This window comes from Agrobacterium cavarae, assembly GCF_004310285.1.
Classification (GTDB): Bacteria; Pseudomonadota; Alphaproteobacteria; order Rhizobiales; family Rhizobiaceae; genus Agrobacterium; species Agrobacterium cavarae.
In genome coordinates this window covers 212,426-270,096 of the sequence record NZ_SISF01000029.1, presented here as the reverse complement: position 1 = coordinate 270,096, position 57,671 = coordinate 212,426, and the positions used below count along the sequence as shown (strand labels likewise).

At 57.9% G+C, this 57,671-nt stretch carries 50 protein-coding genes (1 of these 50 cut by a window edge); 22 read left to right on the top strand and 28 right to left on the bottom strand.

Annotation, left to right across the window (positions count from 1 at the left end; translation table 11 throughout):
* The 9 genes from EYC79_RS11320 to EYC79_RS11280 all read left to right on the top strand — a co-directional run.
* Positions 1-696: the 3' portion of a DUF2218 domain-containing protein gene (locus EYC79_RS11320; RefSeq protein ID WP_062426833.1), read on the top strand. The gene continues 366 nt to the left of window position 1, outside the view; 696 of the gene's 1,062 nt are visible here — the last part of the coding sequence; the start codon falls outside the window, past its left edge; the stop codon is at positions 694-696.
* A gap of 342 nt (positions 697-1,038) precedes the next feature.
* Positions 1,039-1,716 (top strand): response regulator transcription factor, encoded by a 678-nt coding sequence (locus EYC79_RS11315; RefSeq protein WP_062597858.1) that lies wholly within the window; start codon positions 1,039-1,041, stop codon positions 1,714-1,716.
* A gap of 61 nt (positions 1,717-1,777) precedes the next feature.
* Positions 1,778-3,094 (top strand): sensor histidine kinase, encoded by a 1,317-nt coding sequence (locus tag EYC79_RS11310; RefSeq protein ID WP_162723159.1) that lies wholly within the window; start codon positions 1,778-1,780, stop codon positions 3,092-3,094.
* 287 nt (positions 3,095-3,381) lie between these two features.
* The gene (locus tag EYC79_RS11305) at positions 3,382-4,371 is read left to right on the top strand and encodes an AAA family ATPase (protein WP_425532490.1); all 990 of its coding nucleotides are present in this window, start codon (positions 3,382-3,384) and stop codon (positions 4,369-4,371) included.
* Between the two features lie 17 nt (positions 4,372-4,388).
* The gene (locus tag EYC79_RS11300; protein ID WP_062426830.1) at positions 4,389-5,309 is read left to right on the top strand and encodes a DUF58 domain-containing protein; all 921 of its coding nucleotides are present in this window, start codon (positions 4,389-4,391) and stop codon (positions 5,307-5,309) included.
* On the top strand, positions 5,306-5,770 hold the full coding sequence (locus tag EYC79_RS11295) for a DUF4381 domain-containing protein (protein WP_082447396.1): 465 nt from the start codon (positions 5,306-5,308) through the stop codon (positions 5,768-5,770). Before EYC79_RS11300 ends, EYC79_RS11295 begins: the two co-directional genes overlap by 4 nt.
* On the top strand, positions 5,767-6,798 hold the full coding sequence (locus EYC79_RS11290; RefSeq protein ID WP_062426828.1) for a vWA domain-containing protein: 1,032 nt from the start codon (positions 5,767-5,769) through the stop codon (positions 6,796-6,798). The genes EYC79_RS11295 and EYC79_RS11290 overlap by 4 nt, the downstream gene beginning before the upstream one ends.
* Position 6,799: 1 nt before the next feature.
* Positions 6,800-9,223, top strand: coding sequence for a tetratricopeptide repeat protein (locus EYC79_RS11285; protein WP_130978039.1), 2,424 nt, complete (start codon positions 6,800-6,802; stop codon positions 9,221-9,223).
* A 14-nt stretch (positions 9,224-9,237) separates the two neighbouring features.
* Positions 9,238-10,998: a BatD family protein gene (locus tag EYC79_RS11280; RefSeq protein WP_130978038.1), complete on the top strand. Its 1,761-nt coding sequence runs from the start codon at positions 9,238-9,240 to the stop codon at positions 10,996-10,998.
* Between the two features lie 192 nt (positions 10,999-11,190).
* On the opposite strand, the gene EYC79_RS11275 is transcribed toward EYC79_RS11280, so the two are convergent.
* Both EYC79_RS11275 and EYC79_RS11270 read right to left on the bottom strand, forming a co-directional pair.
* On the bottom strand, positions 11,191-12,351 hold the full coding sequence (locus tag EYC79_RS11275) for a GGDEF domain-containing protein (RefSeq protein ID WP_130978037.1): 1,161 nt from the start codon (positions 12,349-12,351) through the stop codon (positions 11,191-11,193).
* A 329-nt stretch (positions 12,352-12,680) separates the two neighbouring features.
* Positions 12,681-14,684, bottom strand: a complete 2,004-nt coding sequence (locus EYC79_RS11270; protein WP_130978036.1) for an AI-2E family transporter — start codon at positions 14,682-14,684, stop codon at positions 12,681-12,683.
* Positions 14,685-14,957: 273 nt separating this feature from the next.
* Between EYC79_RS11270 and EYC79_RS11265 the strand changes: the two genes are divergently transcribed.
* On the top strand, positions 14,958-16,277 hold the full coding sequence (locus EYC79_RS11265; protein ID WP_130978035.1) for an LLM class flavin-dependent oxidoreductase: 1,320 nt from the start codon (positions 14,958-14,960) through the stop codon (positions 16,275-16,277).
* 112 nt (positions 16,278-16,389) lie between these two features.
* On the opposite strand, the gene EYC79_RS11260 is transcribed toward EYC79_RS11265, so the two are convergent.
* Positions 16,390-16,782: an ArsR/SmtB family transcription factor gene (locus tag EYC79_RS11260; protein ID WP_082546489.1), complete on the bottom strand. Its 393-nt coding sequence runs from the start codon at positions 16,780-16,782 to the stop codon at positions 16,390-16,392.
* 210 nt (positions 16,783-16,992) lie between these two features.
* Between EYC79_RS11260 and EYC79_RS11255 the strand changes: the two genes are divergently transcribed.
* From EYC79_RS11255 to EYC79_RS11235, 5 genes are read left to right on the top strand one after another with little or no spacing between them, the layout of a single operon-like run.
* On the top strand, positions 16,993-17,763 hold the full coding sequence (locus tag EYC79_RS11255) for an ABC transporter substrate-binding protein (protein WP_130978034.1): 771 nt from the start codon (positions 16,993-16,995) through the stop codon (positions 17,761-17,763).
* Between the two features lies 1 nt (position 17,764).
* Complete coding sequence (locus EYC79_RS11250) at positions 17,765-18,898, top strand: LLM class flavin-dependent oxidoreductase (RefSeq protein WP_130978033.1); 1,134 nt, start codon at positions 17,765-17,767, stop codon at positions 18,896-18,898.
* Positions 18,891-19,727 carry an ABC transporter permease gene (locus tag EYC79_RS11245; protein ID WP_245495259.1) on the top strand — a complete coding sequence of 279 codons (837 nt, stop codon included), beginning with the start codon at positions 18,891-18,893 and terminating at the stop codon, positions 19,725-19,727. The genes EYC79_RS11250 and EYC79_RS11245 overlap by 8 nt, the downstream gene beginning before the upstream one ends.
* Positions 19,724-20,428 (top strand): ABC transporter ATP-binding protein, encoded by a 705-nt coding sequence (locus EYC79_RS11240; RefSeq protein WP_130978032.1) that lies wholly within the window; start codon positions 19,724-19,726, stop codon positions 20,426-20,428. The genes EYC79_RS11245 and EYC79_RS11240 overlap by 4 nt, the downstream gene beginning before the upstream one ends.
* A 45-nt stretch (positions 20,429-20,473) precedes the next feature.
* Positions 20,474-21,427: an aliphatic sulfonate ABC transporter substrate-binding protein gene (locus tag EYC79_RS11235; protein WP_130978031.1), complete on the top strand. Its 954-nt coding sequence runs from the start codon at positions 20,474-20,476 to the stop codon at positions 21,425-21,427.
* Positions 21,428-21,511: 84 nt separating this feature from the next.
* Here the strand turns inward: EYC79_RS11235 and EYC79_RS11230 are convergent, their stop codons facing one another.
* From EYC79_RS11230 to EYC79_RS11215, 4 genes are all read right to left on the bottom strand, one after another.
* On the bottom strand, positions 21,512-23,818 hold the full coding sequence (locus tag EYC79_RS11230; RefSeq protein ID WP_130978030.1) for a xanthine dehydrogenase family protein molybdopterin-binding subunit: 2,307 nt from the start codon (positions 23,816-23,818) through the stop codon (positions 21,512-21,514).
* Positions 23,815-24,804 carry an FAD binding domain-containing protein gene (locus EYC79_RS11225; RefSeq protein WP_130978029.1) on the bottom strand — a complete coding sequence of 330 codons (990 nt, stop codon included), beginning with the start codon at positions 24,802-24,804 and terminating at the stop codon, positions 23,815-23,817. The genes EYC79_RS11230 and EYC79_RS11225 overlap by 4 nt, the downstream gene beginning before the upstream one ends.
* A complete protein-coding gene (locus EYC79_RS11220) occupies positions 24,801-25,334 on the bottom strand; it encodes a 2Fe-2S iron-sulfur cluster-binding protein (RefSeq protein WP_130978028.1) in 534 nt (177 codons plus the stop codon). Before EYC79_RS11220 ends, EYC79_RS11225 begins: the two co-directional genes overlap by 4 nt.
* A 122-nt stretch (positions 25,335-25,456) precedes the next feature.
* Positions 25,457-26,446, bottom strand: coding sequence for an XdhC family protein (locus EYC79_RS11215; RefSeq protein WP_130978027.1), 990 nt, complete (start codon positions 26,444-26,446; stop codon positions 25,457-25,459).
* 219 nt (positions 26,447-26,665) lie between these two features.
* Between EYC79_RS11215 and EYC79_RS11210 the strand changes: the two genes are divergently transcribed.
* Positions 26,666-27,247, top strand: a complete 582-nt coding sequence (locus tag EYC79_RS11210; RefSeq protein ID WP_162693010.1) for a TetR/AcrR family transcriptional regulator — start codon at positions 26,666-26,668, stop codon at positions 27,245-27,247.
* A 240-nt stretch (positions 27,248-27,487) separates the two neighbouring features.
* Here the strand turns inward: EYC79_RS11210 and EYC79_RS11205 are convergent, their stop codons facing one another.
* The gene (locus EYC79_RS11205; protein WP_112520333.1) at positions 27,488-28,504 is read right to left on the bottom strand and encodes an FUSC family protein; all 1,017 of its coding nucleotides are present in this window, start codon (positions 28,502-28,504) and stop codon (positions 27,488-27,490) included.
* A 210-nt stretch (positions 28,505-28,714) separates the two neighbouring features.
* Here EYC79_RS11205 and EYC79_RS11200 point away from each other — a divergent pair, with 210 nt between their 5' ends.
* A complete protein-coding gene (locus EYC79_RS11200; RefSeq protein WP_130978026.1) occupies positions 28,715-30,436 on the top strand; it encodes a thiamine pyrophosphate-dependent enzyme in 1,722 nt (573 codons plus the stop codon).
* A gap of 350 nt (positions 30,437-30,786) precedes the next feature.
* Here EYC79_RS11200 and EYC79_RS11195 read toward each other — a convergent pair whose 3' ends face one another.
* From EYC79_RS11195 to EYC79_RS11170, 6 genes are all read right to left on the bottom strand, one after another.
* Positions 30,787-31,335, bottom strand: coding sequence for a VOC family protein (locus EYC79_RS11195; protein WP_112520335.1), 549 nt, complete (start codon positions 31,333-31,335; stop codon positions 30,787-30,789).
* Between the two features lie 52 nt (positions 31,336-31,387).
* On the bottom strand, positions 31,388-32,233 hold the full coding sequence (locus tag EYC79_RS11190) for an ATP-binding cassette domain-containing protein (protein ID WP_062426800.1): 846 nt from the start codon (positions 32,231-32,233) through the stop codon (positions 31,388-31,390).
* Between the two features lies 1 nt (position 32,234).
* Positions 32,235-33,107, bottom strand: a complete 873-nt coding sequence (locus tag EYC79_RS11185) for an ABC transporter ATP-binding protein (protein WP_130978025.1) — start codon at positions 33,105-33,107, stop codon at positions 32,235-32,237.
* Positions 33,104-33,949, bottom strand: a complete 846-nt coding sequence (locus tag EYC79_RS11180; protein WP_062426976.1) for an ABC transporter permease — start codon at positions 33,947-33,949, stop codon at positions 33,104-33,106. The genes EYC79_RS11185 and EYC79_RS11180 overlap by 4 nt, the downstream gene beginning before the upstream one ends.
* A gap of 55 nt (positions 33,950-34,004) precedes the next feature.
* Complete coding sequence (locus EYC79_RS11175; protein WP_112520337.1) at positions 34,005-35,015, bottom strand: ABC transporter permease; 1,011 nt, start codon at positions 35,013-35,015, stop codon at positions 34,005-34,007.
* 108 nt (positions 35,016-35,123) lie between these two features.
* Complete coding sequence (locus tag EYC79_RS11170) at positions 35,124-36,659, bottom strand: ABC transporter substrate-binding protein (RefSeq protein WP_112520338.1); 1,536 nt, start codon at positions 36,657-36,659, stop codon at positions 35,124-35,126.
* Positions 36,660-36,973: 314 nt separating this feature from the next.
* Between EYC79_RS11170 and EYC79_RS11165 the strand changes: the two genes are divergently transcribed.
* Positions 36,974-38,584 (top strand): phytoene desaturase family protein, encoded by a 1,611-nt coding sequence (locus EYC79_RS11165; RefSeq protein ID WP_280956464.1) that lies wholly within the window; start codon positions 36,974-36,976, stop codon positions 38,582-38,584.
* Between the two features lie 119 nt (positions 38,585-38,703).
* Here EYC79_RS11165 and EYC79_RS11160 read toward each other — a convergent pair whose 3' ends face one another.
* From EYC79_RS11160 to EYC79_RS11130, 7 genes are all read right to left on the bottom strand, one after another.
* Entirely contained in the window at positions 38,704-39,306 is a 603-nt protein-coding gene (locus EYC79_RS11160; RefSeq protein ID WP_112520340.1) for a nucleotidyltransferase family protein, read from the bottom strand.
* A gap of 85 nt (positions 39,307-39,391) precedes the next feature.
* Positions 39,392-40,318, bottom strand: coding sequence for an XdhC family protein (locus tag EYC79_RS11155; RefSeq protein WP_130978023.1), 927 nt, complete (start codon positions 40,316-40,318; stop codon positions 39,392-39,394).
* Positions 40,319-40,366: 48 nt separating this feature from the next.
* Positions 40,367-42,565: an aldehyde oxidoreductase molybdenum-binding subunit PaoC gene (gene paoC, locus EYC79_RS11150; RefSeq protein WP_130978022.1), complete on the bottom strand. Its 2,199-nt coding sequence runs from the start codon at positions 42,563-42,565 to the stop codon at positions 40,367-40,369.
* Between the two features lie 3 nt (positions 42,566-42,568).
* Complete coding sequence (locus EYC79_RS11145) at positions 42,569-43,519, bottom strand: FAD binding domain-containing protein (protein ID WP_130978021.1); 951 nt, start codon at positions 43,517-43,519, stop codon at positions 42,569-42,571.
* Positions 43,516-44,049 carry an aldehyde dehydrogenase iron-sulfur subunit PaoA gene (paoA, locus tag EYC79_RS11140; RefSeq protein ID WP_130978093.1) on the bottom strand — a complete coding sequence of 178 codons (534 nt, stop codon included), beginning with the start codon at positions 44,047-44,049 and terminating at the stop codon, positions 43,516-43,518. The genes EYC79_RS11145 and paoA overlap by 4 nt, the downstream gene beginning before the upstream one ends.
* Positions 44,050-44,316: 267 nt before the next feature.
* Positions 44,317-44,583: a hypothetical protein gene (locus EYC79_RS11135; RefSeq protein ID WP_062426790.1), complete on the bottom strand. Its 267-nt coding sequence runs from the start codon at positions 44,581-44,583 to the stop codon at positions 44,317-44,319.
* Between the two features lie 21 nt (positions 44,584-44,604).
* Positions 44,605-45,027 (bottom strand): hypothetical protein, encoded by a 423-nt coding sequence (locus EYC79_RS11130; RefSeq protein WP_062426789.1) that lies wholly within the window; start codon positions 45,025-45,027, stop codon positions 44,605-44,607.
* Positions 45,028-45,329: 302 nt separating this feature from the next.
* Between EYC79_RS11130 and EYC79_RS11125 the strand changes: the two genes are divergently transcribed.
* Positions 45,330-45,977, top strand: coding sequence for an outer membrane protein (locus tag EYC79_RS11125; RefSeq protein WP_130978020.1), 648 nt, complete (start codon positions 45,330-45,332; stop codon positions 45,975-45,977).
* Positions 45,978-46,210: 233 nt separating this feature from the next.
* Here the strand turns inward: EYC79_RS11125 and EYC79_RS11120 are convergent, their stop codons facing one another.
* The 7 genes from EYC79_RS11120 to EYC79_RS11090 form a co-directional block, all read right to left on the bottom strand.
* On the bottom strand, positions 46,211-48,001 hold the full coding sequence (locus EYC79_RS11120; protein WP_130978019.1) for a methyl-accepting chemotaxis protein: 1,791 nt from the start codon (positions 47,999-48,001) through the stop codon (positions 46,211-46,213).
* Positions 48,002-48,218: 217 nt separating this feature from the next.
* Positions 48,219-48,596 carry a hypothetical protein gene (locus EYC79_RS11115; RefSeq protein WP_205654368.1) on the bottom strand — a complete coding sequence of 126 codons (378 nt, stop codon included), beginning with the start codon at positions 48,594-48,596 and terminating at the stop codon, positions 48,219-48,221.
* Positions 48,597-49,025: 429 nt separating this feature from the next.
* A complete protein-coding gene (locus EYC79_RS11110) occupies positions 49,026-49,757 on the bottom strand; it encodes a helix-turn-helix transcriptional regulator (protein WP_113273398.1) in 732 nt (243 codons plus the stop codon).
* Positions 49,758-50,161: 404 nt separating this feature from the next.
* Positions 50,162-51,235 carry an ABC transporter ATP-binding protein gene (locus tag EYC79_RS11105; protein ID WP_113325949.1) on the bottom strand — a complete coding sequence of 358 codons (1,074 nt, stop codon included), beginning with the start codon at positions 51,233-51,235 and terminating at the stop codon, positions 50,162-50,164.
* A gap of 12 nt (positions 51,236-51,247) precedes the next feature.
* Entirely contained in the window at positions 51,248-52,096 is an 849-nt protein-coding gene (locus tag EYC79_RS11100) for a carbohydrate ABC transporter permease (RefSeq protein ID WP_062597890.1), read from the bottom strand.
* On the bottom strand, positions 52,089-53,012 hold the full coding sequence (locus EYC79_RS11095) for a carbohydrate ABC transporter permease (protein WP_418122555.1): 924 nt from the start codon (positions 53,010-53,012) through the stop codon (positions 52,089-52,091). The genes EYC79_RS11100 and EYC79_RS11095 overlap by 8 nt, the downstream gene beginning before the upstream one ends.
* A gap of 85 nt (positions 53,013-53,097) precedes the next feature.
* Complete coding sequence (locus tag EYC79_RS11090) at positions 53,098-54,399, bottom strand: ABC transporter substrate-binding protein (protein ID WP_113267160.1); 1,302 nt, start codon at positions 54,397-54,399, stop codon at positions 53,098-53,100.
* A 204-nt stretch (positions 54,400-54,603) separates the two neighbouring features.
* On the opposite strand from EYC79_RS11090, the gene EYC79_RS11085 reads away from it, so the two are divergent.
* The 3 genes from EYC79_RS11085 to EYC79_RS11075 are packed head-to-tail and all read left to right on the top strand — an operon-like array spanning position 54,604 to position 57,600.
* Positions 54,604-55,803 carry an ROK family transcriptional regulator gene (locus EYC79_RS11085; RefSeq protein WP_130978016.1) on the top strand — a complete coding sequence of 400 codons (1,200 nt, stop codon included), beginning with the start codon at positions 54,604-54,606 and terminating at the stop codon, positions 55,801-55,803.
* A 37-nt stretch (positions 55,804-55,840) separates the two neighbouring features.
* Entirely contained in the window at positions 55,841-56,941 is a 1,101-nt protein-coding gene (locus tag EYC79_RS11080; protein ID WP_130978015.1) for a Gfo/Idh/MocA family protein, read from the top strand.
* Positions 56,942-56,958: 17 nt separating this feature from the next.
* The gene (locus tag EYC79_RS11075) at positions 56,959-57,600 is read left to right on the top strand and encodes a ThuA domain-containing protein (RefSeq protein ID WP_062442427.1); all 642 of its coding nucleotides are present in this window, start codon (positions 56,959-56,961) and stop codon (positions 57,598-57,600) included.
* Positions 57,601-57,671 lie beyond the last annotated feature (71 nt).

Sequence of the window (57,671 nt, the reverse complement as noted above, 5' to 3'; positions counted from 1 at the left end):
ATGCGGAGGGTCATTCTGGCGGTAGACGATGTAACCCCGTTTGTCGGTGGCGACATGCATGTGCGTGTGCTCGTTCCGCCCGTCGGCCGGGTACCGGTTTGGCCAAAGCTGCAGGAAAACGGCCGCATTGGCTGGCCAGAAGGCGAAGACGAACTTCTTGTGCGCGTCTATACGATACGTTCGGTGGATCAAGAGGCCAACCACGTCAGCATCGACTTTCTCCAGCATCCGAAGCCTGGCGTTGCTACCCCCGGCGCCGACTTTGCGCGAGACGTAGAAGCTGGGCAACGGGTGGCGCTGATGGGTCCGGGAGGTGGCAGTTTGCCGGCAGCGAAGTCTATCCTCTTTTCTGGCGATGAAACCGCCTTGCCAGCAATCGCAAGGATGGTGGAGGAAGCACCGGTTGGTACCACGATAAAGGCGATCATCGAAGTCGAGGATGCCGGGGAAGAGCAAGCGATCAGCCACGGTGAACCAGTTTCAGTCGAATGGCTGCATCGGTCTACCTATCCGCAAGAAGGCAGCGGAAGCCTTGTCGAGCGATTGAAAGCGGAAATAGATCAAACCTCGCGGGAGACATTCGTTTGGTTTGCCGGCGAGAAATCGGATGTTCGAACTATCAAGCGCTATCTTGCTGAGAAGGACCGTGACCGGAAGCAGCAATACGTTGCGTGGTACTGGCGCAACGAGGATTGACGGCGATATCGAACGAAAAGATGCTGCGCCCGTCACGCTCACGCGTAAAGCCCGTTTGGGGCAACGCCACGGGCCTAACATCCAGGTCTGCTAAAACGTAAGAAATCCGCCGTGATATGATAGCCGTAATCCAGTGGCGATGTTACAAATGCCCGGAAAAGCATCGGAAATTGGACGCGTTATGCCCTGGCTTCTTCCTGAGGATGGTATCGACCCTTACCGGACGAGAGTGATTGTTTTTGGAGTGGCCCGACGCTTGAAAACCTATCGCTCCGGCACCCATGGCAAAACGCAATTGCTCGTCAGCAACAATGCGGGGTGTTCAAACCGAGAGTCCGGGCGATGAAGATTTTGGTTGCAGAAGACGATGAGACGATGGCGGGATATATCCGCAAAGGTCTCATCGAACAGGGGTTCTCGGTCGATTGGGTGAGCGACGGTCGCGAAGCGCTGACCTATTGCCTCTACAACAGCTGCGATCTTGCAATCGTCGACAGGATGATGCCTGGCCTCGACGGGCTTTCTGTGGTCAAGGCGCTCAGAGCGTCAAAAAGTTCGCTGCCGGTCATTTTTTTGACCGCGGTCTCCGACCTCGAAGACAAGGTAGAGGGGCTGATGGCAGGCGGTGACGACTACATCGTCAAACCGTTTCACTTTTCTGAGCTTCTCGCCCGCATTCATGCCCTGTCCCGGCGTCCGAAAGAGAACAGCCAGAAGACGGAGCTCATTTGCCACGATCTCAAGCTTGACCTTCTCAAACGCGTTGCGGTTCGCCAGGGGCAAGTCATCGATCTGCAGAACAAGGAATTCGCACTGCTCGAACTCCTGATGGAAGCGGAGGGCCGGGTCGTGAGCAAGACGATGATCCTGGAAAAAATCTGGGATTTTTCCTTCGATCCGGGAACGACGGTCGTGGAGACCCATATCAGTAAGCTGCGCCAGAAGATCGACAAGCCCTTCGATACAGCGTTGATCCAAACCGTCCGCAACATGGGATACCGGATACGTGCGCCTCACTGATCTTATGTCCGGTAGTTCCTTTCGGACCTCAGCCAAGGTCGCGATAGGCGTTCTTTTTCTCATGAGCCTTGGCGGGACGCTCTTCATCGGATCGGTGACCAAGACCCTGCGCGATGCCACCGAGCAGCAGACCCTTGAGGAGGCTGTCCTTCTGAGCGACGTCTACTCCGCGGAGGGACGCGACGGCTTGGTGAAGGCAATCGGTACGCTGAGCAACCTTGTCAGCAGCCAGGACCGCATCTCCGCAGTCTATGATAAAAACGGGGTCAACCTGGCAGGTGCCGATCTCACCATGCCGGACTTCATCGGTGTCCGCGACACCACGCTGCAATCCCTCTCGACCCGAGGGAGCGAAGGCCATTTTGTGGTATCGGTCCAGAAGTTTAACGATGCAACGCTTGTGGTCGGCCGAAATCTCAAGGCCGTGGACGAGATGCGCGTTTACATGATTGCCGGCCTCGTGGTCATGACCTTGCTGTTGACCTTCGGAACATTGGTTCTGGGTCTGTTGGCAAGCAGTAAGAGTTTTTCGAAACTAAGGTTGATCGAAGGCGTTCTGGGGCGTGTTGCAAGCGGCGAATCGGATGCGCGCGTACCGATCGTAGAGAGAAAGGATCAGATCGACCGCATCTCCATTCAGATCAACGCCAACCTTGATGTGCTCTCCCGACTGATGGCGAGCATGCGCGCGACAACGACTGCGATCGCCCACGATCTGAAAACCCCGCTCGCCCGCGTCGGGCTTTTGCTGAACGATGCGCTCGACGCAATCGAGGCCGGCCGCGATCCGCACCCGCAAGTCGAGCGGGCACTCAACGAGACCGGGTCGCTTAACGAGATCATCGACACAATTCTCCGCATCACCCGCATCCGCGCCGGCTCGCCACGCAAGGACATGCAGTTGAACGACCTTCGCGGTCTCGTCGAGAATACGCTCGAATTCTTCGCACCGCTCGCACAGGAGAACGGGCAAACGCTCGAATTCCAGGTCGGGGAAACCGAAGAATACCTGCTTTTGTGCGACAAGAGCATGGTGCAGCAGATGCTCGCCAACATTGTTGGAAATGCCATCGTGCATGGAGGCTCCGGCATTTCGATCCGGGTTCGCCTTCAGGACAGGCCTGAGACGATCGACCTCATCGTTGAGGACACCGGCGGCGGCATCCCCGCCGGTCAACGCAACGAGGTCTTCGACCTGTTCAAACGGCTCGACAGCGCCCGCAGCAAGCCGGGCAGCGGTCTCGGCCTTGCGCTCGTCAAGGCGGTCGCCGATCACCATCAAGCCGTCATCACGCTTTCCGCGACCGATCCCGCCTGCGCTGATAAACCGGGCTTGCGCGTCACCGTCTCGTTCCCCAAGCGCCAACTTCAACAATAATTATAGAACGCGGCAAGCTGCCTCAAACTGCGTCGCCTAGTGTCTTAGCTGTTCATCGACTTCGGGAAATGAACCGTGAAAGCAAGAGCCGACTCGGGCCGTCCATGCTGGAAGAACTGCTCCCTCTTCAGAATATCCCGCGGAGATTGCACTGCAAGTCTACGTCGCCAAAGTGGCGAACGGACGCCTTGTAGCTGCCCCTCGCCGGTTTCTTGCTTCCATCGACGTCTTGACCCTGAAACCGCGGCGCCTCGGCAAAAAGCCAGGCCCGATTGCGAGGCACTCTGATGACCATGAATACACTTCGAACCGCAGCCCGCTCGAACAACGCCCTTGTCGATGCGCTCCGCGACCAAATGAACAAACGTATTGTCGGCCAGGAGACGTTTATCGACAGTTTGCTTCTCGGCCTGTTCGGTGATGGACATATTCTGCTGGAAGGCGCACCGGGCCTTGCAAAGACAAAGGCCGTCAACACCTTGGCGGAGCTTATCGAAGGCGAGCCGTGCCGTGTCCAGTTTACCCCGGACCTGCTTCCCAGCGACCTGACGGGAACCGAGATATATCGCCCGGAAAAGGGAACCTTCGAATTCCATCCCGGTCCTTTGTTTCACAACCTGATCCTTGCCGACGAGATCAACCGCGCACCCGCCAAGGTGCAGTCGGCGCTCCTGGAAGCCATGGCCGAACGCCAGGTCACCGTTGCCGGTAAGACCTACCGTCTACCGCAACTCTTTATGGTGATGGCAACCCAGAACCCGATTGAACAGGAAGGCACTTATCCGCTACCGGAAGCTCAGCTCGACCGTTTCATGCTGCATGTCAAGATCGACTTTCCCTCCCCGGAAGCCGAGCGAGAGGTCCTGCGGATCGTACGCGGCGAGGCCATGGCCGAAACTGTGAAGTCTACCTTCCGGGTGTCTCAACGGGAAATCTTCGAGGCCCGGCAGGCGGCTCTGAAAACCCATGTCTCGGATGCGCTGACCGACTACATCATTCAGCTGATCCAGGCGACCCGTCGTCCCCAGATGTACGGCGCCGACCTTGCGCATCAGATTTCCTATGGCGCTTCGCCCCGCTCGACCATCGCTCTCGACCGTTGCGCTCGCGTGCACGCCTGGATGAACGGTCAGGATTTCGCCACTCCGTCCGACGTGCAGGCCGTCCTGCATGACGTACTGCGTCACCGCATCATCTTGAGCTTTGAGGCCGAAGCGGAAGGCAAAACCGCCGACGCCTTCATCGATGCCCTGATCGACAGGGTTCCTGTTGCTTGAACAGTCGGGAGACCGTCATGACAGACCAAGACCTCAAAGGCATTGTCGCGACCCTGCCCGAACTTGTTCGGGTGCGGCCACAGCGCGGCTTGACCGGCTTTGCACCATCCGGTCGCGTCGCGACCCATCAATGGGGTGCCAACCGCTCCGTTTATCGCGGCCGCGGTATGGAATTTGCCGAAAGCCGTCTGTACCAGCCGGGCGACGACGTAAAATCCATCGACTGGCGGGTCACTGCTCGCACGGGCCAAACCCACACAAAGCTCTTCCAGGAGGAGCGGGAGAGGCCAATAGTCATTCTGACCGACATGCGCGCGATGATGCAGTTCGGCACTAGAAACCGATTCAAATCCAATCTGGCAGCCGAAGTGGCTGCCATGATGGCCTGGACCGGACATGACGGCGGCGATCGTGTCGGCGGCCTTGTGATGACGCGCGACGGTCTGCGGGACTTTCCCGCGGCCAGAACGCGGCGCTCGGTGCTTGGACTTCTGGAAGCGCTGTCGGAAGAAACCCGACTCGAGCGGCCTTTGGGCACGGAGGCGACCCTGGCGAACGCCCTGCGCCGTCTGCGTCACCGCAATCGGCCAGGAACTCTGGCTTTCGTTATCAGCGACTTCTCCGATTTTGGTGACGAAGCGGAGACCGAGCTCCGGCATCTGGCGGTGAATGCTCATGTGACCAACATCCACGTCAGCGATCCCTTCGATGCCGCTCTACCACCGCGCGGCGGACGCCTGACCGATGGCGAACATGCCTTGGCCGTCTCGGCGCTTGGCGGACGCAAACTCGAACGCTACGCGCATGAATTCGAGGCGCGCAAAGAGCGGCTGGAAACCGTCAGCCGGCATCACGGCATGGTGTGCCATTTCCTGCAGACACCGGATGATCCCTCCTGGATCCTCCATCCGCATCTCAACCGGAGTATGGCAGCATGAGCACGCAACTCACTCCACAAATGCAGGCTGAGCTTGCTCAGCTTCGCGACATTCATCTGCCTCAGCCAATCGGCTGGTGGCCGCTTGCGCCGGGTTGGTGGGCCCTCATCGCCCTTGTCTGCATCCTTAGCGTGGTCGCCCTCGTCTGGAGCCTGATGCGCCGCAAGAGCGCTCGTTTTCTGGCACTTCGCGAGCTTGAGGCGATCAAGCCTGACAAGCCGGACGAATTTCTTACGCAGATCTCTTCCCTGCTGCGACGGGTTGCCCGCCGCCGCTCGGCCGGGGCCGATGTTTTGACCGGCGAGGCGTGGAGCGCGTTTTTGATGGAAGGCAAATACGGAATGAGCAGCAACAGTGCGACGCTTCTGGCCACCGGTCCCTACGGTCCGCCGGCCAATGAGAATTTCGAACCGGAGGCGCTGCGCGCCGAGACCGCCACCTGGATCAGGAGGAACGGATGATTACCTTTCTCTGGGCATTTGCCTTTCTACTGCTGCCGCTGCCCTTCGTGCTGCGCTATTTCCTCAAACCCGCTGACAAGGGATTGGGCGGTGCATTGAAAGTGCCGTTCTTTGCCAGCCTGTCGCGGGACCTGGGAGGTCGGGCAGACCGCACCTCGACATCGTGGTGGAAGCTCGCTGCTGCTTCGCTTGTCTGGTTGCTGATGGTGACGGCGCTCGCCCGTCCGGCCTATGTCGGACCGGAAGTGCCGCTACCTGCCGAAGGACGCGACATCATGATGGCTATCGACCTTTCCGGTTCCATGGCCGAGCAGGATTTCGCCGTCGGCGGCAGGCCCACCACCCGCCTCAACGTGGTCAAGGATGCGGCTGATGCTTTCATTAAAAGCCGCAAGGGTGACCGCGTTGGCTTGGTTCTCTTTTCGGATCGCGCCTATCTGCAAGCGCCTCTGACATTTGATCGGGAGGCCGTCCGCAAGCTTCTCGATGAGGCCCAGGTCGGGCTGACCGGTCAGCAGACGGCAATTGGTGACGCCATCGCGGTGTCCTTGAACCGTCTGAAGGACAGACCTGCCGAAGGACGTGTTCTCGTTCTCCTGACGGACGGCGCGAACAACAGAGGCGAAATGGACCCAATCCGGGCAGCCGAGCTCGCCAAGAAACTGGGAATCCGTATCTACACGATCGGCGTTGGCGGAGCTCCGATGGCCGTCGACACCGCGATGGGTCGCCAGATGGTCACATCTTCTGACCTTGACGAAGGCGCGCTGCGCAAGATCGCGGACCTGACCGGCGGCCAATATTTCCGGGCGACGGACGTCAACGGCCTGGCTCAGGTCTACCGGTCCATCGACAAGCTTGAGCCGATCGGCGCCGACCCGGTGCATGTGCGCCCCGAAATCGCCCTCTATTTCTGGCCGGCCGGTCTCGCTCTCCTCATCGCCGCCCTTTCCGTGCTGATCGCTACGGTTCCGGCCTTCATCACAAACCGCCCTTTGTACAAGGGTCCCGTAGACAAGGAAGCCTGACATGGAAACCAATCTGTTCCACTTCATGCGCCCGGAATGGTTCTGGGCATTGATCCCGGCGGGCCTTCTTCTGTGGCTCGTCATGCGGTCCCGCAAGAGCGCCACCGGCGGCAACTGGGGCAAATATGTCGATGCGCACCTGCTCCGTTACTTGGCCATGAGCGGCGCAACAGCCCGCGCATCGCGCTTCCTGCCATCGGTGGCAGCGGCCATGCTGGTTGTCCTGGTCACGGCGCTCGCAGGGCCGACCTGGCAGAAGGCTGAGGTTCCCTCCTTTACCAGTGGAGAGCCCGTGGTTGCGGTTCTCAGCCTGGCGCAATCAATGAATTCAGACGATTTGTCGCCGAGTCGTTTGCGCAGTGCGGTCCACAAGTTGCGCGACGTCCTCGCCCGTACAGAAGGCGATGAGCGCGCACTGGTCATCTATTCGGACATCCCCTTCGTCGCCGCACCTCTAACAAGCGACAACAAAGTGATTTCTCAGATGATCCCCGACCTTTCCACCAAACTGATGCCCGTACTGGGCGACAGGCCGGATCTTGCTGTCTCGGAGGCGGTCTCCGTCTTGAAGGGAGCGAATGCAACGCGGGGTAAAATCGTGCTGCTCGCCGATAATGCCGGTGATGCGGCAGCAACTGAAAAGGCAGCAGCCGATGCACGCAAAGCCGGTTATACCGTCTCGGTTCTCGGCGTCGGCACAGAAAAGGGAGCCACGTTACAGACGGCAGGCGGTCAGGCCATTACCGATCGCTCCGGCGAAAAAGTAACGACGTCGCTTGATGCGGAAGCTCTTGGCGCAGTCGCCAAGGCAGGTGGTGGTGTCTACTCTAGCGTGACCGCAAACAGCACCGATTTGGACCGCATCCTGCCCAAGACCGAAAAGGCTGAAGCCGCGGGCAAAGCTCAGGACTTCAAAGCCGACAGCTGGGTCGACATGGGCTACTGGCTCCTGATCCTGCCGGTCCTGCTTCTGCCCTTTGCCTTCCGGCGCGGCCTGGTCTTCGCCATCGGACTGATCGTATGCCTGAATTTCGTGCCCGGCCTTTCGACACGGCAGGCCCATGCAGGGACTTGGCAGGACCTATGGTCAACCTCCGACCAGCAAGGCAAGAAGGCTTTCGCATCAGGAGATTTCAACACGGCATCTGGCAAGTTCGAGACACCCTCCTGGCGTGGCACTGCAGCCTACCGCGCGGGTGACTACGCGGCAGCGGCTCAGGACTTTTCCGAGAGTGCTTACAATCGCGGCAATGCGCTTGCGAAATCCGGCCAGCTGAAGGAGGCGCTTGGCGCATATGACCAGGCGCTGGCTGCCAACCCTCATGATGCGGACACGAAGCACAATCGTGATCTCGTCCAGAAGCTGATCGACGATCAGAAAAAGCAGGAACAGGAGAAAAACAAGCAGCAGCAGCAATCTGGCCAAGGCGACAAAAAGGACCAACAGCAACAGTCTGGTGGCAGTGGTCAAAAGCAGGATCAGCAGCAATCTCAGGGTCAGTCCGGCCAGCAGGATCAAAAAGATCAGCAGTCCGGTTCGCAAGGCCAGCAGCAGCAACAGAGCGCAGGTGGCCAACAGGACCAGAAGCAGGCTTCGGAGAATTCCCAGCAACAAAACGGCGGACAATCCGGCCAGAACAATAAAAAGGACCAACAGCAGCAGGCCGGTGGTTCCGGCAATAAGGACCAGCAACAGCAATCCGCTAGCAACGGTCAAAAGCAGGATCAGCAGCAATCTCAGGGTCAGTCCGGAAAGCAGGACCAGCAGCAGGCCTCTGAAAAGTCGCAGAAACAGAAAGACGGACAATCCGGCCAATCGGGCGATCAACAGCAGTCTGCCGCTCAGCCGGGTCAGGAAAACAGCTCGCAGGAAGGCGCCAACCAGCAAAGCGCGTCGAAAGGCGAACAACCCAAAGACCAGGCATCGGCCGATGCATCAAAACCCTCCGATCAGGCAAAAGCCGGCCAGTCTCCAAAGGCTGAAGCAGAAAAGGCCAAGGATCAAAACGCGGGTGCTGGCCAGCAACAAATGCAGGATGCCTCTGGGACCGAGCCGAAGGGTAAGGACAGTGGCAGCGAGCAGGCAGGCCAGCAGCAAGACAAGACCGGTCCCGAGGGGCTCGCCCAGGCGGACCAGGCCGCACAGGAGGCTGCCAAGGCCCGTCAGCAGGCAAGCGCTTCCGGCAACCAAAGCGGACAAGCCGGCAAGGAAAGTGAAAACGCTCTTTCGAGAATGCTGTCCAGTGTCCTGGAAGGCAATGGCACCGACAAGGGCGGCGAGCAGGTGAAGGCCTCCGTACCCGGGGCTCCGGTCGTCGATCAGGCAGTCGAGCAACAGTTGCGCGAAGTTCCTGACGATCCGTCCGGCCTGCTGCGTGCCCGTATTCGTCAACACTACGCCCAGCTTCGGTCTGGCTCCAACTAAGAGGAAGCAGAACTATGAATTTCAATAGCCTCAAGACCACAGTCAGCGCTGCTGCTCTTTCGATTGCGCTTGCCGTTCCTGCCTTCGCCGCAGGGCTATCCGCCCGCGTGGACAGCGGCACGGTGGCGCAAGGCGACACGTTTCAGCTGACGCTGACGACCAACGGCCAGGCGGATGCAAGCCCGGACCTTACGCCTCTGCAGAAGGATTTTGACGTCCTGGGCACATCGCAGTCCTCGTCGACGCAAATCATCAACGGAAAGCGGTCCCAAAGCGAAAGCTGGATCGTGTCCCTGTCACCGAAATCGACGGGCACCCTGGAAATTCCCGCAATAACCGCGGGAAGCCTGAGCAGCTCACCGGTCGCTATCAAGGTGGTGGATGCGGGCTCGATGCCCAAAGCCACCGGCACCTCGGCGATCGACCTTTCCGCGAGCCTCAAGGATGGCAGCCCCTTCCTGTTTCAGGAAACGCCGCTAACCGTGCGGATCGAGACCAGCGCGCCGATAAAGAGCGCCGAACTCGTCGCACCGCAATCAAGCGCATTCGAACTCGTTCAACGCGGAGAAGACAGGGTGAGCCAGGCCACCCGGAATGGGCAGACGGTGAACGTTATCGAGCGCACCTATATGCTCAAGCCCCAGGAAAAGGGTGCAATTGAAATTCCTCCCTTCGTCCTGCGCGGCTCGGTCGCGGACCCTTCAGCGCGGGGCCGCGATCCCTTCGCAGACTTCCAGGGCTTCCCTGGCTTCCCCTCGTCCATGTTCAACGACATGTTCGACAGCGGAAAACCGTTTGCCGTTCGCTCCGAACCGATCAAACTGACGGTACGCGCAGATCCCAACGCCGCCTCCGGGCAGCACCAGTGGTTCCTGCCCGCCAAGAACGTCAAGCTAACCGCCAAATGGTCTCCCGAACACCCGGTCTTCAAGGAAGGAGAAGCGGTAACCCGGCGCGTCAGCTTGCTGGCGCTTGGTGCTAGCACAGTTCAGCTTCCCGACCTGTCCTTCGAAAACACGGATGGCGCGCGCATTTATCTTGATGAGACGCAGACGGGCGAGGATCAAACGGCTGACGGCACCGTGGCGAGAAAGGATTTTCTCGTATCCGTCGTGCCAACCCGTGGTGGTGAGATAACGCTACCGGAGATCAAGGTGAACTGGACCGACAGTGTCTCGGGAGAAGCAAAGACGGCCACTCTGCCAAGCGAGGTCATCAAGGCCGAGGGAACGATACCACCTGCCAACCAAACCGCGGCGGCGCAAAAAGCCGCACCTGCCTCTTCGGTCAAGCCGCAAGGACATCCGGAAAGCACCGAGGTCTTGCCCGCCTATATGGTTGCAGGACTGGGGGCCGCCGCGATTCTGGCCGCACTCGGCGGCGTTGCCCTTTATTTCAGACGAAAGCAGCACGCCAATGAAAGCCTCCGACAGCCCGTCGCGGCCAATACGTCCAAGCAGGAAGAGCGTTCGGACACGTCTTCCGACCGTCGCAAGCAACTGGCTTTGGCGATCAGCAAGGGGAAATCCGACGATCTGCGCGGATCCTACGGCTGTGTTCTCGCCTGGCGCCGGCTGGCCGGTGGTGACCCTGCCATGACGGATGCAGCCAGAGAGGCAATTGCCGCTTTGGAAAAAGCCGCCTTCGCGCCTGTGGCAGAAGCAGCAGAGGCGAAAACCCACGATTGGCTTAACGTCCTTGCAAGGGAAGACCGCAAGATCGGCAATACGCAGGGCAAGACCTCGTCGAAGCTACCGTCGCTCTATCCGGCCTGAGGCATGACGACCGGGGCCCGCCGGGAGCGGCGAGCCCCAGATGTATGCGATAGCGGAGCATTGCATCCTATAGCATCGGCGCGAAAACCGAACTCGATCTTCGGATTAGAACGATGCGTAGGTTGAAAGAGTTAGAGCGCCTTGCGTCCAAAAGGATGCAAGGCGCTCCAAGAGTTTCGAGAACAAGAGGCTTCAACCGAAGCTTGCTTGCTGGAGGGTATTGTGATCAGCATCACACACACGATTTCGTCCCCCAGTTTTAGCTAGGTACAGAGCCCGGTCGGCTTGACGACAAACTTCTGACAGCCCCGCCCGTTGACGAGATGCCCTAGCGATCCCGACGCTGATGGTCACTTTAATTTCCGAGGCAATCGCTGGAAAATGCAAGTCCGCAACCGTCTTTCGAATTCGCTCTGCGTGGAGTTTGGCGTCACCAACCTCTGCTGGAAGGAAAACAACAAACTCTTCGCCGCCTTGGCGTGCCAGCAAAGCTGAAGACGGCGTGGTCGACTGGATCGCTTGGGCCATCATGACGAGAACCTGATCACCCGCAGCATGCCCAAAATGATCGTTCAATTGCTTAAAGTGATCTATGTCGAGAAAGAGGATGGCGTCCCCTTCCTGAAGGCTGCTCGGCACGATCTCGCCAAATGCACGACGGTTGTAGAGACCGGTCAGTGGATCGCGATTGGCCAACTGTCTGATCTCGGTCTGCTGACGCTCGCTAATAAAAATCACGATCGAAACTGCTAAGACGAATTTGGAAATGATCATCAGTGAAAATCCGTCGACAACTCCCAGTATCGGGAATGTGTTGAAGCAGAACTCGATGGCCATCGCTAACGAGAGAAGACTGGTAGCCGCAAGCGTCCCTGCAACCAACTTTCGGATAGGCAGCGGTTCACGACGAGCGTCGCGCATGACGACCACTGCCGTCGCAGCAAATGCCAGAAATCCCAAGGACGTAAAGGTTACGGCCCGGTAGGTATTATTCAAATGAAGTTGCGTGACGAGACCTGCAAACAGAATGCCAAGCATAGGCACGAAGACAAGCCAGGGATGGAATTTCCGCTTCGGCTTGCTGACGAGAACAAAGGCCGCACTCAGCAGGCAGTATCCGAGAACGCCAAAGGCTATGTTTATGAGGCTAAGAACGCCATAGAGAGCTGGATAGAGCTCAGCATATCCGGCCAGGGTAGAGCCCGCCGCCAGGATTAGGAAGCTTGCAGCGAGCAGTCCAACGCCTCGTTCCCCAGAAAAGCTTAGTCGCAAGTATCCTAAGGTCACGGCACCCGCGATGTAAGACGTCTTCTGGAGGAAAAGAACAGTCGGAAGATCTAGTTCGGTAGCCATTCAACACCATAATTTTCTCTTGCACCATTCCTACTCAAGATTGCTTAATCTTTTGCGAAAGCCTTGGAGCGTGGGAATTCGACGCATTCAGCGCGGCAGTGAGGCTTGAAGCAGGTCGCGCAAAAGTGGTCACTGGCTTTGCGATAACGACATGCGAAAAAATAATGCCTGAATCGAAAACAGCTGATATGAAAGATCGCGACGCGCTTCCGACGAACCGCGAACGCTGTGCTAAGGGTCACCAGCAACACCAAAATATGATAAGGGTCGGCGGTCCGCCCACGAAGACCGGTTCAAGGCGGATCAAAACGAGCCGAGTGCATCGTTGCTCACGCGACGAGCGGATTGACTTTCCTTTCGCGCGCCCGCCCCACGCGTTTCGTGACGCGTATCGCAACAGCATCTCCGTCCGAAAGAGCGCCCCGGACAGCGTGAGTGATGCCGGTCGCAACGAAGTCGGCGTCGATGTCCTCTGCCGCTAGCGGACTTTCTCTGTCACCATCGGTCGCTGGCATGACGATCCCTACCCGCAAAGATGGCTTTTGACGCTTGAGGCGGCGTACAGCTTGGCGGGCATGAGCCCTCGACCCTGCGTTCAGAAATGCGATGACGACGGTGTCGATCCCTGAGAGGGGAAGCAGGTTTATGGTCGTACCGCTAACCATGGAATGCTCGGCCTGGGAAACCGTCGCCCCCTGGATAGCAAGAGCTTGCGCAATCATCGAAGCGGCAGCGTCGTCCATCGCGCCCCTGCCGCCAATGCAGAGGACCGATTTCCTCTTGGTTTCCGTCGTTGCGGGATTCTCAGTTGCCTCGACCTGCGCAGCCTCGTCTGGCACTGACACATCGCGTTCGGCCTCTTCCTCGATGGCGATCTCTGCCAGATTGCCGATCAGTGTCTGGGTTGTGGACGCAAATAGGGCAATCTGCGCTTCCGTCATCACACCCCGCTGGCGATCCAACTCACCGAGTTTCAGAGCCGGAAATCCGACTTGCTCGTAGTAATCGAGGAGGTACTCGTCTTCTAGAAAATCTTCGGCGTTATCGGTCGCCTCGTTTGGGTCTCCCGCAAGAAGTCTCTGATAGAGCTTCTCCTGTGGCTGCAGGACGGGCTCGTTCCCCAGAAGAACGTCGAGGAAGCTGAACTGTGGGACATGGCGCCCGAGCACGACGAGGCAGACGGTAAGAGGAGTGGATAACATCAACCCGACGGGTCCCCAGAGCCATGACCAAAAGATCGCTGAAACGATGATCGCGAGTGGGGACAGACCGGTATGGCTACCATAAAGCCAAGGCTCGACGACGTTGTTGCTGACGAGTTCCGTTATGATGAAGAGTGCTGCCACCCATGCGACGAGAGACCATCCGGGCGCAATCGCCAGCGCCAGGAACAACGGGAGGATCATGCCGATCACCGGCCCGATATAGGGGACGAACCGCAGCACGAGCGTTAGCAGTCCCCAGAGAATAGCGTTGGGAATGCCAAGCACCCACAGTCCGATCGCGATGGGAAGGGCATAAAGCGCGTTTACGACAAGCTGCATCAGGAGGTATTTGCCAACCCGCTTTCCCGCGTCCTGCAGCGCTGCCGTTGTCCGGTGCAGATCGCCGAGCCCGACGAGACGGATGAACCGATCGCGCAACTCCTCACGCTCCAGCAGCATGAAGATGACGAGGACGATGACCAGACCAGCTGTCGCAAACGGGCTGATCAGCGGCAGGATAAAGTTGCCGAGCGTTTGCACCGGATTGGAGCGCGTAATGATTTCAACGGGCATCGGTTCGCGTTTGGACGTTTGTACCGCGGCGCCCTCCTTGCTCTCCTCGGCATTGTCCTGCATTTCCAAGCCGATGCGTTCAACGACTTTGCTGATATGTTCGAGCACGCCGCTGCCGGACCCAGCCTGGCTCAGTGCCTGTACCTTCGCGACGATATTGCGCTGATAGGTCGGAACGTTGTCCGCCAGATTGGCCACCTGTCCCGCGACGATGAAGCCGAAAGCCGCAATCACCAGGAAGGCGCTTGCCACCGCCATGAGGACGGCGGCGATCTTCGGGACGCGACGCTTGCGCAGAAAGCTAACGATCGGAGCAAGCGTGAAAGTCAGCAGCAGGGCAAGCGCGAGGGGAATGAACACATCCTGCCCGACATACAGAATGACCGCGACGCCGATCAGCACAACGATTGTCCGACCAGAAAGGGTTGGCACCTTGAGAGCACCCGATCCACTCGAGATTGCCCCTCCTGCGATTGCGTTTCTCTCGATACCGCTCACAAATTCCCCCACGCGCTGAAAGTATTGCCGTGATTTCCGGCCAGCATGTAAATGCATCAGCGACGAAACTGATCGGGCGATGGAGAAATAAATTACAGCCAGAGTAAAACCACGTTTTCATACCGTTTCTAGAGCGGAGGTTGCTGGCATTCGCGACACCAGAGTTCGCGTTGATGAAGCCTTCGGGCGGGACGGCAGTCAGCCTGGCAAGTTTGATTTTTCGACTGAACGAACTGCCAGCGAACTCACCCTTGCGCAAAGAGGGTCCCGTCTCGATATAAAGTTCGCCCCGCTCCACGCGTCTCCTCTTCAGTCCACGGGATCGACTTCATGCAAAAATCGCTTCACCTGACCGCCTTCATGCGTCCCGTCAGCCTTCATACCGGCGCCTGGCGCTATCCTGGGGCTTGGGCGGATGCCAACTTTAACTTCAGCCATCTGAAGTCCTTCGCGCAGGCATTGGAGGGAGCGAAGTTCGATGCCTTCTTCATGGCGGATCATCTGGCAGTGCTCAACATGCCTGTGGAAGCCTTGAGGCGTAGCCACACGGTAACGTCTTTCGAGCCGTTCACCCTCTTATCTGCATTGGCAGCCGTGACGGACAGGATCGGTCTTGCGGCAACCGCCTCGACGACCTTCGACGAGCCTTACCATGTTGCCCGCCGGTTCGCCTCTCTGGACCATATCAGTGGCGGACGCGCCGCATGGAACATTGTCACGACCTCCAACCCCGACGCCGCTCGCAATTTTGGCCTCTCCGATCATGTGGAGCATGGCGAACGATACAAGCGTGCCCGCGAATTTTTCGATGTTGTCACAGGACTGTGGGACAGTTTTGCCGACGACGCGATGATCCGCGATCAGGAAAGCGGCATCTTCTTCGATCCGGACAAGATGCATGTGCTGGATCACGAAGGAGAAGAATTCAGCGTGCGCGGCCCGCTCAACATTGCCCGACCGGTCCAGGGTTGGCCGGTCATCGTCCAGGCGGGCCAGTCGGAACCCGGCAAGCAACTAGCGGCGGAAACGGCCGAAGTCGTCTTCGCAGCACCCCGTGATTTTGAGACCGCCAAGGCGCTCTATGCCGACATCAAGGGCCGCATGCCGACCGTTGGTCGCGACCCCGCGCATTTGAAAATTCTTCCCGCCGCAATGATCGTGATCGGCGACAGCGTGGAAGACGCAAAAGCTAAACGTGCCAGGCTCGATAGCCTTGTGCATTACGAAAGCGCGATCGCCTCCCTCTCCATCGCGCTTGGCCACGATGCTTCCGGCTTCGATCCCGACGCCCCTCTGCCTGAAATCCCTGAAACCAATGCCAGTAAGAGCGGACGTGCGCAGGTGCTGCGGCTTGCCGAGCAGGAAAAACTGACAGTGCGGCAACTGGCACAACGCTACGGCGGCTATGCGGGACTGGCCTTCATCGGCACACCGAAGACGATTGCCGACGAGATGGAAACATGGCTTGCTGAAGAGGCGGCGGACGGTTTTACCTGCGTCTTCCCTTTTCTGCCGCAAGGCTTGCAGGATGTGACGGAGAAGTTGGTGCCGGAATTGCAACGGCGCGGTCTGTTCCGTACCGACTACGAAGGCACGACCTTGCGCGAGCACCTTGGCTTGCCACGACCAGCCAATCGCTTTTTTGCCTGATCTCCGGCCCGCGTTCGGACAGCCTTTTCGTGAGGGCTCCCTCGTGGAACAAGCGGGCAACGAAGACAGTCGGCTCATTCAATGTCGTGCTTGCCAGCGCGATGAAAGCCTGTCAACTCATGGGCGCTACGGTTGATGAGGTGAACTGTGTTCCCTTCCAGATCTTCGATGCATCGGCATCTGGAAAGAGCAGCCGCAGGTGACCGATGATTTGCCCAGCGCGCGGATCTGAAAGACGGTAGAGAACCGCTTTCGCCTGTCTCGCTCCCACGATAATACCAGCGTCCCTCAACTCGCCAATCTGCTGCGACAGGGTCGGTTGATGCACGTCAAGAATCTCTTCCAGTTCACCAACGGTGCGCGCGCCTTCCATCAAGACACATAGGATGGACAGGCGTACCGGGTTGGACATGGCTTTCAAAAAATCGGATGCCGCACCGATCGCGCGGCATTTCACCTTCGGTGGGTGCGGTCTACGTTCATTCCCGTTACCTGACGCTTGCATGCTCACTCTCCTCGCTCCCAATCTTAGAAAAATTTTTCCGTTCGCCCCTCTGGGAAGAGGGTTGAATTCCTCGCGCCCTTCACTCTATCATTATATAAATTTGTATAAAGAAGATCAATAAGGGGACGCATTTTGGTTTTCAGGATCGGTCATCATCCGAATAACCTCCATCTCACCTTGGCCTCTCGCTGGCCGGGCGCATTTTCAACCATGAAACCGGAGTTCGTCGCCTATGCTGAAGGCCGAGAGACCGGCGCGCGGCTGGCAAGGGGTGAGTTCGACATCAGCGGTACCGGGTCGACGCCGCCGATCCTCGCAAAAGCATCCGGGCTTCCTGTCGTCTATGCGGCTGCATCTGCGCCACGGCCGACGAATGGTGCGATCCTCATCTCGAAAACCAGCGACATCAATGCGGTCGCGGATTTGAAAGGCAAGCCGATCGCCCTCGTCGATGGCTCCTTCTTGAGCTATCTTCTGGCTAAGCAACTCGAAGAGATCGGACTGCGCCTGACGGACACCATTCGCCAGGATATGTCGCCCGGTGAATCTCTTGCGGCGTTGCGCGATAACGCCGTCGCGGCTTGGGTTGCGATGACCCCGCATCTGGAGCAGGTTCTCGTCAGCGGCGACTTTACCGTTCTTGCGCGATGCGGGACCCTTATCCCCAATCGCTCAACCTTCTGGACGATCCAAAATCGCGGACTGACCGAGACAACCCTAGAGGACTTCACTGGCGAGTTGAAACGTCTCGGCAGAGAGATCGCCAACGATCCGGAAAAGGCCGCCGAGCTTCTGTCCGCCTCTGGCGAAGAGGCTGAACGGCGCGCATGGACCCGCGTGGTTTCCGAGCGGAACTGGCAGGTGGATGGAGCCGACCAGGCGCTGCTGCGCGAACAGCAGGAAGAGGCCGACACACTCTTTCACCACGGCGACCTTGATACGAAACTGACTATCTATCCGGTGAATAAGGGAGATCTCTGACATGAACGTGCTCTGGTACATGTGCGCGCCCGATGGCGCTTATCCCTGGAAGCCGGAAGGCTCCCGCACTATCGACTATGGCTATTACAAGCAGCTCGCACAGGCCTATGACCATCTGGGCTTTACCGGTGCTCTATTTGCCACGGGTGCGCATGACGTTTGGCCGCTCGCCAGTGCCCTCCTGCCCTACACAGAGCGAATGAAGTTCCTCGTCGCATTTCATCCCGGCCTGATCGCGCCCACCCTTCTTGCAAAGATGGCTGCGACATTTCAGGAGTTTTCGAACGGCCGGTTGATGCTCAATGTCGTCTCCGGCGATGCCAAGATGCTGGGTGCCTATGGCATGATGCTGCCGCATGATGAGCGCTATGCGATGGCCGATGAGTATCTTGCCATCTGGCACCGGCTGATGGCGGGCGAGAGCGTCACTCACAAAGGCAAGTATTTCCAGACGGAAGGGGCCAAGCTGGCACTGCCAGCAGGCACCTCCATCCAGCCGCCGCCGCTCTGGTTTGGCGGGTCTTCGGACAGCGCCATGGACGTCGCAGCCAAGCACGTCGAAACCTATCTTTCCTGGGGCGAGACACCCGAGCAGATGGGGGAGAAGGTTCAACGGGTCAAGGCAAAGGCTGCCGAGTACGGACGAGAGCTCAACTACGGGATCCGCCTCTACGTCATCGTCCGCAAAACCGATGAAAAGGCCTGGGAGGCCGCGGCCGACCTCTACGATGAGATGGACGACGCGGCGATCGCGGCAAACCAACGTTTCGTCTCCAACACGGACTCGGTCGGCCAGCAGCGTATGAGCGCCATGCATGGCGGCATCAAGCCTGCCAATCTGCGCGATCTGGAGATTGCCCCCAACCTGTGGGCAGGTGTGGGACTCGTTCGTCCCGGTCCAGGCACGGCCATTGTCGGTTCTCCCGACACAGTGATCCGCACGCTCGAAGCCTACCAGAAAGTCGGCGTCGATACCTTCATTCTATCGGGCATGCCCCTGCTTGAAGAGGCCTATCGCTTCGGCGAACTGGTACTACCGCGCCTTCCCGTGGCGCGCGTGACACCGGAACGCAAGCATTTCACATGGTCCACCCTGTTCGACCGGGACCTCAGCGGAAAGCCTGCCAATGTCTGACACAATGGCATCAGCGCAAGACAAGCGGCAACGGGCCGACCAATCCGCCAGGCCGAGGAATGCAGACGGCCGGCTGTGGACGATCGGCGCCCGTATCGCATCTCCGATTGCGCTCATCGTCATATGGCAAGTTGCCAGCACCGTCGGTCTGTTGTCCCCGCGCATACTTGCAGCCCCAAGCGATATCGTCGCGACGGCAGTTCGTCTGATCGAGTCCGGAGAACTTATCACAGGGATTGCTGTTTCTTTTTTGCGCGTCGTGGCCGGGTTTTCGATCGCGGTCTTCGTCGGCATCACGCTTGCGCTTATTTCCGGCCTCTCACGGCTCGGTGAAGCTGTCATCGATCCGCCGATCCAGATGCTGAAAGCCATGCCGTTCCTTGGCCTTCTTCCGCTTTTCATTCTCTGGTTCGGTATCGGCGAAGCGCCTAAGATCGGTCTCGTTGCCTTTGGCGCAATCTTTCCGATCTATCTAACGTTACATGGCGGCATCCGCGGCATCGACAGGAAGCTCATAGAAGCGGGCCAAACACTCGATCTCGGCACCGCTGGCATTATCCGCCACATCATCATTCCAGGCGCGCTGCCGTCGCTTCTGGTCGGCATCCGCTACGGGCTGAGCGTCGCCTGGCTCAGCCTTGTGGTCGGCGAGCAGATCAATGCCTCGAGCGGCCTCGGCTACATCATCACCTATGCACGCGATTTCCTGCAAACCGACGTCATCGTCGTCTGCCTGCTGGTTTACGCGATGATGGGTCTTTTGACGGATGGACTGGTGCGGATGATCGAAGCTTATGCACTACGCTGGCGCCCGCAGGTGATCGCATGAGCAATATTGTCGACATCAGACAGCTTCATCGCTCCTTTGGCGGGCCGGCCATCCTGGACGGCATCGACCTGACCATCGCGCCGGGTGAATTCGTTGCGCTTCTGGGTCGCAGTGGATCGGGAAAATCGACGCTGCTGCGGGTGCTATCAGGCCTTGACGCCGCTCCTGCAGAAAAACTGGAGATTCCCTCCAGGCGTTCGGTGGTGTTTCAGGAGCCTCGACTTCTTCCGTGGAAAAGCGTCAAGGATAATGTCGCGCTCGGCGTGAAGACGCCTGACTCCCGTTCGCGCGCCAGCCAGGCATTGGCGGATGTCGCGCTGTCTCACCGGCAAGATGCATGGCCTCTGACCTTGTCGGGAGGCGAAGCACAGCGGGCAGCGCTGGCGCGTGCCCTGGTGCGCGAGCCCGCTCTTCTTCTTCTCGATGAACCCTTCGCGGCCCTTGATGCGCTGACCAGATTGCGCATGCACGATCTGGTTTTTGAACTGTGGCGCAAGCACAAGCCCGCCGTGTTGCTCGTCACCCATGATGTATGGGAAGCCGTCGCGCTTGCCGATCGCATTCTTGTTCTCGATCAGGGGCGTATCGCGCGCGAAATCCGCATCGATGCTCCCCATCCTCGACGCCGAAGCGATCCTCAACTGACGCTTGTCGAAACAGAACTCCTGCAAGAGCTAGGCGTCGAACCGTCCCATGCCTGAAGCCAACCCTCACTCCCTAGCCGAAGCGGCAGACTGGATATTATGATGTTTACCAAGCGAAAGTTGTTATCCGCCCTCGTTGTAGCAGCGTCGGTGACGGGCCTTATCCCTGCGGCTCAGGCAGCAGACCAAACGATCCGCATCGGCTGGCTTCGCGGGCCGAACGATATTACCTTGGCCAAGTCGCGCGGCACCTTGGAAAAAGCGCTCGCCGAAAAGGGCGTTAAAGTAGAATGGGCTGGCCCCTTCCCCGCAGCAGCTCCCGCTTTCGAAGCGCTCAACGCTGGCAGCATCGACATCACGGCAGGCAGCTCGACATCGGCGATTGCTGCCTTGTCGGCTAAAATTCCGCTGGTCATTTTCGCCTACCAGAAAATGTCTCCGGGTGCTGAAGGCATCGTGGTGAAAAAGGACTCCGGCATCGCCTCGATCAAGGATCTTGCCGGCAAGAAGGTTGCCGTCAATCGGGGTGGCACCGGTGAATATCTCCTGATGCAGGGTCTGCAGACAAATGGTGTCGACCCGAAAAGCGTCGAGCGTGTGTATTTGAGCCCAAGCGATAGTGGGCCGAGCTTCACCCAGGGTCACGTCGATGCCTGGGCGACGTGGGACCCATTTCTGACCATCGCTGAATCCGCCTATGATGGGAAGGTAGTTGCCGATGGGGCGGCGATCAAGTCGGACAATGCCGTCGTTCTGGTTGCCAGCAAGGAGTTTGCCACGTCGAAGGCAGACCAACTCCAACTCGTCTTCGATGTTATCAAGTCCGAGAACGCCTGGGCGGTCGCCAATAAGGAAGAAGCTGGCGCGGTGTGGGTCAAGGAGATGAATGTCCCGAGCAATCTCGCGGCGAAAATTGGCGAGAACAACGCCGTGCCCACCACGTCCGTGACCGATGCGGACGTCAAACAGATTGGAGCCGTCGCTGAATGGTATGCCAAAAGCGGCATCATTCCAGCACTTCCGAATGTTAAGGACAGCGTCATTTCTCTCAGATGACGGCCGGCGGTAAGTGAGCCGCGTCTGTCGCGGCTCTTTCCATGACATCCCAAATTCCGGGCGACCACCTTTAGGCGTGACGCATCAGTCAGCAAAACCCGTCATCAGCTTGTCCAAGGTGATGGGGAGATCGCGAACGCGAATCCCTGTAGCGTTGTAAACCGCATTCGCAACGGCCGCACCGACCCCGGTTATACCAATTTCACCGATACCGCGCGCGCCCATCGGCGCTTGCGGGTCGGGCTTGTTGGTGTAGAGGATTTCGATTGCCGGGACATCCATCTGCACTGGCACGTGGTAATCCGCTAGCGATGCGTTCACGACGCGCCCGGTCCGCTCATCGAAGTTGGTTTCTTCGGTTAGCGCGAGACCAATGCCCATGATGATGCCACCCTTGAACTGGCTGGTTGCCATTTTGTGATTGAGGATCTGCCCTGCGTCGAACGAACCCAGGAAGCGGGACACGCGGGCCTCGCCTGTCACCTCACTCACACGCACCTCGCAGAACTGCGCGCCATAGGAGTGCATCGAAAAGGCCTGCATTTCTGCAGGCGCGGGTGCTTCCGCCTCGCAAACGACGTCTTCTCTCCCCGCTCTTTGAAGGATCGATCGATAGCTTTCAAACCGGCTGCTGTCACTGATATGCGCCAGCCCACCATCTCTGGTCTCGACATCCGCAAGCGAAAGGCCAGCAAGGGGAGAGTCGTTGCCGGCGAGTTTGACCAACTCTTCGACAAAGACTTCGGTCGCCGCGATGATGGCGCCGCCGATGGATGCAGTCTGCGTCGAGCCCCCGGCGATCACGCCCCTTGGCAGTCGGCTGTCGCCATATTCAAAAGTGACGTGATCGAGCGGGAGACCCAAGCGGGCAGCAAGATGCTGGACCTGAGCGGTGGCCGTTCCCATGCCCATGTCATGGACAGCAGTCGAAACCGTAACATGGCCGTCCGCCGTCAGCCTGATCCGCGCCGCACCACCAGGAAAGCGATGGTAAGGATAGGTCGCGGTCGCGCATCCCATGCCGATGAGCCACTCGCCTTCGCGTCTTTGACGCGGCGTCTGGCTTCTTTTACTCCAACCGAACTGCTCCGCGCCCTTCTCATAGGCTTCAATGAGATAGCGGGAAGAGAATGGCTTGCCGGTCGTTGGATCCGTCTTCGGCTCAATCCGCCGACGCAATTCGATGGGATCAAGCCCCAGTTTTTCCGCGAGTTCATCCAGGGCGCATTCAAGCGCGAAAGTGCCGACGGACTCTCCCGGCGCGCGCATGAACGTGTTCACCAGCATGTCCAGGTCTGCCACATCCTGTCCGATCCTGAAGTTTCTGGCGCCATAGAGATGGCGAGCAGGAAAAGTAAATTGCTCCGGACAGGAATTATGCGGCGTCATCGCAGCAGTACCGGTGTGGATCAGCGCATCAAGCGTACCGTCGCGCCTTGCACCCAATGCCACGCGCTGTTCAGTCACCGTGCGTCCGCCGACGATGCGGAACACACCCTCGCGCGACAGGACGATGCGCACAGGCCGCCCTGCAAGTTTCGCTGCCGCGCAAGCCAGGATCTGATGATCCCACAAGCACTTACCGCCAAAGCCCCCACCAACGTAAGGCGAGGTCACATGAACCTTGCTGATATCGAGGCCGAAAATATCCGCCAATTGTCCCGTGGTCAGGTCAAGCAACTGGCTGGCATCGTGGACGCGGAGTTCGTCATCGTTCCAGACAACCGTCGCCCCATGCAACTCAATGGCGTTGTGGTTATGGCGTGGTGTTCGGTAGACGAGATCGACCTTGACCTCTGCATTTGCAAATGCAGCCTCGGCGTCGCCAATTTCAACCGACGGGGGCTGACCGAGCAGGTTTTCGAGTTGCCTTGGCGATCTTTTTGCTTCTTCGAAGGACAGGACCGCGGGCATCAGTTCGTACTTTGCCTCAATCAGCGATGCAGCGTAATCCGCCTGCTCCTGTGTCTCGGCAAGCACCAAAGCAATCGGCTGACCGTTCCAATGGATTTCGTCGTTTTGCATCACAGGAAGATCGCTTGCGCCAGCGGCTGTCGGAGATGACATCATCAGCGAGGGTGCCTTCATCCTCGGCGCGTTCTTATAAGTCATGACGAGAATGACGCCGGGTGCAGCTTCGGCCGCGCTGACATGCAATTCGATGATGCGACCGCGCGCAACGGTGCTGAATGCAAGGGCTGCGTAGCTGATGTTATCGTAGGGAAATTCCGCAGCAAAGCGCGTTTTTCCCTGGACCTTCATTGGGCCTTCGATGCGCGCTACGGACTGCCCAAGCGATCCGTGTTTTCGCAAAAGCGGGTCACTGGTAACCGCGGGTTGCCAGCGACCGTGTCTAGCTGCATCAGGTAGGATCTTGGTGTCGGAGCTCATGCGTTCTCTCCCTTCAATTCTTCAAGAACCGCAACGATGGTCCGCTTTGCCAACTCGATCTTGAAAGCGTTGTCTCGCAAGCCAATTGCGTCAGCGAGTTCCGCTTCGGAGGCGGCACGGAACGTATCCGCGGTAGCCCTTTGACCTTTCAAAATCGCTTCGGCTTTAAGCGCCCGCCAAGGCTTGTGTGCCACGCCGCCAAGAGCCAGCCTGACATCCTGCACTTCGCCAGCTCCGTTGATATCGAGAGCAGCAGCAACGGAGACGAGAGCGAAAGCGTAGCTCGCGCGATCCCTTACCTTTCGATAGGTGGATCGATAGCCAAGAGACAGCGGAGGAATTTCCACCGCGGTGATGAGTTCATCCGGATGCAGCTCTGTTTCGATCTCCGGCGTCTCGCCGGGCAAACGGTGAAGATCTTGCAGGCGCAGTTTGCGCGTGCCTTTCGGCCCTTGGAGATGGACCACCGCATCTAGGGCGACAAGTGCGACACACATATCCGAAGGATGCGTCGCGACGCAGTTTGTCGATGCGCCGAGGATCGCATGGTAGCGATTGAACCGTTCCAGGGCATCACAGCCGGAATTCGGTTGGCGCTTATTACATCTGGCGGCATTGTCATAGAAGTACCGGCACCGGGTGCGCTGAAGAATGTTGCCGCCCACCGTTGCGACATTTCGGATTTGCGCGCTTGCACCCGCCAAAATGGCGCGGGAAAGGGCCGGAAATTGCGACCGCACGACCGCGTGCGTGGCAAGCGCCGTGTTCTTTACTCCGGCGCCAACCAGAAGGCTGCCATCTGCCCGCACTTCGATCGTGTTCGAAAGCTGCGTAACATCGATCAGCGCGTCTGGTCTCTCGACCGTCTCACGCATGAGATCGACAAGGTTGGTGCCCCCGCCCAAATATTTGGCTTTTGGGCCGGCCTCTTTGAGCGCGACGGCCGATACACCGTCCGTTGGCTGGTGATAGGAGAAAATATTCATGCCGGTGCCCTCTCGCTGACTTTGACCGACCTCTGCTCGAGCAGCGTTTCCGAAATGGCTTCAACGATGCCGTTATAGGCGCCGCATCGACAGAGATTGCCGCTCATGCGCTCGCGAATTTCGGTTTCGTCGAGGGTGATGTGGTCGCTTGCAAGATCGGCGGTGACGACGCTTGGGACATTTCGTTCAATTTCGCCCGCCATGCCGACCGCGGAACAGAGCTGTCCGGGTGTGCAATATCCGCATTGAAACCCGTCATACTCTATAAAGGCTTTTTGCAATGGATGAAGGCTGCCATTCGCAGCAAGGCCCTCCACGGTCGTAATGTTTCGGCCTTGATACTGGACGGCCAGCGCGAGACAGGAGTTGATCCGCTCGCCGTCCACCAACACGGTGCATGCCCCGCACGCCCCCTGATCGCAGCCTTTCTTCGTGCCGGTCAAATGAAGATAGTTGCGCATGAGATCGAGCAGCGAGGTGCGGATATCCGCCTCGACCTCCATTGCCGTTCCATTGATGTTAAATCGCATTGCAGATCTCCTCATCGTAAGGTCCGCGACGAACGCGCCTTCACGGCCTGTGTGAAACTTCTCATCCTGTTTCGTCGTGGCTTTCCGTCGAACCGATCGAGGCGACGGTTTGTGCTTTTGCTTTAGTTGTGCGTCGAAAGGGATTGCCGGGTGGCGGCGATATCGGCGATGACAGAAAGGGCCAGGGACTGCGCGTCTCTTGCTCCAGCGAAAATGCCGATCGGGGCCTTGATCCGCGCGATGACCTCAGCCGAATGGCCACCTTGCAGCAATCGCTCTACTCGTTTCTGATGCGTGCGCGAACTGCCGAGAGCGCCGATGTAAAAGGGCGATGCAGCGAGCGCAGCCTCAAGGACAGGTATTTCTCGATCCAGGTCATGCTGCAGAAGTGCAACCGCACTGTGTGAATCAATCAGCGCGCGGTCGGGCGGAAGGCTGGCCGCATCGTCAAAGAAAATGACGTCGTATCCGGCAGCTTTTGCGACACTGGCCGCTGTTTCGACCTCGAGCGTATGCCCCGATAAAATCACGCGCGCTGAAGGCCGGTAACAGGTGACAAAGGCGTCCCCATCCCAACCGGTCCGACAGCGCTCTGTGGTGACCGAAAGTTGTTCATGGCGCGGGACGTAGTGAAGCCATGCGCTTTGACGGCTATCGACGAGGCTCATGGTGGAACGAAGCGGCTCGATGTCTTTGACAATGTGGATGGCAACCGTAATGCCGCCTCCACAGGGAAAAACGATATCGAAGACGCGCGACCCCTCACCCAGCATGAAAAAGCGATCATGTCCGCTTCTTATGGTCTCCAAGGCCTCAGAGGCGATGGCAGCTTCCGTGCAGCCCCCTGAAACATAGCCGCAATAACGACCGTCGTTAGCGACCGCCATGTGCGCGCCAAGCGCGCGCGAAGAGCCGCCACGGATGTCCACCAGGGTACATAATGCGACCTGGAGCCCCGCCTCCTTGCCCTCAATGGCAAAAGCGAGGATGTCATAGGCCGCATCTGTTGAGAAAGCCTTCTGCGTTGGCGGCGATGCAGAAATGTCGGCGTTAAGAGGCAACCAACGAGCCGCATCATCGTTGCCTCTGATGTTGATAGCCGATTGCGTCATGAGAGCCTCCGGAATCGTGACATGAAATGGATGGATGACAGCGAAGTTCCTATGGAGCTCTTTGGGTCATAGTCGCCCGCCATCGTCATTCTCGGCATGACATTCGTCTCTTGGTTGGTTTAAAAGAAACGAAGGGCGCACCGTTAAACGGAGGCGCCTCCGTTTAAACTAGTGACTTGCGATCATTCGTCAAGCAATTTCTTATGGAAGGGCTTTCTCGTGCCCAAGCAACGAGCGCCATCGGTTGAACCGTCGCCACTGCGTGCCGATGCGAAGCGGAACCGCGCAAAGCTGATCGAGACTGCAGCCCTGGCGTTTACGGAACAGGGCGCGGCTGCGTCGCTGGAAGATATAGCGAGGCGTGCGGGGGTCGGGATTGGCACTCTCTATCGGCATTTCCCAAGCCGCGAGCATTTGGTGGAAAGCGTGTATCGGCGGGAACTGGAACTTCTTGCAACATCCGCTCGCGCGTTGATGCAGGAAGAAGAGCCTGCAAAGGCGGTTGAAGAGTGGATGAACAGATTTGTCAGCTACATGGCGGCAAAACGGGGCATGGCCAGCAGCCTGAAATTGCTGTTTACATCGAATTCCGCGCTGTTTGCCGACGGCACCAGGCTCTTACATATGGCATTTGGAGAGCTACTGGACAATGCCGTCAAGGCCGACGCGGTCAAGGCAGATATCGAGGCGGCAGACGTGCTCAACGCGCTCTTTGGTATCTACTCCATCCCGGAAGGTCCGGATTGGCGTAATCGTGCGCACAGGATCGTCAGGCTGGTCATGGACGGGCTGCGGCGCTAGCGTCGCCTAGCGCAAATTGAACATGCTTTGATGATCCTCTCGCCCTAAAGTCCCATGCCTCGCTCCTTCGAATTCTACGCGAAGCTTATAACTCTCTGCCCACGCGTCTTGTATTAGACTTTACAGCCTTCGCACCGGGGGCAACTTGATTTGTTTGTCACAAGGGCGTCTCAGCAACAGGAACAACAGTGCGGGCTTTACGACGCAAGAGGGGCATCCAACGGAGACGTCCATTGGCGGTCAGAGGTTGTCATCCCTCGCTCTTATTTGCCGCTTCGGCGCTATGGCGGCCCCAGCAAGGGCGACGCCTCCCCCAATCACAGTGGCGCTCAGTCGATCCCAATCGACACCAAAAACTTCGCCACCTGCCAACGCGATCATCAACACGACTGTCGCAGTGATAGCAGTGGCGAGCACGGCATAGCGGGCCTGCTGCAGTCCGAATGCAGCCGAGGCCAATAAGGCTGCTGCAATGACCTTCACTATCGGTGAATCGATCGCCATGATAATGATCGTTGCGATCATAATGCCGAGTATGGTCCCGCCAATCCGCTCGATTCCACGGAAAGCCGTGTCGCGCAGGCCAGGTTTTAGGACGATCATCGCAGTCATCGGGGCCCAATATTCATGGATGATGTGAGCGCCTCGGCTGGCCAGCAGTGCCACGCCTATGCAGATTGCAGCCCGCAAGGCATGTAGCCATAGATCGATGGTTCGAACATTGTCTTCGGGTGTCGCCACCCGTTCCGGTGCATCGACAGCCAGTTTCATGAGCCGGACCATACCCATCTGGATACCCGTGCCCAGCGCGACCAATGTTGCCCGACTGACACCGTCCGTCAGGTCGCCGGGGTAGTGCGCCGCCAGGAGGAACGCGATGATAATCTGCAACCACACCCACCAGAGCGCGGTGTCCCAACGGATGAGAGCGCCACACAATCCGCCCATCAGCATTGTCACGATGAGTTCAAAAAAAGGGTCCTGGCCCGCCATGGTCCCCAGGATGCTGGCTGCCGTCATCCCGGCACCGGTAAGCAGCATCGCATCCAGACGTTTATGGCGGACACGCTTAGTCGCTCCGAAGCCCGTTGCGAAGGCTGCACCTGCCGCGATCGAAGCCTGAACATGAGCCTCACTGAGTACGCCGACAATCAGTAGCAGGAGCAAAGCGGGCGTGGCGACGACGGCGCCTCGCCAGTCGAAATAGAACGCTTTTCGCACAGTATCGCGGATTGCCGTCCGATTGTCGGTTGCCAACTCGGCTGCTCCTTTAAAACACGGTCGTCAGGTGAACCATATGCGCGCAGGATAGCAATGCTCGGGCTCCGTAAATCGGCGTTCACATCTGTATTATTAGCAGCATAAGCAATGCCTTGGACACCTATACACAACGTATTTTCCGTGAGGAACCAATCCTTGCACGTAGGATTCATCCAGCGTCAGAAAGTTTTTTTATAGGAATTTGTTATGACGAGACGTGTAGCTGATGTGATAGTAGAGACCCTGTCCGCCGCTGGAGCAAAGCGATGCTATGGTGTGCCGGGCGACACATTGAATTACGTAACCGATGCCATTCGCCGAAGCGACATACGATGGGTGCATGTCCGGCACGAGGAGGCCGGGGCATTTGCCGCCGGGGCCGACGCTCTGTTGACCGGTGAACTTGCCATGTGTGCCGGATCGTGCGGGCCGGGCAGCCTTCATTTCATCAACGGTGTCTGGGAATCCAATCGAAACCGTGCCCCGGTTGTGCTGATCGCCAGCCAAATTGTGCAGGACGAACTTGGATTTGAATTTCCGCAAGAGGTCGATTTCAAATCCGTCTATGCCAAAGGAACTGTCTTCTGCGAAGAAATCCGTACGCCCGCGCAAGCCAAGCGAATGACAGCCATGGCTGCGCAAGCTGCACTATCGAAACGCGGCGTAGCGGTTCTGATCGTTCCCGTCGACGTGTCGCAAGCGGCAGCCCCCGATGAACCCGATTTCACCGTCCACCGTGCCCAACCGGTGATGCGCCCATCCGACGCCGAGTTGCAACAGATCGCGGAGGCACTCAACACCGGCAAGAAGATTGCTATCTATGGTGGCTCTGGCTGTGAGAAGGCGCATGGCGAAGTTCTCGCTCTGGCTGAGCGTCTGAAGGCTCCGGTGGCTCGTACAAGCCGTGCGAAGGACTTCCTCGAACATGACAATCCCTATGACGTGGGAATGACGGGGGTGTTCGGAACGGCGGGCGGTTACCAGGCGATCATGGATTGCGATACGCTTCTGCTGCTTGGCTGCGATTTCGCATGGCGGCAATTCTACCCGACCAAAGCGACAATCATCCAGATCGACGTCAACGGCACTCATTTGGGGCGCCGTCATCCAGTCGACATCGCGGCAGTCGGGACGATCGTGGACACGCTCCAGGCATTGATCCCGCTGGTTAAGCCTCGCGATGACCGCAGCTTCCTGGACCACTCCCTGTCACACACGCATAAAGCCGAGAAGGCCCTCGACGCACGTCAAACATCTGGTCATCGGGATGTTATCCACCCGCAATATCTGACCGGGCTGATTGGACAGCACGCCGCACAAGACGCTGTCTTCACTGCCGATGGCGGATCGCCGATGGTCTGGTGCCTTCGCCACATCCCTTCGACTGGCACAAACCGTACAATCGTAAGCTTGAGCCATGGCACGATGGCAAACGCGATGCCACAGGCGCTGGGCGCGCAGGCCGCCTACCCAGGCAGGCAAGTGATCTCCATGTCCGGAGATGGCGGCCTGACGATGCTGCTTGGCGACATGCTGACCGCGGTGCAGGAAGAGTTACCGATCAAGGTTGTCGTTTTCAACAATGGCACGCTCGGATTTGTCGAGATCGAGCAAAAAGTGGAAGGTCTACTCGATACCTTCACCGAGCTACAAAATCCAGATTTCGGCAGGATGGCGGAATCGATGGGCTGGTGGGGCCGGCGGATCGAGCATCCAGATGGCCTGGAGGACGCCGTTAAAGCGTGGCTCGCCGAACCGGGTCCCGCCCTGCTCGATGTCGTGACCGTCCGCGACGAATTGGTCATGCCCCCAAAAGTGGAAGCGGGACAAGTGTTTGGAATGGCGCTCTATTCGGCGAAGGGAATTCTCTCCGGCCCTAAACGTGCGGCGGGCGTCGTCGATATGCTCAAGAACACCCTTCTTCCATGAAGTCTGAACAGAGATAGCGATCTGCCTTTTGAGGCGGGGGCGACTATTGTACCCCCGCCTCTGCTTGTCCTACCCGAGTGCCGCGCGTTCTTTCAGACGCATCAAAGATCCCGTCGGCGCCGATCGACGCGTCGTCATTTTCTGAAAATCGATTCCGATCTTCAGACCGATGCCGGATTGGCTGGTCTAATGTTAGGTAGCTGTATGTCCCGATACAGCAGCCCTTCTTCGATGTACTCCACCCCTCTTTCGTAGTGGCGCGAAGGTCGCAACGACGACGAAACAACCGGGCGGCACATAACGGAGCCGACATAAGGTCCGCTGGCCAGGCCTTACTGCTCTCTTGCCGCTCACGTGGCTGGCTGCTCCGGGTTCCACAACAGGACCGGGCTCGTGCTCTCATACGCCATACCGTTCGGATAACTGATCGCCTCGAACTGCAAGCCCCAGGGCGCCTGAAAATATAGGATTGATTGGCCGGCGATCGGGCCGTCCTGAATAGGGAGGGGGCCTAGCCGGGTCTCAACGCCCATCTTGTCCAGATAGGCCTTCGCAGCGGCGATGTCTCGAACATAGAAAGCGATATGAAACGCACCTATGTCACTGTTCTTCTGCTTTAAATCCCGCTGGTCGGGTGCGGAGTATTCGAAGAGCTCGAGGTTCGAGCCGTTGCCGCAGCGGATCATGGCGGCACGTTCGATACGCGCGCGCGGATGAACGCCGAGTGCCTCGGTCATGAAACTCCCGTCCGGATCGCCGATAGGGCCGAAGGTGAGCACATGGATGCACCCGAGCACCCGGTCGAAGAAGTCGATAGCCTCATCGAGGTTCGGCACCGTGAGCCCGGTGTGGTCGTGGCCGACGAGGCCTGGAAGGCCTTTTTGGGTGGAAGCTGTCATGACACGTCTCCGATCAGGCTGCGGTCTTGTTCTGCGAGTTTAGATGCGGCTATCACGCGGCTGGCTCAAGCACAGGTGGCGGCCGTGTCAGCCAGCCGTCATCGATCTCTGGAAGCGGGATGGCGTCAAGCAGCAGGCGCGTATAGGGCGTTTTGGGGGCATCAAACACAGGTCCACATCTCCCCTCCTCCACCACTTCCCCAAACCGCATCACGGTAACGCGGTCGCAGATCGCGCGGATGACCGACAGGTCATGGCTGATGAAGGCCATGGCGAGACCCATCTCCTGCGATAGCTCTTTCAGCAGATTCAACACCTGCGCCTGCGTCGAGACGTCAAGACCGGACACGACCTCATCGGCAAGCACGAAATCTGGTTTCATCAGCACGGCGCGCGCAATACCGACGCGCTGACGCTGACCGCCAGACAACTCATGCGGCGCGCGTTCCAGCATCACGGCAGGCAGTGACACGCGGTCAAGAATGGCACGCACCTGACGCTCGGCGTCGCGGCGGTCGCTCGCAAGACCATGCAGGAAGAGCGGCTCCGTGAGGATACGACGAATAGTATGACGCGGATTGAGAGATGCCATCGGATCCTGGAAGATCATCTGCATACGCCGGCGCAAGGGCCGCATAGCCTCAGGCGACAAGCCGGTGATGTCCTGCCCCTCGAAACGAATAGTTCCGGCTGAGACAGGGACCAGTTTCAGAAGCGCGCGGCCAAGCGTCGTCTTGCCCGAGCCAGACTCCCCGACAATGCCGACTGTCTCCCCACGCCTGATCGACACATCGACGCCGTGCAGGACACGAGCGCCGGCGCGGCCACGACCAAAAAGCCCCTTGCTCGCGCCGTAAGTGACTTCGATGCCCTTCGCTTCAAAGAGAAGATCGCTCATTTCACACTCTCCCCTCGGCGATGCCGATTTCAGCGCGCAATTGACGGAACACAGCTTCAGGCACGGGCTCAAGCCCTGCATCAGGTCGATCGTAGCGTGGTCCAGCTGCGATCAATGCACTGGTGTAGGCATGCTCTGGTGCGGTCAGCAGATCGCGGGTCTTGCCATCTTCGATCACCTTGCCTGCGTAGAGAAGTGTCACGCTGTCACAGATCTTTGCCACGACACCGAGGTCATGGGTTACGAAGATCACCGCGGTTCCATGGGCTTCCTGCATACGACGGATGAGACGCAGGATTTCCTTTTGTACAGTGACGTCAAGCGCGGTTGTCGGCTCGTCGGCGACAACGAGCTTGGGATTCAACGCAAAGGCCGATGCGATTAGAATACGCTGGCGCATGCCCCCGGACAGTTCATGCGGATAGGCATTCAGCACCCGCTTTGGATCACGGATCTGTACTTCGTCGAGAAGTTGAAGTGCACGCTGATGGGCATCCGTCTTGCCCATACCAAGCCTCAGCCTTAGCCCATCGGTCAATTGCGCCTCGATCCGCCGCGCCGGGTTGAGTGCCGTTTGCGGGTCTTGCGGTATCAGCGAGATGTCGCGACCCATGATATCGGCGAGTTCTCGGCGCGGCATGGAAAGGAGGTCACGCCCCTCGAAACGGATGAAGCCGCCGGTAATTTTGACGGTGGACGGCAAAATGCCGAGCAGCGCTTTGGCGATGGTGGATTTCCCGGCGCCCGATTCACCCACGAGACCGCGGACCTCCCCCTTTTCCAGGGTGAGCGAAACGTCGCGAAGGACTGGCGCGCCGGCATCACGCGTGGAGATGGCACTGAGGCCTTGAATAGCAACAAACGACTGGGTCATCGGCGCATCACCGGGTCGAGCGCCGTGCGCAGACCGTTGCCGAGTTGATTGAAGGCGAGAACGGTGACGAAGAGCGCGAGGAGAGGAAAGACGAACACCCACCATCCCTGGTGGATCATCTGGCGACCTTGGGCGATCATACCGCCCCATGTCGGGATGTCCGAAGAAAGCGACAGGCCGACGAAAGAAAGGATCGCTTCGACGATGACGGCAATGCCCATTTCAAGGCTGACAAGAGCAATGAGGACGGGCGCCACGTTCGGCAAAATCTCACGCCATAAAATATGGCTGCGGGAAAAACCGATCGTCTGAGCGGCCATCACATAATCAAGGCGTGCCTGCGCCATCGTCTCGGCCCGCACAACACGACAGAAGCGCGTCCAGTCGATGATGACGATCGCGGCGATGACCGAGTGAAGGCCTGAGCCCATGACCGCTACCAGCAGTACGGAAAGAAGCACCGGCGGGAAGGCCATCCAGATATCGACAAGGCGTGAGATGACGCGATCCGCCCACCCGCCATACCAACCGGCGGCGAGGCCAAGCAGCGTTCCTATGATGGCAGACAGGCTGGCGGCAACGAATGCAACGGTCAGCGCTATCCGTGATCCGTAGAGCACACGGGAAAGAACGTCACGGCCAAGGTCATCGGTGCCGAGATAGTAGCCGGGCTCTGCCCCCGGATAGTTTGCGGGTGGCATGTTGCCCAACATCAGATCCTGCTCAAGCGGGTCTTTCGGTGCGATGTAGGGCGCGAAAAGCGCGATGAGCAACAGGATGAGGAGGAAGCCGCCGGCGATCACCACCCGCGGTTCACGCAAAAGCGGTTTGATGGTCTTCATCGGCAGACTCCGGAAACGGAAAGCTGTGTCCACGGTGGTTGCGGTCTTTGACATCTCACCCATGAGCGGCGCTCCTCGGGTTCAGCCATGCCGCGATGAGATCGACCAGGATATTCACCAGAATGAAGATCGCGCCGAAGGTCAGCACGATGCCCTGGATCAGCGGCAGATCGCGGTTGATGACCGCGTCGATCGCCATGTTGCCAAGGCCCGGATAGGAAAAGATGCGCTCCACGATGACCGTGCCGCCAATCATGAAGGTGAACTGAACGCCTGTAAGCGTCAGCGTTGGCCCGACGGCATTGCGCAGTGCCTCCTGAAGCACCAGCCGAAGTGGCGACATCCCTTTCAGCCGCGCCAGCAGCACGTAATCTTGCACCATGGCTTCCGCGAGCGCTTCCTTCAGCGTGCGCACGACAATGGCTGCCAAGGGTAGGCCGAGCGCCAGCATGGGCATCACCATGTGGGCAAGGATGTCAGCGAAAGCCGGGAATTTGAACGTAACCAGGCTCTCGATCAGGTAGAAATCCGTGTGGAAGTCCGTCGTCAGCCCCGGATCGATACGCCCGGACAACGGGAAGACTGGCCAAAACACACCAAGTAAGAGGACAAGCGCCAGCGCCCAGACGAAATCTGGTACGGCAAGAAACAGCCCGTTGATAAAATCCAGCGCAGGATCGAGCTTTGTGCCGCGCGCGAGTGCGCCGAGAACCGCAATCATGCCACCGGTGAGAACCCCGAAAACAAGCGCGGCAAAGGCGAGTTCGAGCGTCGCCGGCAAGCGGCCACCGATCAGTTCCAGGACATCGCGGCGTTGCGAGATCGACGTGCCGAAATCACCCTTCAAGACATCGCCGAACCAGATGGCGAATTGCTGCGCCAGACCGAGATCGAGCCCGTAATGGGCGCGCAGCGCTGCAATGTCGGCGGGCGTCGCACTCGGCGAAATCATCATGGCGACCGGGTCGCCCGGCACGATGCGCAGCAGACAGAAAACGATGACGGCGACGCCCATGAGCGTCAGCACCGCCATTATAAGACGATTGAGAAGATCGGAAACGGTCATGATCAAACCTTCCTGTTGCCGTCAGCGTCGGCGGCTGCCAGACGCGCGGTCCTGCGAACAGGGGCGAGCAGCGCCACGACGAACGCGACGCAACGCTGCTCTATCTCGTCAGGCCTTGGAGACCAGCGTCGGCTGAAGCGCGCTCGAAACATTCGGCGTCACCTTCAGCGAAGACTTGAAAACGATGGGCTGCACATATTGCAAAAGCGGAATGACGTAACCTTGCTCGGCAATATACGTGTCGGCTGCCTTCCAACCGGCGATACGCTTGGCCTCGTCCTTCTCGCCCCAAAGCGGGCCAATGAGGGCGTCGACATCGTCACTTTTCCAGGCCGAGTGCGGCGACTTGGAGAACATGGCGAAGCCGGTCGATGTCGTGGGGTCGCCGATCGCGTTGCCCCAATTGTAGAAAGCCGCAGGCGCGAGCTTGTGACCGGCGCGCAGCTCAAAGTGCTTCGCCACCTCGTAGACTTCGATCTCGGCCTCGATGCCAACCCTGCGCCACATGCCGACGATTGCCTGGATCATCTCGTAATCCTTGGGCTTGAGACCGCGTGTCGTCTGGATCTTGAACTTGACCGGTTTGTCCTTGGAATAACCGGAAGCCTTGAGAAGCTCGGCAGCCTTCTGCGGGTCGTAGCCGACCTTGATCGAAGCGTCATAGGCTTCGTATTCCGGAGCTTCCAATGTGTCGATCGGAACGCCGTAGCCACGCAGGAGCTTTTTGACAATACCGGCCTTGTCGATGGCGTGATGAGCCGCCAGTCGAACATTCTTGTCCAGCATGGGTTCGACATTGGTGATGAAGATCATGCCGATATCCGAGATCGGCGATGAGACGCCGGCGAGGCCCTTCTTCGCCTTCAGTCGGTCGAATTCCTCATAAGGAATTTCGAGCGTGACATCGGAAGAACCGGATTCAATTTCGGCGACACGGCTCGTCGGATCGGTGACGAATTTGAAAATGACGGTTTCGAAGGCGGGCTTGCCGCCCCAGTAGTTTGGGTTGGCCTTGAGGCGCAGGAAGGAGTTGCCCTCATAGGCGTCGAACATGTAGGGGCCTGTGCCGACAGGCTTCTTTTCAAAGCCTTCCGCACCGACCTTTTCGTAATAGGCCTTGGGCAGCACATAGCCAGTCAGGAAGGCCATCCACTTGAAAATCGTCGGATCGAAGTTGAGAACGTCGGCGGTGATCCGCTTGCCTTCGACCTTGTAGTTGCCGATGCTGGCCCAGACGCTCGCGACAGGATTGCCGCTGTCTGGCTTGCCGGCGCGGGTCAGCGACCAGACGATATCTTCTGGGGTGAAGTCCGAGCCGTCATGCCACTTCACACCTTCGCGCACATCCATCCAGACCTTGGTCTTATCGTCGTTCCAGCCCCAGTCGGTCAACAACCCAGGCTCGAAGGAAAGATCCGGCTTCTGGCCGATATATTGATCGTAAATCGAGCGATAGATCGCCTGGATTGCCGGGTTCACGCCCGATAGCCCTACCGTCCCGTCGAAGGATGGCAGGTTGGAATTGAAGGCAATCGTCAGAGTATTCGTTTCTGCGGCCTGAACCGAAATTCGTCCGGCAAGAATGCCGGTCAGAACAGTAGCCGCACCTAGTCCCAGTACGCCACGACGCGTCATGTCAGTCATTTTGGACTCCTAAAGTTCCCCTTGAAGGACTTCCGGTGTTTCCCGGATTTGTTATTGTTTTAAACTTAAAATTAAAATCCCGATTTTGACAAGAGCCGGACCAGCCATTTTCGAAAATAATATGAAAGAGAATATTTCATGAAATTGCCCGACGGGTAGCATTCGTCGCGTTTTCGTTGGTATTTCTTGAGTTATCGTTCATCAAGGGCCCGGAAGATAGGGTAATCAGCGGCAAAAACATCGATCCGATCAAGAGAGATCGAGACGTTCCAAACCCAATTTATTTTAAGCTTGATGCATTATCGAGAAAATGTATGCATACAGAAATAAAATCAAAACACTGGTGGAACGAGATGGCTGAATTCGATGCGGTGGTTCTGGGCGCGGGTCACAACGGGCTGGCAGCAGCGGTTCATCTGGCCGCGAAAGGCTGGAAGGTCGCAGTGGTCGAGGCAAAAACGAGTGCCGGTGGTGCGGTCAAGACCCAGGAATTGATTGAACCCGGCTTCCGTCACGATCTGGCAGCGATGAACCTTTCCATGTTCGCTGGTTCCGCTTTTCATCAAACCTATGCTCAAGAGCTTGCAGCGCACGGCCTGAAATTCGTCCCCGCCTCGAAGTGCTTTGCCAGCGTCTTTCCAGACGGAACCCATCTCGGCATCGGAACCGACCTTTCCATCAACAAGGCAGCGATCGCTGCCCTTTCGGAGAAAGATGCCGAGAGCTTCGCCGCCATGTCGGATGATTTTGGTGCCAAGGCTCCCCATCTCTTCGGTCTATTGGGCGCTCCCATGCCATCGTTTCAAAGCGCCAAGACTGTCTGGAAGGCGTGGCGAGCCGGCGGCATTCCCCTACTCACCGACCTTCTCCGCCTGCTCCTGTCGTCACCACGCGACTTTCTCGATCGCCATTTTGATAATGAGAAGCTAAAGGTGACCATGGCGACCTGGGGCCTGCATCTCGATTTCCCCCCGGACGCTTCCGGCGGCGCGCTCTTTCCCTATCTGGAGACCATGGCTGATCAGGCCTTCGGCATGGTGATCGGTGAAGGTGGCGCGGATACCATCATCAAGGCGATGGTAAGCCTGTTGGAGAGCAAACGCGGCGAGGTTTTCCTCAATTCTCCCGCCACCTCCGTAGACGTTTTCAGTGGCACTAAGAAAATCGTGACGCTGGCAGACGGACGCAGACTGACGGCAAAGCGCGCCATCATCTCCAACATTCACCCCAAGCTTCTCTTCGACGGTATCGTGAAGAACAGCCAGGTGCCTTCGAAATTTGTCGAAGGCATCAAGTCCTACCGCTCCGGACCCGGCGCAATGATGATCCATCTGACGCTGGACGGCTTGCCGGATTGGATAGCCTCTCCGGACCTGAAATCCTATGCCTATGTCCACATCGCGCCCACTCTCTCGATGATGACGAAAGTCTATGACGACGCGATCTCCGGTCTCCTGCCTCAAGAGCCGGCGCTTGTCGTCGGCCAGCCAACAGCGCTTGATCCAACCCGTGCGCCCGATGGCAAGCATGTCCTCTGGGTGCAGGTGCGTGTGCTGCCGGCCGAGATAAAGGGCGACGCTGCAGGCGAGATTGCTGCTGGAGACTGGGCGTCGGTAAAAGACGCCTATGCCGAGCGTGTCATCTCGATCATAGAGAATTATGCGCCGGGTTTCCGTTCAAAAATCCGCGGGACGTCTGTCTGGTCGCCACTCGATCTGCAAGCGGAAAATCCCAATCTCATCGGTGGTGATAGCCTGTCCGGGTCGCATCATCTCGACCAGAACTTCCTCTTCCGCCCCGTTGCAGGCTATTCGCGCTACAAGAGCCCCGTCGGCGGCCTCTACATGTGTGGGGCCGCGACCTGGCCGGGTGCGGGAACGGGCGCTGGCTCTGGCTTTATGCTGGCGAAGATGCTTGCCGGATAACTGGTGACGCCGGCTGAAGCGGCGGTTCAAGTCCGCAGAACGCTCAACACTGGCGCCAATTTGCTAGACGAATAGCTTTTTTTGCGAGCATCTCCGCCGACGCGGGATGCTGATCCTCGTCAATTCTTGAGGAGGCCACCCGCTGATCGAACGGCGTCTGGTGTGTCGACATCAATGAGCGCGGCATGACCAAGATCGACCAACCGTGTCTCCACTCCCGCATCCTGCAAAATCACCTTCGCCCCCTCGTCGCCTTCCAGCTGCTTTAATCTTTCGAAGAGGGTAGCCGGGATCACAACCGGATGCCCGGCTTTGCCTTTGCTTGCTCCGCGGACGACTTGACGACCGTCCAACGCACGGAAAGTGGCTATAAGCTGATCAATATGCTGTTCGGTGATCCTCGGCATATCGGCAAGCATGATGAGTGCGCCTGCGCAGCCGTTCAAACTTTGATGTCTGAAACCGCAGCCAAGCGATGTTCCCATGCCGGATGAGAAACGGTCATTGAACACGACCGACAGAGGAAGGTCGTCAATCACGCGTTCGATTTCGGTCGATCGGTGTCCCGTCACGACAAGTACGGACGACAGCCCCGAGCGAAGCATTGACTCGGCGGACCTGCGAACCAGCGGCACCCCATCAAACTCCGCCAGAAGCTTGTGATGGCCGCTCGTTATCCTGCTCGACTGACCCGCCGCGAGGAGTACTCCAGCAATCCTCATCACGCGTGAACTCTCCGATCCAATAATACCATCGCGAGGGCACCGGTCCCTGTCCCCCACGATAGAGATGCATGGTTTCGGCTCCTCACGAAGGGAAAACTTCCAATCTTGCGGCAGCTACATCCGCCAACACAGAGAGTGCCAGCGACGCTGCATCGCGTGTCGGGCCGAAGAGACCGATCGGCGCGCGGATACGATCAATGTTCTCTGAGGAAACGCCTGCTCCGCGCAACAACTCAGTGCGCCGTCTATGCGTGCGGGTGCTGCCGAGCGCACCGATGTAGAAGGCAGGAGACGTCAAGGCGCGGTCCAGGACAGCCGCCTCTAGATCAAGATCGTGATGAAGAAGCACCACAGCCGTGAACCTATCGATTTCAATCGCGTTGGGGTCCTTTGAAGAGGACAGCAGCTGCACTTGGTAGCCGGAGGCGTGTGCCAGACGCGAAACTGCATCGGCTTCCGCCGTCTGACCGGAAATCACCACACATGTCTGAGGACGATAGACCGATACAAATGACCCTTCGTACCAGCCGGAACGGGGTGGAACAGTTTTACTGTGTGTCAGCGCCTGTGATTTTGGGTCTTGGGTTAAGGCGACGGTTTGACGGTCCGCAAGTTGATCGAGAACTATCTCTAGTGCTTCCGTTGCGCGAAGCACGTGGATCGCGATCGTTACACCGCCCCCACACGGAAGAACAATGTCAAAAAACGGCGAGCCTTCGCCGTACTTTACAACGCGGTCGCGCCCCTCCTCCATGGCTTTCAAGGCTTCGGCCGCAACCGCAGCCTCAATGCAGCCACCAGACAGGTATCCGCAATAATGCCCGTCAGATGAAACGGCGAGATGCGCACCAAGGGAGCGTGCTGCTCCGCCTCGGATTTCAACCAGCGTCGCGAGAGCGGCTCCACCGCCATCCAGGGCGTTCAAAGCAAAGCGAAGTATCTCCGCTGGATAGTCGGAGTTGTTCACCCTTACGGGCACTGGCAGTGCAGCGGAAACTGAATTGCTCACGTCATTCCCTCAAAATGGACCGGTGGCCAAAAGGCCACCGGTGTTCGATCATGCAAGTTCAGGCAACTTGTCGATGAGCTTGTCCAAGGTGACCGGGTAATTGCGAACTCGGATCCCTGTCGCGTTATAGACAGCGTTGGCGATAGCCGCGGAGACCCCGCAAAGACCGAGTTCGCCAATACCCTTTGCTTTCATCGGCGATGAATACGGGTCGGTTTCATCCATGAAGATCACCTCCTGATGCGGAATGTCGGCATGGACCGGCACCTCGTAACCGGCGAGATCGTGATTGACGAAGAAACCGTGCCGCGTGTCGACCGCAAGCTCCTCGGAAAGAGCGCCGCCAGCACCCATCGTCATCGCGCCTATCACCTGGCTGCGTGCGGTGATGGGGTTCAAGATTCGCCCGGCGGCACAGACAGCCAACATGCGCCGGATCCGCGTCTCGCCAGTTGCAACATCAACGCCGACCTCGACGAAGTGGCCGCCGAATGTCGACTGTTGATGTGTCTTTGTCAGGTCGCCCCACTCCATCAAGTCTTCACCGACAAGCCCACCTTCGCCAGCGGCTTCTGCAAGCGCTACAGTGCGATTACCTGAACGCACCTTACCGTCCTCAAAGACGACATCGGATGAATTGAAGCCCAGTTTACTCGCGACAGCTTCGCGAAGTTTGACGCAGGCCGCATAAACACCCGACGTTGCGGAATTCGCACCGAACTGTCCACCTGAGCCAGCCGAAATAGGGAAATTCGAATCCCCCAACCGGACGACGACATTGTCTATCGAAACACCCATCATCTCTGCCGCAGTTTGAGCGATGATCGTGTAGCTGCCGGTGCCGATATCCGTCATGTCGGTCTCGACGGTTACCACGCCATCGCTGCCGAGTTTCACCTTTGCACCCGACGGCATGACGAGATTGTTGCGGAAGGCTGCCGCAACGCCCATCCCAACCATCCAGTTGCCTTCCCGGCGCTCTGCAGGACCGGTGCGTTTGTCCCACCCGAATGTCTCCGCGCCACGCCTCAGACACCCGATAAGGTCGCGGTAAGAGAAGGGTCGGTCAGGATTCTCCGGATCGACTTGGGTGTCGTTCTTGATCCGAAACTCTATCGGATCCATCCCCAGCTTTTCTGCCATCTCATCGACCGCGATCTCCAACGCCATCAGGCCGGGGGCCTCGCCGGGCGCCCGCATAGCATTGCCTTCTGGTAGGTCGAGCGTTGCCAGCTTCATCGCGGTCATCCGGTTTGCCCCACCATAGAGCAACCGCGTTTGCATGACTGCCACTTCCGGCTGGCCATCAGGCAGATCGCCGGACCAACTTTCATGCGCGATCGCGGTAATCTTGCCGTCTCGTTCAGTGCCGATCCGGATACGCTGAATGGTGGCGGGCCGATGGGTGGTGTTGTTCGGCATCATCGGTCGAGGAAGCGTGACCTTTACCGGACGCCCCACGGACTTTGCCGCAATGGCTGCGAGGACGGCATCCGCTCTGAGGAAGAGCTTTCCGCCAAAACCACCACCAATATAGGGCGAAACGACGCGAACGTTCTCCTTGTCGACGCCAAGCGTCGTCGCAAGGTCGCCACGCCACCAGTCGATCATCTGGCTCGAGGTCCATACCGTGACCTTATCTCCTTCCCACGCACCGATCGAAGCATGGGGCTCCATCATCGCATGAGACTGGTCAGGCGTTGTATATTCGGCATCCAGCGTCACGGGCGCGTCTGCGAAAGCAGCGTCGAAGTCACCGGCCGCGCTTTTCGGCTCTGTCTTCGGATCGGGCGTCTCGGCATTACCCATTTCTGCCCGCAGATCGAAGCGGCCCTTCGCCGGCGCGTAATCGACGCGAACGAGCGACGCAGCCGCGCGCGCCTGTTCGAACGTCTCAGCTACGACGATAGCGATCGCCTGGTGATAGTGCTGGATCTCGCTTCCGCCGAAGAGTTTCGCGGTGTTGTACTCGCCTTTCTCGAGGTCGCCGACATCGAGCGTGGTGATGACATCCAGGACACCCGGTGCGCTTTTTGCAGATGATGTGTCGATGGAGGTCACATGGCCTTTGGCGATCGCTGAACCAACCGGATATCCATAGGCATAAGCAACGCCCGGCTCATGCCACTCATAGGCATAGGTCGCCTGGCCCGTCGTCTTCAACTGACCATCGATACGGTGGATCGGCTTACCGACGACTTTCAATTGATCGATCGGGTTTGTGGTCGCTGGCTTTTCAAACTTCATCGCTTAAACCCTCGCCTCTTCAAGAACTGCGCCGATTGTTCTTTCGACGAGGTCAATTTTGAATGCATTCTCACTCGTCGGACGTGCGCCCTCCATCAGTGCCGCGGACATGGCCCGCGCACCATTTGGCAGTTCACTTTCAGCCTCTTCGACGCGCCATGGCTTGTGAGCCACACCGCCGACCGCAACTTTTCCAGAGCCATCGGGCTTAATGACAGCCGCGACCGATACGAGCGCGAAAGCGTAGGACGCTCGGTCGCGCACCTTGCGATAGATTTGCTTGCCGCCCTCAGGCTTGGGTAAGACAACGCTGGTGATGAGTTCGCCCGGACGAAGTTCCGTTTCGATGTGTGGGGTGTCGCCCGGCAGTCGATAGAATTCTCCAAGTGGTATCGAGCGCTCCGTTCCATCCGCTGCAACCGTCTCGACCTTTGCGTCCAGAGCGCGCAGCGCAACAGCCATGTCGCTCGGATGCGTGGCGATGCAGGCTTCGCTCACTCCGATCACGCCAAGCTGGCGGGTGTATCCTCCGATAGCGGAACAGCCACTGCCCGGCTGTCGCTTGTTGCACGCCTGGTTGGGATCGTAGAAGTAGGGACAGCGCGTGCGCTGCAGAAGATTGCCTGCCGTCGTCGCCTTGTTTCTTAGCTGACCAGAGGCACCAGCTACAAGTGCGCGTGACAGGAGTGGATAGTCACGACGCACCGTTTCATCCGCAGCCAGATCGGTGTTTCTGACGAGAGCACCGATTCTCAAGCCACCCTCGGATGTTGCCTCCACTTGGTCGAGGCCGAGCCCATTGACGTCGATAAGGTGGGATGGCCGCTCGATTTCAAGCTTCATCAAGTCCAGGAGATTGGTGCCACCGGCAATAAATTTTGCGTCGTCATGCTGAGCAGCAGCCTCCGCTGCGCCTTTGATCGACGTGGCTCGCTCGTAGGAAAACTCTCTCATGCGCTTACTCCCGCAACATCTTCAATGGCCTCGAGAATGTTGGAGTAGGCGCCGCACCGACAGAGATTTCCGCTCATGCGCTCGCGTACTTCTGAGGGAGAGAGCGCGGCAGGCTTTGTCAGATCACCTGTCACATGGCTTGGAATATTCGCTTTTATTTCTTCCAGAACGGCGACGGCGGAACAGATCTGCCCCGGCGTGCAATAGCCACACTGGAAACCATCGTGCTTGATGAACGCCGCCTGCATCGGGTGCAGATTGTCCAGCTCACCAAGACCTTCGATGGTGGTGATTTCGTCACCTTCATGCATGACCGCAAGCGTCAGACAGGCGTTGATGCGACGACCATTGACCATGACAGTGCATGCACCGCACTGGCCATGGTCGCATCCCTTTTTGGTTCCGGTGAGATGCAGGTGCTCCCGTAGAGCGTCAAGGAGGGTGGTACGGTTATCGAGTGTCAAGCTTTCCGCTTTACCGTTGACCTCGAACGATACTTCAGTTGTGCTGTGCAAGGCTCTATCCTTCATGTCTGCGGCACAACAAAGTTGCGCCTCCCACCGCAATCGGTGCAGCCAACGGGACAAGCCATTGTCGACGTTAAAGTTCCAATCTGGATATTGTTTTAATAAAGTACCTGCTCTTCAGGGGAGGCTCGCTGACGGATTTTTTCGCGCCCCGATCCAAGTCTTTTCAAGCCTCATCCGCTGTCGTCGGGCCATGACGTGCAGGATCAAAAAGATGCGCAGCAAGAGCCGCAATGGGTTGTCAACTCGCCCTAGCTAGGAACGAGGTCCTCATTCGGTCGCCGGATCATCAATACGCAGAGCCGAGGCTATTTCGTCGGACGAAACCTTCAACGACTGACGCCTGACAGCTTCAACGGATATGGCTGGAATCTCAAGATGGGTGGCGACTTTCCTGTAGGCCGTAAAACTGAGACCTTCAATGAGTTCTTCGTCGACAACCAAGCGATACGTTCCAGCGTCGAGTGGCGCTACCAGGCTTTCAAGGTTGAATGGATGTCGAAATGTAATCAGGCGAACGGTCGTTCTCTCTGTCACTGGCAATCCCCTTATTGATGACTACGCCCGGGAAGAGCCCGAGCCACGGTCTGGCGTTCCAGCACGAACATAGGCCATAGCACCGCCCTCATTCTCCCACGACTGCTCCTCCGCCTCGATGGGTGCCAATCGAAGTTTCGTGAGCGTACGAACGAAATGCCTCATGCCAGCCGGCAAACCCTGGATGGCGTATTTGGCAAGCGACGTATGGTATGCCGGGTTGTTGGGAACCGCTTTTCCCAGGTTCCGCTTAAGTTGGGCGGATAGAACGCTCGGTGAGGTTTCTCCAGCGACGAACATGTTCATCACGAAAAAAGCAGCCCTGTTATATTGACGATAATCGCTTCTCAAGAGGTAAGCGTCATATCCAGCCGCCGCCAGCGCTGATTGAATGACAACCATATCACGGGGAGAAACGGCATTCGAGATTGGATCGGAAGACATAATGTCCTCCCTTGGTTGGGGCGAGGGAATCCGACCCTCAAAACAGCAGCGCCCGTGCGAAGGCTACCGACGATCCACAATGCGCCCGAATAGGACTGTACGCAACCTTTAATACTAATTTTCTGATTGTTGACGTTAAGCGCGAAAATGGATCGGCGCATTCCCTCTTAGGCTATTGGGCAGCAACCGCAGAAAATCCGAATACATTCGGCAGCATCCTGACACTTCGATCATTCGCGTGGCTTGACGTTTAAAACGAAAAAGGCAGTAAAGGCCACAGTGATCGTAAAAAGTTCGGCACCATGCAAAAGATTGTTTTAACACTCATAATCGCCTTCACGACATTCACGGTCGCAGTCTCCTGCTTCCAAGTTCCGGCAGCATCGGCGGCCGATATCGGCCAAGAACACAGCTGGACAGGATTTACCGCTGGTATCCAGAGTGGCTACGCCTGGAACAATCGAGCTGATTTTATCAGCGGCAGTGACGGCAACATGTCCGCTGATTTCAACGGCAGCATCTTGGGTGGCTTTGCTGGATATAATCGTGATCTCGGCAATGGCTGGGTAGCGGGCCTTGAGGCTGATTTCGATAAAAACTGGGGGGACGGAAACGCGCTCCTTGGAATCTATTCCTACGGTCTCGATTGGCAAGGATCTGTCCGGGGCCGTGTCGGCCATGCATTCGACGGTGTTCTCGTCTATGGAACAGCGGGTTGGGCCTATGCACGAAGCTACACGGACGTCATGGGTTTGGATAAAACCAAGGAAACCTTCAACGGTTACACCATTGGCGTTGGTGCAGATATCCTTATCACGGACATGGTTTTTGGTCGGATTGAGTACCGCTACACTGATTTCGGCAGTGAGACGTTTGCCTTCGAGATCGGCACGACCGATTCAGACATGGATCAACATGCAATCCGCGCGGGCCTTGGAGTTAAGTTCTGATTGCGATCAGAAACCGATGAAACGCCACCTGAAGGGAGAGTTGGGTGATGATGAGACGACTGACGCGCCCTTCGCCAGGTTCGCGCGTCTACACCTCTGTGCAAACGCGTTGACCGTCTGAGGACAATGAGCCCAAGACGGCCAGCTGGCTTCAATGGAGATGCTTAAAGCGCGGCGCGATTTCTCAGATTCCCTCCCCCAAAACCGCTACGCACTTTTGCTTATACCGTGCTTTAGAACTCGTCCCAGCCCGGTTCGACTGCCTGTCTCGACTGCCCGCCGACAGCACCTGCAATCTTCGTCACCATTCTGCGAGCAGGGGAAGCCACCGGCCGATCATTTGGTGTGGCGAGAGCGACCTGCTTTTGACTTTTGGAGGCGAAACGATTTCCAAGTTGGAAGCCCTCGACAAGACCACGAAGGCGGGCAGTTTCTTGCGCAAGCGTCGCGCCCGCGGCATTTGTCTCCTCCACCATCGCAGCGTTCTGCTGCGTTACCTGGTCCATCTGATTGACGGCGGAATTGACTTCAGAAAGTCCGACGGCTTGCTCTTTTGCGGAGCTTGCGATCGCTTCCATATGCTGGTTCACCGCCGTGATGTTCTCGTGGATGGTTCGCAAGGACTCTCCCGTTTCGCTGACAAGCTTGACGCCGGTGCTCACCTCTTCGCTGGAATTTCGGATCAGGCCCTTGATCTCCTTGGCAGCTTGGGCAGAGCGTTGTGCAAGTTCACGTACTTCCTGTGCAACCACCGCAAATCCCTTGCCAGCTTCACCTGCGCGGGCTGCCTCGACGCCGGCATTCAGTGCCAGAAGGTTCGTCTGGAATGCGATTTCGTCAATCACACCGATGATGTTCGATATCTGGTTGGAGGAGCTTTCGATGCGCGACATGGCAGCCACCGCATCCGCAACAACGTGGCCGGACCGCGTGGCGTTGTCACTGGCCGTGATCGCAGCCTGTCTTGCGTCATCTGCACGCCGTGAGGCGTTATTCACGTTGACTGTAATTTCGTCCAGTGCCGCAGCCGTCTCCTCGAGTGACGCGGCCTGCTGCTCGGTACGACGGGAGAGGTCTTCCGCGCTTTGACTGATTTCGCGCGTGCCCATGTCGATCTGGTCTGTTGAATGGGCGACCGCACTCAATGTATTGCGCATCTGGCTGAGCGCGTCGTTCATCGTCCGCCGCAATTCCTCGAAGTCGGGTGCGAAGGGCTCATCAATGTTGAAGGAAAGGTCGCCTTGTGCCAGTTTTGTCAGCGCTGCACCAATGGTGTTGACGGCGTGCACGCGCTGCGTGACGTCGGTCGCGAATTTGACCACCTTGACCACCTTGCCCTTGGCATCAAGGATCGGATTATAGGCGGCGTTGATCACGACCAGCTTGCCGTTTTTGCCGTAGCGCGTGAATTCCGCGGATTGAACCTCGCCTCGACGCAGCGCCGCCCAGAATTCCGCATACTCGCGGGACTGAGCATAGGTTGGCTCCACCAACATTTTGTGGTTGCGACCCTTGATCTCGTCCAATCGGTAACCGAGTGCGCTCAGAAAGTTCTCATTGGCGGTCACGATGTCGCCGTCGGTGGAAAACTCGATAATCGCCTGGGAGCGACTGACGGCCTCCATTTGCGCCGTGTAGTCCATGTTTTGGAGCCGCTCTTTGGCATTCGCCCATTCGACAGCAAAGCCGGTGGTCTTTCCATTCGCGCGCAATGGCGTCACGATCAGATCGAAGGCACGATGTCCAACCCAGATCGTCGCTCGATGCTGGCCTTGAAGCTGAGCCAGCATGTTGCGCTGGTGGGAGGGATTCTTGTGAAAGATGTCGATATTGCTGCCGATGAGCTTTTCGAACTCAAACCGCGGCAATTCTTTTTTCAGGTCGGTCTCAGCTTCTTTCAGAAGCTCCTGCACGGCCTTGTTCATGTAGCGAATGTTGAGACCGGCATCGGCGATCATGATGTTCGCCGTGATCTGATCCAGGGAATTGGTCTGCATATGGGTGGTGTTGGAGTAACCGAACATGCTGGTATGCCTTCTAGCGGTTGTCAGAGCGGGGCGTGAAGCCTCCGGTCGTATGGTGTTCTTTCTTGTCTGAAAATTCGGGGTATGCGTGCGCAGGTGCGGACCCGTGGTCTTCCCAGGGCGGCACGCGCTGTCGACGACAGTATAAAACCCTGTCTCTCAAACGTTTTGCGATTGGTTGTTCAGATTGCTTCCGGCTTTATTCGGAATACGTTTTTCAAGCCGTCAACGTGCGACGCAGAGGGGGGCCGGTTTTACTGACAGAGGCGGCGCAGAGGCGGAAGGCTGCCAATCGGTCTTGCCCCCGCGAGAACGTGAGCGGAATGCCCATCAAGAAGAGATGAAGCACCTGACGGATCGACAAGCTCGTAAGGGCATCATGGAACTGTAACCAGTGGGGTTTCGCTTGATGGCAGTCTGGCCGACGTGCACCATTCGAAAAATCGGCGACCAACAACAATGACGAGCCAAGGGCGAGCACGCCCGCAAGGCTTTGAGCCAGAAATAGCTTATCGATATGGTAGCCGTCATTTGCCCTGATAAGGGTGTCGAGCGCCTCACCGCCGAAGACGACAGCGCATCCAGAAATCGTCAACATGACGATCACCCGGAGAAGAGACATTACATGGCATCGAACATGAACAGACCGCATGACACCCCCCGACACGGCTCGGCTTCATGCCGCTGCAGGCTCCTAGATTTAGGCCCCTTGAATGCGACGAGGTAACCGGCCTCGATCCATCGCAGCTCTGTGAAGCGCGATCCGGGCGATGAGCAAGAAGAGCGCGGAGTTGCAGCTAAAGCAGATGGTTACCTCTCGGGGCGGGCGTAACTCCAGCCCCTTCGTACGATTCCAAATTTAGGGGTGAAAGGTGAAAAAAACGTTAAATTGAATATCTGCTCCACATCATTTGCTCGCTAATAGAGCAATAGACACGCAATTTAGACTATCGTGTGAATTTTTAGGCAATCTTTACGCGAATAAAGAGTAATTCCACAAGTAAAGGATGGGAAATAAGTGATATTACTCTATGAGACCACGTCGGATCGCCTCGGCGATCGCATGACTGCGGTTCTTGGCGCTAAGTTTACGGGTTGCCGCCTTGATGTAACTATTCACCGTATCCGTTGTGAATAGACATACTTTAGCAATCTCTTCACTGGTCTTGCCGCGACTTGCCCATCTTAGGCAGTCAAGCTCACCGTCCGTCAGCTTCATCTCCTGAGCCGCAAACCTCTCCATGATTGGCCTTGTGATAATACTATGAAGCGTACCGACAATTTCCTGTAAGAACTCAATTTCCTCGGTGGTGAATGGGGTCGCGCGGGAGAAGGTCACGGCTCCAAACACCTTCGTGCCTCGCCTGATCGGAAAGAGGGTGCGGTTAAACACACCAAAGCTTTGCGCAAGATAAAGGACGCGCGGAGGCGGCGGATTTTCCGCATAGATCTCTTCTTCGATGACAACACGCGCCGCCGTCGAAGAAGCCTTGACGAATGGGTCTATGGCCAGCAACCCGTCACCATAATATGCGTCCAAATATGCAGGAGGCACGTCCGTATCGATGGAATGACCGGTTCCAAATCGATAGCCATCAAGATCCAAACCGGACACTGCAAAGAAATCGAAGGGCACGGCTTGTCGGAGCCGCTCAACAAATGGGTGGTAGGGCAAATGCCTACGCACCGGTAGAGAGCTCAGGTCAACGGCCTCGTCGAACGACAATGTCAGGGCAAGCGTTCGAGAAAAGGGCATAAGGTGCTCCGGCTTTGATCCCAAATTTCGAGACCAAAATCAATTAGACGTAAATCGGCCACCTCACTCTACAGGTGATCAGGCCGACTATGCACAGCAGTGGGTGCCGTCTCAACCGATAAATGACGGCGCGATTTCAATACGATACTCATGAAGACACCGATGCGAGCTTTTGCACTGCTTTGTACAACCAGTGCGGTGGGAGCCAGGGCATCTCCCAATCGCAGTGGCGATCGGCGTGCCGCTGACAGGGTGGGTCACAGCGTGATTGCTCCGCTTGAACTTCCTGCAGCCATCGATGCAATCATGAGAGCACCAGCGTTTACATTTTTGCTTAAAATGGTCACGTCGATCCCCTCAAAGCCCTTGCACTCTGAAAGATCGCTACGGTCCTCAGGACTGCTTCAAAGAGCCAACCCGCTTGCCCTGTCAAAAACATGAACCCGTTCGTGATTGATATTGGCCGCAAACATTGAATTCGTTCTGACCAGTTGTTCGCCATCGACCACCGCCGTCACCTGATGTCCGGCAAGATCGAAAACCACATGGGTCTGCGCACCTGTCGGTTCGACCAGCAATGTCTTGCCGGAGACCATCACGTCGCCTTCGCCGCCCATGGCAAAGTGCTCGGGGCGCAGCCCGATCGTCACGGATTGCCCGCGCTTGACGTTACGATCGCTTGCAATGCGAATGGCCGTGCCGTCATCCAGTCGCGCTGCTGGCGCGCCGTCCTCACCATCGACGATGCATTCGATCAGGTTCATGGCAGGGGAGCCAATGAAGGCGGCGACAAAGAGATTGGCGGGCTTCTTGTAAAGATCGAGCGGCGTTCCCTGCTGCTCGATACGCCCCTGATTGAGGACGACGACGCGGTCTGCGAGCGTCATGGCTTCGATCTGATCATGCGTCACATAGATCGACGTCGTGCCGACCTTCTGGTGCAGCGTCTTGATTTCGCTGCGCATCTGCACGCGCAGCTTCGCGTCAAGGTTGGACAACGGTTCGTCGAAAAGAAAGACCGCCGGGTTGCGCACGACAGCGCGCCCCATCGCCACGCGCTGGCGCTGACCACCGGAAAGCTGCGAGGGTTTGCGATCCAGCAGGTTGGCAAGATCCAGCATTCGCGCGGCCTCGGTGACGCGCTCCTCGATCACCGCTTTTGGCTGACCGGCGATCTTCAGATTGAAACCCATATTTTCGGCGACCGTCATATGCGGATAAAGTGCATAGGACTGAAACACCATGGCGATGTTGCGCTCCCTCGGCGTCATCTCATTGACGATCTTGCCGCCAATCAGGACGTCGCCATCGGTAATTTCCTCAAGCCCGGCAATCATGCGCAGCAGCGTGGACTTGCCGCATCCGGATGGCCCAACGAGCGCAATGAATTCGCCATCGGATATCTCCAGCGAAATGCCGTGAATGACGCCAAGCGAGCCGTAGGATTTGCGGATATCTTTCAGTTCTACAGATGCCATTGTCTTCTCCTCTCAGGACTTGACGGCGCCGGCCGTCAGGCCCGCGATGATGTGTTTTTGCGCTAAGAAGAACACGATGATGGTCGGCAGGATCGTCATGGTGATGAAGGCCAGCACCAGCTGCCACTCGGTACCGAACTCACCACGATAGACCATGATGCCGAGCGGCCATGGGTATTTGGATTCGGAATTGAGCATGATGAGCGGCAGGATGTAGCTGTTCCAGCTGCCGACGAAGGAGACGATCCCGACTGTTGCGATGATCGGCCGCGAAAGCGGCATGGAGATATGCCAGAAGAATTTCAGGTAACCGCAGCCATCGACGAAGGCTGCCTGAAAAAGTTCGTCCGGCAAATTCTTGAAATAGTTACGGAAGAGCAGGATGCTCATGCCGAGGCCGAAGGCCACCTGCGGCAATACCACGCCCCAATAGGTGTCCAGCAGCCCCAGATCGCGGATGCGAATGAACAGCGGAAGGATTGCGGTCGCAGCCGGAAACATCAGTCCCAACAAGAAATAATTGAGCAGAAAGTTGGACCCGAAAAACTTGACATGCGCGAAGGTGAAGGCCGCCATCGCCGAGACGACGAGCGTCAGGAAAACGGTGAGAACGGCGATGACGAGCGAGTTGAAAATCTGCAGCCAGTAGCGTTTTCCAAAGAGGATATCGCCATAGTTTGCCCACTGCCACTCCGCTGGCAGACCGAAAGGATTGACGCGCAGATCGCCGAGCGTCTTAAAGCCTCCAAGCGCCGTCGTTAGCAGTGGTATGAGTACGATAGCGGCAATCAGGGTCAGCGACACATAGAGGTAGATCCTCGTCTGGACGCTGACGCGAACGGATGTGGATGTGTCAGTCATGGCGCATGAAAATCCTTTTGTAACCGAAGGCAAGCGTGACGCAGATGATGAACAGCACCACCCCGACAGCGCTTCCAAGCCCGACCTGCATGCGCATGACGCCGTATGTGTAAAGGAACGTCACCATGGTCTGGGTGGAATTGGAGGGACCACCGCCCGTCAGCGGCATGATCATGTCGAAGAGCTGCAATGAGCCAATCACGGCAAAGAAGATCGAAAGCCGGACCGTCGAGCCGAGCATCGGCAGCGTGACGTAGCGGAACTTCTGCCAGCCGGTAGCCCCATCGATCTCGGCCGCCTCCAGGACGTTCTTGTCCACCGACTGCAGGCCGGCAATGAACAACATCATGTGGAAACCAAAATACTTCCAGACGATGACGGCAAGCATGGCGTAGATCGCAACATCCTTATCCGCCAGCACATAGGGATTGGCGAACCCGAAGAAATTCGAAATGGCGGCAAAGAGACCGTAGTCGCCGTCATAGACAAAGCGCCAGATAAGACCGGCTGCGACATCTGCCAAAACATAGGGCAGGAAGAAGACGAGACGAAACGCCACAACACCTGGAATGCGATGGGCCAACATCGTCGCAAGCCAGATTGCCAGCGGGATTTGTATGCAGATCGAAATGACGATGATCAGCGCATTGTTGATCAGCGCCTGCGAGAACGCAGCATTGCCAAACAGGACCTGAAAATTCTTGAGCCCGATAAACTCGCTCGGCGTGCCATAGCCGTTCCAACGGTAGAGGCTGTACCAGGCCGCCTCCCCCATCGGCAGGATCACGAAGAGGGTGAACAACAACAGCGCCGGGGGCAGGAAAATCAACAAAGTGAGCGCGCGGTCATGCGCAACGGAGCTCTTCTTCCGCTTCGATTTTACGACCGGGCTTGCCAGCGCAGGCGCCGCGTTCATGGAAATATTGGTCATCTTATCCGCTTTCGTATTCACGCAATGGCGATGGGCGCCGCACCAGGCGGCACCCACCGTTCAGGCGGGATCAGCGAAGCTCGAAAGCATCCTGGATCTGCTGCGCGCCCTCTTCAGGCGTCATTTGACCGGAGACGATTTCGACGGAGATGTCGTTGACGACGCGGCCAACAGCGGCACCGAGCGTCTGGTCGAAGAAGTTTTGATGCCACGTGGACGCCGCAAGTTGCTTGGCGGAATCGGCCATCAGCGGATCTTTCACCGCTTCACTCGCACCGACTGCGACGGGTAAGATCATGCCGGCTGCCGCGAGCTTCTTCTCGTTGTCGGCATTGGTGAGGAAGGTGGCGAAATCGATTGCTTCCTTCGAAGCATTCTTCGTCACCGCCCATCCGTTCAGGCCGCCAAGCGTGTCAGTGGCTTTGCCCGCACCGCCCTCGACCATCGGAAAAGCGAAGCGACCGAGATTGTCGGAGGAAAGACCCTTGCCATCACCTGCATTCTTGCGCTGGTTGGCTTCGGTATTGTCGAAACCAAGGATCATCGCCGCTTTGCCGTCGCCAAAAACACCGAGCGCCTGTGGCCAGGTGGCGCCGAGATAGCCCGGCTGGAACGGTTCGAGTTTACCGAATTCTGCAAGCTGCTCGCCAGCCTTGATGATCGTCGGGTCCATGAAGCCTTCGCCCTCGCCCTTGCTTGCGGCATCGAAGACCGCTTGGCCTCCATTGCGCATGACGAGATAGCTCCAGTAGAAATGGATCGGCCACTTCTCCCCGCCACCACCGGCAATCGGCACAATCCCGGCATCCTTGATCTTCTTTACCGCGGCGCCAAGATCATCCCATGTCTTGATGTCTTCCGCCTTGACGCCGGCCTTGGAAAACAGCTGCTTGTTGTAGAAGAAGCTGACAAGGCTGACGCGATACGGCACAGCCCAGACTTTTCCATCGAAGGACAGACCATCAATGGCAGCCGGGTTGTAGGCGTTGCGGATCTTGCCGCCATCAGCATCGAAGATTTCGGTCAGATCCTTCAGAGCGCCCGTCTTGGACTGCTCCTCAAGCACGCCGCCGCCCCAGCTGTAAAAGAAGTCGGGAACGTCATTCGATTGCAAAAGGGTAGGAAGTTTGGCCTTGAAAGCTTCGTTTTCCAGAAACTGCAGCTGAATGTCGACATCGGGGTGTTTCGTCTCGTAATCCTTGGCAATCTCTTCCCACACTGCCACGGATTTCGGATCGAGTTCGACGTGCATCCACTTGACGACAGTTGCGGCAGAAGCGCTTGCTGCGCCGAGCATGAATGTAATGGCTGTGGTGGAGGCAAGCGTGATCAGCTTGCCGCCCAGGCTTGCGCCCGCGTGCATAAACGTCATGATGATGATCCTCCCGGGGACTTCCTCACATTTATTCCCCAATCCGAATTAATTCATATAAGAATCCACTAACTGTCAAGGCGTAACTACTATTTTCCGCAACGCAGCTTGACATGGCGACGCATATTCGGGCTATTTAATCCGTGATCCGATATTAATCGGACATCCTGAATTGCTCTGCTCAAGCTCGTTGCGACTGGACCCATGAAGACTGCCGACCCCGAACTGATGCGTGCAATCAATCGCTTGAACGTCCTCGACACGATCCGTCGTCACGGCCCAATTTCGCGTGTGGAGATCAGTGATAGGACGCAGCTTTCCACCACCACAGTCTCCGCGATAACGGCATCGTTACTGGATGATGGCCTCATTCTGTCGCGCCACCTGGGCGATATACGAACAGAGGGCGCGCGCGGCCGTCCCCGCGTAATGCTGGAACTCAATCCGGATGCTGCCAGGGTGGTTGGGGCCAAAATCGCGGCCAACCGTATGGTCTTCGTCGTCACCGATTTCTGCGGCAACGTCCTGTCGTCCCTCTCGCTGCCCATTCGGATCGATCGCCAGCCAATCGGCGTCATTGCAGATCTGATCGAAGACGGTGTGCGTCGATGCGTCGTCGATGCAGGGCTCTCGCTCGAAGATGTCGACCGGGTCTGCCTCGGTCTGCCAGGAGTGATTGAACACCGCACCGGCAAGATCCGCTCCAGCCCAGTGCTACGCGAAGTCAACATCGATTTTGCCGGCGAGATGACGGCGCGCTTTGGAACGCCCACCATCATTGAAAGCGATGCCCATGCCGTGACGCTTGGCCACCACTGGTTCGGCAAGGCGCGCGATCTTGAGGACATGGTGCTGATCTCGCTGGAGCAGACGCTGGGCTTAGGCGTGTTGCACAGAAACGACCTCTTCCGCGGCGCCGGTGGTCTCAGCCATAATCTCGGTGATCTCGTGCTTGTCGCGAGCCCTGAAGGCACCGTTCGGCTGGCGAGCCAGGCCGGCGAAAATGCAATCCTTGCGTCACGGCCCGCTGACGGACGTTTCGCCGAGGCGATCCGGCTTGGCCGGGGCATTCAACATGCCCAAGCGCTGGTGCTGGCGCAGGACAATGATCTCATCGCCGCTGCCCAACGGGCGGGTGCCGCAATAGGTCTGACGCTTGCCAATATCGTGACCCTGTTTGCTCCGCCGCGCGTCATCTTCGTTGGCTCCAGCCTCGATCTCGGTGCCCCGTTCATCGATAGCATCAGGAGCGCCTACGAGATTTCCGTGCCGCCATCCCTACAAGGCGTGGCGGAACTGGTCTTCGACAACTCCAGCGATGAGCTCTGGGCACAGGGTGCTGCGGCTGTCGCGCTCTACGAACTGTACGAATCGCCTTGGAACACCACAGGCCCAGCTCTCTGAGGAGTGAGCGGGCGCAAGCATGATGGGAGAGTAGAATATGCAAAAGGTCGGCATCGGCATTATTGGATGCGGCAATATCTCGGGCGCTTACTTGAAGGCGATGGCATCCTTCCCGATCCTCGACATCAAGGGTGTCGCGGATATGAACGCGGAGATGGCCAAAGCAAAGGCCGAGGAATTTAACGTCGCCGCGCGAAGCGTCGAGGATTTGCTGAGGGATCCGGAGATCGAGATCATCGTCAACCTGACGATCCCCAAGGCGCATGTCGAGGTGGGCTTGAGGGCACTGGACGCCGGCAAGCACACCTATTCCGAAAAGCCGCTTGGGATTAACTTTGCCGAGGGCAAACGGCTTGCGGAAGCGGCGAAAGCGAAGAAGCTGCGCATCGGTGCGGCACCGGACACGTTCCTGGGCGGCGGTCATCAAACCGCGCGGACCCTCATCGATCAACGCGTTCTTGGGACGCCAGTCGGCGGAACGGCGACATTCATGTGCCCGGGACACGAACGCTGGCACCCTAACCCCGCCTTCTACTACGAAGTCGGCGGCGGACCGATGCTGGACATGGGACCCTATTACATTACCGACCTCGTCAACCTCTTTGGACCCGTCGCCAAGGTGGCAGGCTTTGCCTTTTCGCCACGTACCGAGCGCGTGATCACCAGCGAGCCTCGCAACGGCGAGAAAATCCCGGTCCATGTGGCGACCCATGTCGCAGGCGCGCTTGCATTTCAGAACGGCGCGATCGTTCAGGTCGGCATGAGTTTTGACGTGGCTGGACACAGGCATGTCCCGCTCGAACTCTACGGCACGGAAGGCACCCTGCTTGTACCCGATCCCAACCACTTTGGTGGCGAGGTGCAGCTTCTGAAAAAAGGAGGCGAGTTCGAAATCCAGGAACTGTCGTCGCCCTACGCGGATGGCAACTACAGATCGATCGGCGTCGCGGACATGGCCCATGCTATCCGCTCAAATCGCCAGCACCGAGCCAATGGCGATCTGGCACTGCACGTTCTTGAAGTCATGGAAGCGTTTCAAACCGCATCGGACACGGGCACAACCGTTTCCATCACCACCGTCGTCGACCGCCCGGCCCCGCTGGCCGCGTCACTGGTCGACGGCCGGATCGGTCAATAATTCTGAGGAGGAATAAAATGCGTGAAGCACTGATAGTATGGGGCGGCTGGAGCGGCCACGAACCTGAGGAATGCTCGGTCATCATCAAGGATCTTCTCGAAGAGGAAGGCTTCAAGGTCTATGTCGAACATAGCACCGAGGCCTTCGCCGATCCCTCTGTCCACGATCTCAGCCTCGTCGTACCGATCGTCACCATGTCCAAGATCGAAAAGGAAGAGATCAAGAATCTTGCGACCGCCGTCGAGAACGGTGTCGGCATCGCCGGATATCACGGCGGTGCCGGCGACAGCTTCCGCGAGTGCGTCGAGTACCAGTTCATGATCGGCGGACAATGGGTCGCCCACCCCGGCAACATCATCGATTACACCGTCAACATCACCAAGCCGGAAGACCCGATCATGGCCGGCATCACCGATTTCCCCTACACGTCCGAGCAGTACTACATGCATGTCGACCCTTCAAACGAGGTTCTCGCGACGACAACCTTTACCGGCGATCACGCCTGGTGGATTGACGGCGTCGTCATGCCGGTCGCCTGGAAGCGCAACTACGGGAAAGGCCGCGTCTTCTATTCATCACTCGGTCACCAGGCAAAGGAATTTGCCGTTCCGCAGATGCGGGAGATTTTCCGCCGCGGCGCCAACTGGGCCGCGCGCTGAAGGCGTTAGAATCCTAACCTGATGCAAAGCCGCGTGTATCTGCACGCGGCTTTGCACAATGGCTACCGAAA

Excerpts from the sequence above, each read along its gene's own strand:
- EYC79_RS11315 (WP_062597858.1), top strand. The coding sequence starts at position 1,039 with ATGAAGATTTTGGTTGCAGAAGACGATGAGACGATGGCGGGATATATC.
- EYC79_RS11310 (WP_162723159.1), top strand. The coding sequence starts at position 1,778 with ATGAGCCTTGGCGGGACGCTCTTCATCGGATCGGTGACCAAGACCCTG.
- EYC79_RS11305 (WP_425532490.1), top strand. The coding sequence starts at position 3,382 with ATGACCATGAATACACTTCGAACCGCAGCCCGCTCGAACAACGCCCTT.
- EYC79_RS11300 (WP_062426830.1), top strand. The coding sequence starts at position 4,389 with ATGACAGACCAAGACCTCAAAGGCATTGTCGCGACCCTGCCCGAACTT.
- EYC79_RS11295 (WP_082447396.1), top strand. The coding sequence starts at position 5,306 with ATGAGCACGCAACTCACTCCACAAATGCAGGCTGAGCTTGCTCAGCTT.
- EYC79_RS11290 (WP_062426828.1), top strand. The coding sequence starts at position 5,767 with ATGATTACCTTTCTCTGGGCATTTGCCTTTCTACTGCTGCCGCTGCCC.
- EYC79_RS11285 (WP_130978039.1), top strand. The coding sequence starts at position 6,800 with ATGGAAACCAATCTGTTCCACTTCATGCGCCCGGAATGGTTCTGGGCA.
- EYC79_RS11280 (WP_130978038.1), top strand. The coding sequence starts at position 9,238 with ATGAATTTCAATAGCCTCAAGACCACAGTCAGCGCTGCTGCTCTTTCG.
- EYC79_RS11275 (WP_130978037.1), bottom strand. The coding sequence starts at position 12,351 with ATGGCTACCGAACTAGATCTTCCGACTGTTCTTTTCCTCCAGAAGACG.
- EYC79_RS11270 (WP_130978036.1), bottom strand. The coding sequence starts at position 14,684 with ATGCATTTACATGCTGGCCGGAAATCACGGCAATACTTTCAGCGCGTG.
- EYC79_RS11265 (WP_130978035.1), top strand. The coding sequence starts at position 14,958 with ATGCAAAAATCGCTTCACCTGACCGCCTTCATGCGTCCCGTCAGCCTT.
- EYC79_RS11260 (WP_082546489.1), bottom strand. The coding sequence starts at position 16,782 with ATGCAAGCGTCAGGTAACGGGAATGAACGTAGACCGCACCCACCGAAG.
- EYC79_RS11255 (WP_130978034.1), top strand. The coding sequence starts at position 16,993 with ATGAAACCGGAGTTCGTCGCCTATGCTGAAGGCCGAGAGACCGGCGCG.
- EYC79_RS11250 (WP_130978033.1), top strand. The coding sequence starts at position 17,765 with ATGAACGTGCTCTGGTACATGTGCGCGCCCGATGGCGCTTATCCCTGG.
- EYC79_RS11245 (WP_245495259.1), top strand. The coding sequence starts at position 18,891 with ATGTCTGACACAATGGCATCAGCGCAAGACAAGCGGCAACGGGCCGAC.
- EYC79_RS11240 (WP_130978032.1), top strand. The coding sequence starts at position 19,724 with ATGAGCAATATTGTCGACATCAGACAGCTTCATCGCTCCTTTGGCGGG.
- EYC79_RS11235 (WP_130978031.1), top strand. The coding sequence starts at position 20,474 with ATGTTTACCAAGCGAAAGTTGTTATCCGCCCTCGTTGTAGCAGCGTCG.
- EYC79_RS11230 (WP_130978030.1), bottom strand. The coding sequence starts at position 23,818 with ATGAGCTCCGACACCAAGATCCTACCTGATGCAGCTAGACACGGTCGC.
- EYC79_RS11225 (WP_130978029.1), bottom strand. The coding sequence starts at position 24,804 with ATGAATATTTTCTCCTATCACCAGCCAACGGACGGTGTATCGGCCGTC.
- EYC79_RS11220 (WP_130978028.1), bottom strand. The coding sequence starts at position 25,334 with ATGCGATTTAACATCAATGGAACGGCAATGGAGGTCGAGGCGGATATC.
- EYC79_RS11215 (WP_130978027.1), bottom strand. The coding sequence starts at position 26,446 with ATGACGCAATCGGCTATCAACATCAGAGGCAACGATGATGCGGCTCGT.
- EYC79_RS11200 (WP_130978026.1), top strand. The coding sequence starts at position 28,715 with ATGACGAGACGTGTAGCTGATGTGATAGTAGAGACCCTGTCCGCCGCT.
- EYC79_RS11195 (WP_112520335.1), bottom strand. The coding sequence starts at position 31,335 with ATGACAGCTTCCACCCAAAAAGGCCTTCCAGGCCTCGTCGGCCACGAC.
- EYC79_RS11190 (WP_062426800.1), bottom strand. The coding sequence starts at position 32,233 with ATGAGCGATCTTCTCTTTGAAGCGAAGGGCATCGAAGTCACTTACGGC.
- EYC79_RS11185 (WP_130978025.1), bottom strand. The coding sequence starts at position 33,107 with ATGACCCAGTCGTTTGTTGCTATTCAAGGCCTCAGTGCCATCTCCACG.
- EYC79_RS11180 (WP_062426976.1), bottom strand. The coding sequence starts at position 33,949 with ATGAAGACCATCAAACCGCTTTTGCGTGAACCGCGGGTGGTGATCGCC.
- EYC79_RS11175 (WP_112520337.1), bottom strand. The coding sequence starts at position 35,015 with ATGACCGTTTCCGATCTTCTCAATCGTCTTATAATGGCGGTGCTGACG.
- EYC79_RS11170 (WP_112520338.1), bottom strand. The coding sequence starts at position 36,659 with ATGACTGACATGACGCGTCGTGGCGTACTGGGACTAGGTGCGGCTACT.
- EYC79_RS11165 (WP_280956464.1), top strand. The coding sequence starts at position 36,974 with ATGCATACAGAAATAAAATCAAAACACTGGTGGAACGAGATGGCTGAA.
- EYC79_RS11160 (WP_112520340.1), bottom strand. The coding sequence starts at position 39,306 with ATGAGGATTGCTGGAGTACTCCTCGCGGCGGGTCAGTCGAGCAGGATA.
- paoC (WP_130978022.1), bottom strand. The coding sequence starts at position 42,565 with ATGAAGTTTGAAAAGCCAGCGACCACAAACCCGATCGATCAATTGAAA.
- EYC79_RS11145 (WP_130978021.1), bottom strand. The coding sequence starts at position 43,519 with ATGAGAGAGTTTTCCTACGAGCGAGCCACGTCGATCAAAGGCGCAGCG.
- paoA (WP_130978093.1), bottom strand. The coding sequence starts at position 44,049 with ATGAAGGATAGAGCCTTGCACAGCACAACTGAAGTATCGTTCGAGGTC.
- EYC79_RS11130 (WP_062426789.1), bottom strand. The coding sequence starts at position 45,027 with ATGTCTTCCGATCCAATCTCGAATGCCGTTTCTCCCCGTGATATGGTT.
- EYC79_RS11125 (WP_130978020.1), top strand. The coding sequence starts at position 45,330 with ATGCAAAAGATTGTTTTAACACTCATAATCGCCTTCACGACATTCACG.
- EYC79_RS11120 (WP_130978019.1), bottom strand. The coding sequence starts at position 48,001 with ATGTTCGGTTACTCCAACACCACCCATATGCAGACCAATTCCCTGGAT.
- EYC79_RS11110 (WP_113273398.1), bottom strand. The coding sequence starts at position 49,757 with ATGCCCTTTTCTCGAACGCTTGCCCTGACATTGTCGTTCGACGAGGCC.
- EYC79_RS11105 (WP_113325949.1), bottom strand. The coding sequence starts at position 51,235 with ATGGCATCTGTAGAACTGAAAGATATCCGCAAATCCTACGGCTCGCTT.
- EYC79_RS11100 (WP_062597890.1), bottom strand. The coding sequence starts at position 52,096 with ATGACTGACACATCCACATCCGTTCGCGTCAGCGTCCAGACGAGGATC.
- EYC79_RS11095 (WP_418122555.1), bottom strand. The coding sequence starts at position 53,012 with ATGAACGCGGCGCCTGCGCTGGCAAGCCCGGTCGTAAAATCGAAGCGG.
- EYC79_RS11090 (WP_113267160.1), bottom strand. The coding sequence starts at position 54,399 with ATGACGTTTATGCACGCGGGCGCAAGCCTGGGCGGCAAGCTGATCACG.
- EYC79_RS11085 (WP_130978016.1), top strand. The coding sequence starts at position 54,604 with ATGAAGACTGCCGACCCCGAACTGATGCGTGCAATCAATCGCTTGAAC.
- EYC79_RS11080 (WP_130978015.1), top strand. The coding sequence starts at position 55,841 with ATGCAAAAGGTCGGCATCGGCATTATTGGATGCGGCAATATCTCGGGC.
- EYC79_RS11075 (WP_062442427.1), top strand. The coding sequence starts at position 56,959 with ATGCGTGAAGCACTGATAGTATGGGGCGGCTGGAGCGGCCACGAACCT.